The sequence below is a fragment of the Candidatus Colwellia aromaticivorans genome (genome assembly GCF_003333305.1).
GTDB classification, from domain to species: domain Bacteria; phylum Pseudomonadota; class Gammaproteobacteria; order Enterobacterales; family Alteromonadaceae; genus Colwellia; species Colwellia aromaticivorans.
Genome location: NZ_QOLD01000050.1, coordinates 1 through 54,311, shown reverse-complemented (window position 1 = coordinate 54,311; position 54,311 = coordinate 1). Strand labels below are relative to the sequence as shown.

The window sequence follows — 54,311 nt, the reverse complement described above, 5'->3', positions numbered from 1 at the left end:
TAGATCCATTTCAATTAAAGATTAAGATAGAAAGTAAGTTGAAAGCCATTTTTAAACTTGTTTCGGTTACACCTAATGTGAGATTACGAGTATGACTTTCGGTTACCTTTTCTTTTGAGTCAATGCGGGAAATAGTCTTGCTTTTATTAAGTCTTGAGCGCCAGGTTATTATATTTAATGCATGCAGCTCAGCCAATATACTCAGTTCAATTCTTTGGTAATTATTGACTAATAATGAAAAGCGACTAGATTAAAACCTAAGGTATGTAGTATTCAGTTTCTTTATTTCTATTATTAGTAACTTTGTGTGCAGCTATCTTTGTTAATATTTGTTGAATTAATTTGCTAGCTGTCTGAGATGTTCACGGCTAAATGGAGAATATTAAAATATGCAGAAAATCTTAGTCCCAATAAATTTTTCCAATGACAATGAGCAAATAATCCAAAAATCAATGCAAATGGCAAAGGCTTTTTCTAGTTCTATTTATCTTGTTCATGTAGAACAGCCCATTAAAGATAGTAGTGGTCGAGATAATGGCGATCCAATTGTTGAAATGAACAATCATTATCCCGATGAAACAGCAAAGTTGAATGCTCTTGCTCATAGGATTCGAGATGAAGACATAGAGACACATGCCATATTTATAGAAGGTGTTCCTAGCCTGTCAATACTCGATTTAGCACAAAAAATTAGTGCTGAATTAATTGTCATGGGGACTCATGGCCATGCAATGATTACTAGTTTATTACTGGGTGGTCTTAGCCAAGCTATTATCAAGGAATCAGAGTGCCCTGTTTTGTTGGTACCAATTTGAGTGAAAATTCAGAGTGTTCTATATGTATTGAATTCAATTCTTCGATGCAGGTATCGTCCACACCAATGGCTAGCAATTGCCAATATAACCAAATTTAAGTTAACGCTCCATATCAGGAGAAATATTTTATATTTTGCAATGCTGAAAAATATTACCAACAACAAAGCCAGTAAAATTAGGGATTACAACAGGTTATTTGTGAATAAAGTAAGGGTACATAAATTGGTAAAAAAATGAACTGCGCTAGCGCAGTTTAATCCTCTATTTATGGAGTCCAAATGAAACAGAAACTTGTGATAATAGGTAATGGCATGGCCGGAATGAAATCCGTGGAAGAGCTATTGTCCTCCAGCCCTGAAAAGTTTGACATCACTGTTTTTGGTGCTGAGCCCTACGGCAACTATAACCGCATTCTGTTATCTCCAGTACTCTGTGGCGAAAAATCTATCAAAGACATTATGATTAATGACCGTCAATGGTATGAAGACAACAACATAATTTTGCATGCTGGCCCTGACAAGGCGGTGATCAGCATAGACCGCATTCGTAAGGTTGTGGTAAGTAAAGATGGCACTCAGGCTCACTATGACAGATTATTAATTTCTACCGGTTCTAAGCCTTTTATTTTGCCCATTCCAGGCAATGATCTTCAGGGGGTGATTGCCTTTCGTGATGTTTACGATGTCAATACAATGCTCGACTACAGCAAACAAAAAACACATGCTGTGGTGTTAGGAGGAGGGTTACTCGGCCTAGAAGCGGCTAATGGGTTAGCAAAAAGAGGCATGCAAGTGACTGTTGTACACAGCAATGCAATCTTGTTAAACCGTCAGTTAGACAGTACCGCAGGATATTTGTTGCAGCAAGCATTAGAACGGCGTGGGGTAAGGTTCAAAATGCCAGCAAAAACCTTATCGTTAGTTGATGATGGCAAAGGGCATGTTAAAGCGGTGCTCTTTGCTGATGACAGTGAGTTGCCCTGTGATCTCTTTGTTATGGCTATTGGTATTAGACCCAATATTGCATTGGCACAAAGTGCAGGTATTCATTGCGAGAAGGGCATCGTTGTCAGTGATACCTTACAAACCTATGATCCAAGTATTTATGCCGTTGGTGAGTGTATTCAACATCGGGGCGATACCTTTGGCTTGGTCGCACCGTTGTTTGAACAAGCAAAAGTATGTGCTAACCACTTATGTGGTCATGGGGTTGCCCAATATAAAACCCTGCCCAGCGCGACCAAACTAAAAGTTACTGGTATTAATCTATTTTCGTTGGGTGAATTTAATGGTGACGAACACTGTGAAATTATTCTTTTTAGCGATCCCAGTGCTGGCGTATATAAAAAATTGGTGATCAAAAATAAACATATTATCGGCTTGGTACTTTTTGGTGACACTAAGGATGGCGCTTGGTATCAAAGTTTGCTCGAACAACGAACTAATATTGAAGACATGCGTGAATTACTCATTTTTGGGCAAGCTTATTTTCAACCAAACTTGGCAACAGAGGTTTAAGATGACAAATCATAAACAACAAAACCTGATTGCCACAACCGTAAAAACTACTTGCTCTTACTGTGGGGTAGGCTGCGGGATCGTCGCCGAGGTCAATCGTGATACCCGTGAAGTTATTGTGATTGGAGATGACGATCACCCAGCCAATTTTGGACGTTTATGCTCTAAGGGTTCTTCATTAGGGGAAACACTGGAACTGTCTAGCCGTTTATTAGAGCCTCAGGTGTATGGCAAGCAGGTAGGTTGGAGCACTGCGCTAGATATTGTGGCTAACAAATTTAATCAGATTATTGATCAATACGGCTCTGACGCCATCGCCTTTTATGGTTCGGGTCAGTTGTTAACTGAAGATTATTACGTTGCCAATAAACTGATGAAAGGGTTTATTGGCTCAGCCAATATCGATACCAACAGCCGCCTGTGTATGTCGTCTTCAGTGGCTGGTCATAAAAGGACTTTTGGCTCAGATACAGTGCCAGCCTGTTATGACGATTATGAACAGGCCGAGCTGATTATCTTAGTTGGCTCTAATACCGCTTGGTGTCACCCCGTTTCTTTTCAACGTATTAAGGCTGCTAAGGAAAGTAATCCGAAGCTAAAGGTAGTGGTTATTGACCCTAGAAAAACCCAGACCTGTGATATCGCAGACCTTCACATTCCGGTAAAAATTGGCACCGATGTCGTATTGTTTAATGGTTTATTAAGTTATTTGTATCAGGAATATGCCCTAGATCAGGAGTTTATTCAGCAGCATACTCAGGGCTTTGAAGAAACCATTATGGCCGCACAAAATGACGCTCTGAATGTTGCCACAGTAGCCCTGAAATGTCAGGTTGCCCCCCACATTCTTGAAACGTTTTATCGCTGGTATAAAGAAACAAAAAAAACCTTGAGTTTATATAGTCAAGGGGTGAATCAATCATCTTCGGGAACTGACAAAGTCAGTGCTATTTTACATTGTCATCTGGCCACAGGACGTATTGGTAAACCTGGTTGTGGCCCATTGTCTTTAACGGGTCAACCCAATGCCATGGGCGGTCGTGAAGTCGGAGGTTTGGCACACCAACTTGCAGCACATATGGATTTTAATCCTGAAGATATTGAGCGAGTTAAACGGTTTTGGCAGAGTGATAATATGGCCGATAAACCCGGTTTGACCGCCACTGAGCTTTTTGATGCCGTGGCTGATGGAAAAATTAAAGCTATCTGGATCATGGCCACCAACCCAGTAGTGAGTATGCCAAATGCCGACAAGATTAAGCAGGCGTTGAAAAAGTGTGAGTTTGTGGTGGTATCAGATTGTGTGGCTCATACTGATACCTTAGATCTGGCTGATATTAAATTACCAGCAGCACCCTGGAGTGAAAAAGACGGCACAGTAACCAACTCGGAACGCCGTATATCCCGTCAGCGAGCACTACTGCCGTTAGCTGGCGACGCGAAACCTGATTGGTGGATAATTACCCAGGTGGCAAAAAAAATGGGCTTTACTAAGGGATTTACATACCAGTCTAGTGTTGAAATATTTCGTGAACACGCTCGCTTGTCTGGTTTTGAGAATAACAAAAAGCAGCGATTACGTGACTTTGATATTTTTCAATTGGCTAATATCAGTGAAGATGATTACCACAATCTACAGCCAATCCAGTGGCCGATTACTGCCAAGAAACCAAAAGGTACGGCACGTCTTTTTGCTAAAGGGAAATTTTTCACCCCGACGAAAAAAGCCAACTTTACGCCAATAAAATTCAAACCGCCGGTAAACTTACCTAACGAGCAATGGCCATTGGTATTAAATACCGGCCGGTTACGAGACCAATGGCATACCATGACACGCACCGCTTTGGCGCCCCGTTTGAATCAACATAAACCTGAACCCTTTGTCGAAATCACCTCAGCAGATGCACTCGATTACGGTCTAATTCACGGGGAGTTGGCTCAAATCGCAAGTACTTGGGGAAAAATGCTGGTTCGGGTAGTTATCACCGAAACGATACCTCAAGGTGTTATTTTTGTACCTATGCATTGGACAGCGCAATTTAGTAGTCAAGGTCGTATGGGAGCGTTGGTAAATCCCGTCATAGATCCTATTTCGAAACAACCGGAGAGTAAACATACGCCGGTTAATATTAAAGCTTATGATGCACAGTGGCATGGTTTCATCATTTCTCGCCATCCGCTAGTATTTGATGGCATTGATTACACGGTATTGGTTAAAGGTAACGGTTATTTTCATTACGAAGTGGCTAGCAGTAAAAAGATCCGCAATTGGCAATATCATCTGGCCAACCAACTTTCCCCTTATACCGATAAACTCGATTGGCAGACCTATCAGGATGAGAGAAAATCACTTTTCCGTTCCGCTTGTTTTTCTGCTAAAGAACTACAAGCGGTATTGATCATCAGTCCTCATAGTCACTTACCAGAGAGAGGCTGGATCGGTTCATTGTTTGATCCATTACGCACTGGGTCATTAAAGGACGATGAGCGCATGGCCTTATTAACCGGCAAACCCCCGTTGGGTACACCGGATGTAGGTAAAATAATCTGTGCTTGTTTTAACGTCGGCGAAAAGATAATTTTATCGGCAATAAAAAATAGTAAATTAACTACGCCACAAGCGGTGGGAAAATGTTGCAAAGCCGGAACCAACTGTGGTTCCTGTGTGCCAGAAATTAAAGAGTTGATCAATAGTAGTATCACTGTTACTGGTAACTAAGCACTTATTCCAATTTATTCAGCGAAAATTGAAATTGCCATATGTGATCTAATAACATCATAACAAATGTAATAATTGAACGGTGGCATAAATTACATGGAAGAAGTTTAAGTGATGAAAAAGCCAGATAAAAAAACTAAATAATATAAGCAAAAACCTGAATAACCCCATAACTAGAAAATTTAAATATTAATCTGCCAAAAGGGCAGTCAACACATGCTTTACGCTATGCTTTTGCTAGTCATTTTATGATAAAGGGTGGTAATACTTTAGTTTTACAACAAATATTAGGTCATGCAGGTATTACCGAAATTATGTTATTAATATGGCTTTGTGTTTATAAAAAGAGGATGTTGAAATACCATTGCTCAATACAAAAGTCCTTAACCTTTAAGTCACTATTATTCTGAGCTTGACAGGTTACGACGCATACGTTCGTATGTGGGTCAGGAAAAGCGCGTTTGATGAAGGCTTGGATACAGTATTATTTAACATGGTGAAAAAGTGGCTAAAGGAAGATTGGCCATTTGATAACCCCGGTTTTCCCGGAAGGGAAATCGAGTGGGATCAATGGAACTCGCTGAAAAATCAATAGTGGTTCTAACATTCGCATTGAGTCAATCGGGGCAAGCCACGCTGACTCATGTGGATGTTAGCATGCCAAAGTGTATTTGCAGTTGGCTACCTAAAGTTGGGGTGCAAGGCGGTTATCGATACAAAATTCTAATCCGAAGAGCTTTTTGACGCTAATTACCTAATGTCGTGTTTGTGGCCAGCCTGTGGCTTAAGTTGTCATAACAATAATTTCGGTGTAAAAATAGGTAGTATGATTATCATTAATAATCGTTGCGGTTAGGCAACCTAAAGCACATCGCCGAATCTATAACTCAAGTGATGTAATCGTACATCCAACAAAGGAGATTACTATGCGTAAATTTTTAATAACGACAACGGCTATGTTTGTTATGCTTTTTAGTCCAATTCAGCTTTGTTCGGTTGCAGAGTAATCGCACTAGGTACAACCGACTTTAGCAATGTCGTTAAGGGGCAGTTAAGGTACGAATATGACAGTACAGATTTACAAGGTAGGAATAATAATTAGGCATAAAAATCACCACTTTTTTTGTATGTGACTATATAGAGTGAGTCGTTGATATGGCTCAATAAACAGTATTCTTACTATTTAATCAGATCCATTTTAAGTTACAGTATAAGTGATGGCAATGGACTAGTTAAAGCGTTAAAGCTAATGCCCTCTTTTAGCGGCTGTGTTGTAGTTGAGTGTTGGTGAAAATCATTTGGTTACGTGCAGAGCCTATTACTTGTGGCCTTTACAGTAAAAAATACTTTATGAATTAATGTCGCTGCTTAAATAAAAACCAAGTGCCAAAGTAATAAAAAAGGGGCAAATAGCCCCTTTAAAAATTTACTTTGTGTAGTTTGTTAATATTAGCTAAAAAGCGACATAACGTCATCAATAGCAAGTAAAGATTTTTCACCGGTAATACGGTTTTTAACTTCTACTTGTTGCGCATCTAAGTTTCGTTCGCCGATAATCAGTAATAAAGGTGTCCCCATTAATTCGTGATCAGCAAACATAACCCCAGGGCGCTCTTTTCTATCATCAAACAGAACTTCAATACCCACTTGGTTAAACTGTTCGTATAATGCTTCAGCTGTTTCTTTTACGCGTGCTGATTTTGCCATGTTCATTGGTACAATAGCCACTTGAAAAGGCGCAATGGCTTTTGGCCATTTAATACCATATTTGTCATGGTTTTGCTCAATGGCAGCAGCAACAATACGTGATACACCGATACCATAGCAACCCATGGTTAAGGTTTGATTTTTACCGCCTTCATTTAATACTGCGCAGCCCATAGCTTCGGCATATTTTGTGCCCAATTGAAAAATATGACCGACTTCAATGCCACGTTTAATAACAATATTTCCTTGTCCACAAGGACTAGGATCACCAGCAACGACATTACGAATATCGGCAACTTGATAAGTAGAACAATCTCTTTGCCAGTTAGTACCCGTTAAGTGCTGGTCATTTTCATTAGCGCCACAAACAAAGTCACTTAACTGTGCGGCACTGCGATCGACAATAATATCAATGCTTAAACCAACAGGACCAATTGAACCAGCATTACAGTGTACGACCGCTAATATTTGTTCTTCGCTCGCAAATGTTAGTGGTGAGGCAACTTGTGATAAATGTTCTACTTTGATCTCGTTAAGCTGATGATCACCACGAAGCACTAGTGCCACGATGGGTGTTTCACCTTGCTCATTTTCAATACCACAAACAAGTAAGGTTTTAACGGTGGTTTTAATATCAACAGCTAAAAAGTTCACCAGATCATCAATAGATTTAACATTTGGGGTGGCAACTTTTGTCAGTGTTTGAGTTGGCTCTGCGCGTTCGGTTTGTGGCGCTAACGCTTCAGCTTTCTCAACATTGGCAGCAAAGTCACTGGCATCACTAAAAGCGATGTCATCTTCACCTGAATCGGCAAGCACATGAAACTCATGGCTAGCATCACCGCCAATAGAGCCAGTGTCAGCTAGAACCGGACGATAATTTAAACCTAAGCGATCGAAAATACGACAATAAGCATCAAACATTTTTTGATAGGTTTTTTCTAAGCATTCTTGCTCTAAATGAAAAGAATACGCATCTTTCATTAAAAATTCTCGGCTACGCATAATACCAAAACGAGGACGAATTTCATCACGAAATTTATTTTGAATTTGAAATAATGATAAGGGTAATTGCTTGTAACTATTTAGCTCGTTTGCAACTAACTTGGTGATTACTTCTTCATGTGTTGGGCCTAAAACGAAAGGGCGCTTATGGCGATCATTTAAACGCAATAACTCTGGACCATAATCATTCCAACGGCCTGACTCTTCCCATAAATCGGCAGGTTGAACCATTGGCATTAATATTTCGTTAGCACCTGCACGTTGCATTTCTTCACGAACAATGTTTTCTACTTTTTTCAACACACGTAAACCAGTGGGTAGCCAGGTATATAAACCTGAAGCGAGGTTACGTACAAGGCCTGCGCGTAGCATTAACTGATGGCTAATAACTTCGGCACTAGCAGGAGTTTCTTTTAAGGTAGATAGTAAATATTGACTGGTACGCATCACTAAAATTTCCGTAAAATACATGTAAGCGAGATTAGCTCGGATTTAACATGAAGACAAATAAAATTGTCGCTATTCTATCAGGGAGATTCGAGATGAAAAAGTAATAAATGATAAATTTTAACTCTTGTTATTTTCTACACAAAAACCACTATAAATAACGCAAGAATAAAACTGTCTGTAAAGGCTTTAATAGTAGCAGTAGCAAGGGATATACTTACATAATCAACGTTATCGTAACCTTATATAGTAAATTGACAAATATAATGATGAAAGAAAGAAGGAAATCTTCTTATTAAAGGCTATACCACTGAAGCTATGGAATTATAACCACCTTTATCTTGAAAATTTATTCTCATTGAATTTTCTACTCTTCATTAATCTAAATGGTATTATTAACAAGTGTTTTTTAACTATTATCGAGGAATAGATGAGTATTAATGTAATTAGAGCTGATTATAATAATGAGCAACATGGCAAAGATTTAATTATGTTATTAAATGCTTATGCACTTGATGAAATGGGTGGCTCTGAAGCGTTAAGTAGTCATGTACAAGAAAACCTTGTATCAACCATGAGCAAACGCAGTGATGTATTTACTGTACTTTGTTATGTCGATGAAAAGCCTGCGGGTATTATTAATTGCATAGAGGATTTTTCTACCTTTAGTTGTAAACCATTAATAAATATACATGACTGTGGCGTGTTGGCTAAATATAGGGGGCTTGGCCTGAGTTTAAAACTGTTTGGTGAAGTGGAAAAAATAGCAATAGAAAGAGGCTGTTGTAAATTAACCTTAGAAGTTTTACAAGGTAATAAGCTTGCTCAAAATGCTTATAAAAAACTAGGTTTTTCTGGCTATGAGCTAGATCCTAAATTGGGGCATGCACTTTTTTGGGAAAAGAAATTAAAATAGCCGGAATCAGGGGGTATAACGCCCTAAAATGAGATTGGTTTTCTTTTACTTTTTTTAGCAGCATGTTCATCTTTGGATATTGCTGCTGATTTTTTTTCAGACTTAGCAATTTTTTTCTGCTTATCAACAAAACTAGCAGTACTTCTAGTTTGAGTCGTTTGTTCTATTTTTTCTTCACTTAACTCATCTTCTAAATTTTCATTCACAATGATCTGTAACATTTCACCATTAAATTCAACGATATCATTATGATAAACTTTTTTCCGTTTTTGATACTCGACTTCACCGTTAAGTAAAACATACCCTTCACTAATAACCACTTTAGCTTCACCGCCGCCGGCGACTAAGTTAGCAATTTTTAATAATTTACATAGTTCTATAGGTTGTTGATCTAATTCTATTTCTAAATAACTTTCCGACATTATATTATTAAATTCACTTGAAAAATATTCAACGTCATTTTATCAGTAATTGGTCTATTAAAAAATAAAAAACTAAAAATAGCTTGCTCTAGTGGTACGACCAGTGTTTTAATCAGAGCTAATATCTTTAGCTGAATGGGTATATAACTGCAGCTATTTAAATCATCCAGTGGTAGGAGCAAAACATGCTTAGTTACAAGGCACCGATAACAGACATCAAATTTTTAATTGAAGATGTTTTTGATTATTATGATCACTATCAAAAATACCCAGAATTTGAAGACGCAACACCTGATTTGGTTGATACTATTTTTCAAGAGTGTGCTAAATTTTGTGAAAATGAATTACTTCCTTTATACCAAAGTGGTGATAAGGAAGGCTGCAAATGGGATAAAGGTGTTGTAACTACACCTAAAGGGTTTAAAGCTGCGTATGATCAATATGTAGCGGGTGGATGGCAAAGTTTATCTCATCCTATAGAACATGGTGGACAAGGTTTACCACCTTCGTTAGGTATGGTTAAGTCTGAAATGATGGGAACAGCAAATTGGTCATGGTCAATGTACCCTGGATTAAGCCATGGTGCTATGAATACAGTACAAACTCATGGAAGTAATGAGCAAAAAGATTTATACCTAACACGGCTAACCGAGGGGAGTTGGACAGGCACTATGTGTTTAACTGAACCTCAATGTGGTACTGATTTAGGCCAAGTAAAAACCAAAGCAGAGCCAAATGGCGATGGTACCTATAATATTACGGGGACTAAAATTTTTATCTCCGCTGGCGAGCATGACTTAACAGAGAATATTATTCATATAGTGCTCGCTAGGCTCCCTGATGCGCCAGCAGGCACTCGTGGTATTTCTTTATTTATTGTGCCTAAAATAAAAACAGATGCCCAAGGAAGTTTAGGAGAGGGTAACCATGTTACTTGTGGCTCCATTGAAGACAAAATGGGTATTAAGGCTTCTTCTACTGCGGTATTAAATTTTGATAATGCAGTTGGAGAATTAATAGGCCCTGAAAATAAAGGCTTAGAATGTATGTTCACCTTTATGAATACTGCTCGTGTAGGTACCGCTTTACAAGGAATATGCAGTGCAGAATTGGCTTATCAAAATTCATTGATTTATGCTAAAGAGCGACTATCGATGCGCGCGCTTACAGGGAAAAAATTCCCTGAGCAAGTGGCTGATCCTATCATCGTTCATCCTGATGTACGTAAAATGTTAATGACACAAAAAGCTATTTCTGAGGGCGGCCGTGCCATGATTTATTATACGGCTAAAATTGTTGATGATATTGAGATGGCGAAAACTGATGCCGATAGAAAGGTCGCTGATGACAAGCTAGGTTTTATTACGCCTATCTTAAAAGCCTTCTTAACTGAGCTTGGCTGTGAAAGTGCTAATCAGGGTTTACAAATATTTGGTGGCCATGGTTATATCAAAGAGTGGGGAATGGAGCAAATTGTTCGTGATGTGCGTATTGCTACGCTTTATGAAGGAACGACGGGTATTCAAGCATTAGATCTACTGGGTCGTAAAATTTTATTGTCACGCGGTAAATCATTAAAAGCGTTTACTAAAGAAGTCTTAGTTTTTTGTAAAGATAAAAGTATGATTTCGAGTAATGCGCATAAGCGTCAAATGAATAAATTTATTTGGCCGTTAAGTAAATCAGTCGCTAACTGGCAACAATATTCTTTACGCTTGGCATTAAAAGCGAAAAAAGATAGAGATATTGTTGGCTCTGCTTCTGTTGATTATTTGATGTATTCTGGTTATATAGTGATGGGCTATTTTTGGGCACAAATGGCGCAGACGGCTTATGAAAAATTAGCCACGGATGTAGAAAATCGTGATTTTTATCGAGCAAAAATTAAAACGGCAGAGTTTTACTTTGAACGGATGTTACCAAGAACTAAATCATTAGCTAAAACCATGATGGCAGATCCAAAAACCTTGATGCAACTTGATCAAGAATTATTATCATTTTTATAATGTTATACCAATCTCACTAACTATGTGATCATTTCTACTGGTTAAAACAGCCAACTACTTCGTTATTTATTTTAAACAAAAGTTCACAAGGTAAAACTTGTGCACTTTTTCGAGGATTATATTTTTAGAATTTTGTTAAGTTATACCAATCAGATTAATTAATGGTTCAAATTTTAATGAGGGTAAATTTTCAAGAACAAGACGCTTGATTGACCAATAGCTGGCTATTGGGATTGAAAGCAACGATGTTATTGGATATTTAGACCATTTAAAAAGATCACTTAGTTAGTCTGATTGGTATTAGATACCTTCAAGTAAACTTTTGAACTTTTTCTGTAGATAATTAGTATCATTTTTATTACTGATAAGTTCATTACTATCAAAATCATCAACCGAAATAATGGCTTTTCTGCCTTCTTCTGTCTTAATTAATAATGTGGCTTCAGTTGCTGAAATGGCATTTATGCCTAAACCCAATTTGGCTACTTTATCTAGATGATAAAAAGGTAATTTTTTATCTAATGCAATACATACTTTAGCGAAAATAGGCTCACAGGCAATAATATTTTCTAACGTTTGCTCCAATAGTCCAAAAACATTGTTGCCATCACGCGTTAAATATTGATCTTTACCAAGTCGTGTTCTTACGTCACTAGGCGTTTGTAACAACGTAGCGATTTGATGATCTAAGTTATCACTGGGTTTAGTTAACCAAGTACCTAGGGGAAAGATAATCAGCCGTAAACTGCGAGCAAGCCATTTATTGGGGAAATTATTCAATAGTGCATCAATCGCTTGTTGAATAGTAAATAATGAATCTTCAACAGCCCACTGTAATAGGGGTAAATCGTCTTGTTTCCTACCTTCATCATTAAACCGCTTTAAGCAAGCACTTGCTAGATATAAGTGGCTTAATACATCACCGAGACGTGCTGAAATTCGTTCTTTTCTTTTTAAATCGGCGCCTAATGCTAACATCGCAATATCACTGAGCATGGCTAAATTAGCACTAAAGCGTGTTAACAATTGATAATAATGTTTAGTTTCATCATTAAAAGGGCTGGATATAAAACGTGATCCAGTAAGTGAACAAGATAAACTGCGACTAATATTACTGAGACTAAAACCAATATGGCCAAATAATGCATGGTCAAAATCACTTAATGCTTGTTCTTCATCATTATTGCTTGCTGCTTGTATTTCTGCCAGTACATAAGGATGGCAGCGTATAGCGCCTTGACCATAAATAATTAAACTGCGCGTTAGTATATTCGCACCTTCCACAGTAATAGCGATAGGGGCGCCTTGATAACCTCGGGCAAGGTAATTACTCGGCCCCATGCAAATACCTTTGCCACCATGAATGTCCATGGCATCAATCATTGAGGAGCGCATTTTTTCTGTTAGATGATATTTAGCAATAGCTGATATTACCGATGGTTTTTCACCAAGATCAATTGCCCCTGTAGACATTATTGTTACTGCATCCATTAAATAAGCATTACCGCCAATTCTAGCTAAAGCTTCTTCAATACCTTCCATTTTACCTATTGGTAATTTAAATTGTTGACGTATACGGCTATAGGCACCGGTAGCTAATGCTACAGTTTTAACACCGCCAGCACTGTTTGAAGGTAATGTAATAGCACGACCAACGGATAAACATTCTACTAGCATGCGCCAACCTTGCCCGGCCATATCACTACCACCAATAATATAATCAAGGGGTACAAAAACATCTTTACCTTGTGTGGGGCCATTTTGAAAAGGGATATTTAATGGGAAGTGTCGTCTACCTATAGTGATCCCTTCCATATTGGTTGGAATAAGCGCGCAGGTTATGCCTAAATCTTTTTTATCACCAAGTAAACCATCAGGGTCTTCTAATTTAAACGCTAAACCTAACACGGTGGCGATAGGAGCAAGCGTAATATAACGTTTATCCCAAGTAAGTTTCATCCCCAATATCTCTTTACCTTCAAATTTTTGTCGGCAAATAATGCCGGTATCAGGAATTGCACTTGCATCGGATCCGGCCTCCGGACTGGTTAGGGCAAAACAAGGAATTTCCTGTCCTTTAGCAAGACGAGGCAAATAATAATCTTGCTGCGCTTTGGTGCCGTATTCTTGCAATAATTCCCCAGGACCTAATGAGTTTGGTACACCAACGGTGCTCGCTAATACGGAACTTACGCCGGTCAGTTTTTGTAATACTCTGGATTGGGCAAAAGCTGAAAACTCTAATCCGCCGTATTTCTTTTTGATAATCATGGCAAAAAATTGATTATCTTTTAGAAATTGCCAAACCTCGGGCGAAAGATCGGCAATTTCGTGCGTAGTATGCCAATCGTTTACCATGGCGCAAACTTGCTCAACTGGTCCGTCTAAGAAGGCTTTCTCTTGTGCACTAAGGCGAGGTTGAGGGTAGTTATGTAATTTTGTCCAGTCTGGATTACCGCGAAATAGCTCTGCATCAAACCAAGTAGTTCCTGCATCAATAGCTTGTTGTTCTGTTTCTGACATTGGTGGCATTATTTTTTTAAATAGGTTTAACAAGGGCATACTGATAAATTGCAGGCGAATAATGTCTATATTCAGTGGGAGGGCAATGACAGCAAATAGTAACCAAGAAACGAAACCGATAGTATTAAAGAAGGTACCAATAGCTAATAGCGTCATGCATGCAAAGGTAAAGGTTGACAGCGATGCTCTCACATAGCTCATAAACCAAGTTAATGAAAATGCTGCGATGAGCCATAGAGTAATATCCACAAAGTATCCCTTTTACCAACGAATTATACCAACTGGAGTAATAAATTAACTAATTCATTATTTCATTTGACATAGCGTTATAAAATTAAAAACTAGTTGAATTTAAACACTGTTTTAACTGTATAATCTAGTTATAGATGAAATGAATAAGATAGCCAAGCATAAGTTAGGACTATTTTATTATAATTTTTGGTTTTCTTTAGGTTTAGTTTAAGCTTTTATTTAGGGTTTAGTTATGTGTGAGCTTTTAGCGATGTCAGCTAATGTACCAACAGACATTTGTTTTAGTTTTAGTGGTTTAATGCAGCGAGGGGGAAATACAGGCCCTCATAAAGATGGTTGGGGTGTTACTTTTTACGAAGGCAAGGGATGTCGAAGTTTTAAAGATCCCAAGCCAAGTGCTCATTCACCTATTGCTGAGTTAGTTACAAAGTATCCAATGAAAAGTGAAGCGGTAGTTTGTCATATTCGCCAAGCCAATTCAGGGGGCGTTTGTTTAGAAAATACTCACCCTTTTATTCGACAAATGTGGGGAAAAAATTGGACTTATGCTCATAATGGACAATTAAAAGAATTTAGCGAAAAATTACCTATTAAATTACATTTACCGATAGGAACTACAGATAGCGAACATGCTTTTTGTTGGATTTTAGATCAGCTACATTATAAGTTCGGCGCACAGCAACCACAGGCTGAAGTTCTTTTTAAATTTATTGCTACACTGACATGGAAAATTGATGAGCTTGGCGTAGCAAATTTTATTATCACGGATGGTGAGTATTTATTTGCTTATTGCTCAAATAATTTACACTGGCTCACTAGACGTGCTCCTTTTGGTAAAGCCAGTTTGATTGATGCTGAAGTGGCAGTAGACTTTCATAAAGAAACAACAGATAAAGATATAGTGACCGTTATTGCCACTAAACCATTAACAGATGATGAAACATGGCACAAAATGGGTGCCGGTCATTGGCATTTGTTTTGTTTAGGGGAGTCAATTTCTTGCGGTGTAGAAAGTTAATTTAGTGATAACAAGATCATAAAACTTTTATTATCTTGTTTTGAAAAGTAGCTTTAAAAATTTATTTGTTATTTTTTAACTATTTTTCCTTCGATTTCTAGGCTTGAAAGTTGTGCTTCAAATTGTTCAGCTCCAGCCTTTGTTTGATAAAGTTTCACTAATAAATAATCAAGTTCAGGGGCAAACCAGGCAAAAGTAATTCGATCTTTTTCTTTTACCTCTCGTTTTAAGCGAATTGTTTTAATTAAACCATATGGTAGAATTAATTCCTCTTCACCATCATATTGATAAATATAATCTTTAATTGAACCTGAAGTGTTAATTACGGGGTAGATATAACGCGTTTGTTGGGCATTGATTATTAGATTTAAGCGATGCTGTAAGTGGTAACTAAGTTTGTCTTGTAGATTATTAGAGAAATCAACTTGATGCTCTCTTTTTCGTTCAATATCTTTTGCTTTTCCTTTTGCTGCATCATAACGCCACTCATAGCGTTTATCGCTGCCAGTGCCTTCTCTCGTATAAATATAATGTTGTGGTGATACTTTGTTATTATCTATGGTAAGTATTGATGTTTCACTGCGAGTTTGAGAAAAAATCAGCCATTCAATATGCGTTTTATAATGGTAATTGACACTGCCATTTGCTTGGTAACTTAATTCTCTCGTGGCACTGCCAATAGGATCTGATTTATGTAATACGGTATATTTTGCAGAAAATTCAGGTAATACTTGTTGGTTTTCAATTTGTTTATCGGTAGCAGCGAGACTTGAAAAGCAAGTGAGTGATAAAATCGTAAGTAACAAAGATAAGGGAAATTTCATTAGCACAAATAATCCAGTATAAAGGCAAGGAATTAACTTACCTTTATACTAACAGTTTATTCGTCGTTCGCATAACCACAAGTAGGTAATGTACAACCGTCCAAAATGGCGTGTTCATTTTGACTCTCTACTGACATACTAAGGCGTTTTTCACATAACCATTTTACCACTAAAGGATAAATTCTGTGTTCCTGTTCATGTACACGTGCAGCTAAATCATCGCTAGCATCACCTTCAAATACAGGAACTTTTGCTTGTAAAATTACTGGACCACCATCAAGTTCCTCAGTAACAAAATGTACACTTACACCATGCTCTGTATCGCCAGCATCAATAGCACGTTGATGTGTATTAAGGCCTTGATATTTGGGTAGTAATGAGGGATGAATATTGAGTAACTTACCCTGATAATACTGTACAAAAGCAGGTGACAGTATACGCATAAATCCTGCTAGAACGATAACATCGGGGAAAAACTGGTCAACTTTAGTGATTAATGCTTGATCATAACTTTCACGACTATCAAAGTCTTTATGAGATAAAGCAACGGTGGCAATATTGGCATTTTCAGCACGTGTTAAACCATAAGCATCACTTATATTCGATACAACGCCAACAACAGAGCCTGGGTAATCAGCTACTTCACTGGCATCAATAATCGCTTGTAAATTAGTGCCACTGCCTGATATTAATACAACTATTCGGCTAGACATGTATTTTCCTTTCTCTATATATTCTCTATATAAATAAAAGGAGCTAATGATAGCTCCTTTACTTGTATTTTAATTTACAGTAATGAACTTATGAAAAAACGACTTGCTCTTCACCATCAGCTTTATCATTGATTGCGCCAATGTGCCAAGCGTTCTCACCATGAGCGGTAAGTATTTCAATACTTTGTTCTACTTTATCTGCTGGTACTACGATAACCATGCCGACACCGCAGTTAAAGGTACGATACATTTCATGCTCAGTAATATTACCGTTGTCTTTTAACCAATTAAAGATTACCGGCCATTGCCAGCTATCACCATTGATCACAGCTTGTGCTGTTTCGGGTAAAACGCGTGGGATATTTTCCCAAAAGCCACCACCAGTGATATGAGATAACGCATGAACGTCAATATCTTTCAGTAACGCTAATACGGATTTAACGTAAATTTTAGTGGGTTCAAGTAAATGTTCGCTGATAGCTTTCCCATCAAGTTGCTCATTGGTATCAGTGTTGTTAACTTCTAATACTTTACGAATTAATGAAAAACCATTTGAATGAGGCCCTGAGGCACCAAGTGCAATTAATTGATCACCCGCAGCGACTTTAGTTCCATCAATTACACGTGATTTTTCGGCCACACCAACACAAAATCCTGCGATATCATAATCGCCTTTATGGTACATGCCAGGCATTTCTGCTGTTTCGCCACCAACAAGTGCACAACCGGCTTGAATACAACCTTCAGCAATACCTTCAACAACTGATGAAGCAACAGCCACATCAAGTTTTGCTGTCGCATAGTAATCTAAAAAGAATAATGGCTCAGCACCTTGCACGATAAGGTCGTTAACGCACATAGCAACTAAGTCGATACCGACTGTGTCATGTTTGGCTAAATCGATGGCTAAGCGTAATTTGGTTCCCACGCCGTCAGTACCTGCAACTAAAACTGGCTCTTTATAGCCTGTAGGTATTTGACAAACACTACCAAAACCACCTAAACCGCCCATAACTTCAGGACGAGTTGTGCGCTTTACTGCACCTTTAATGTTTTCAACAAGGGCATTACCAGCATCAATATCAACACCAGCATCTTTATAGCTTAAAGACTGTTTTTGTTCGCTCACGGGAAACCTCAAAAAATTACCGATAGAATAATACCTAAGCAAGCCTAGATTAATAAGCTCAGTTAGATTTAAAAGATGCGTATTCTACCAGTGCCTGAGCACATACTCAAAATCTTTATATCAAATAGATAAAATTTTTTATTTGGCGGTATAAAATGGTGTGATTGTGGTAACATCATCGATAAATTTTTACATTAATAATTCACTATGTTTAAAATATTAATTCTTTTACTTCTTGTTATTACAAGTCTTTTACCTTTTACAGCCATAGAAGCGGTAGAGGTTAAGGACTTGTACCAAGCCAGTGTTACCATAAATTCTCGAAATAACACTGACAGAGCCATCGCTTTAAAAGAAGCACTAGCGGCAGTAATGGTAAAAGTAGGCGGCAACAAAAGTGTATTAGATAACAAAATCATCAAAAAAGCGTTGATTGATTATCAACGTTATTTAAACCAATATCGCTATCAGTTTGATACTATCCACACAATAAAACCGATAGTAGATAATCAAACACAAACCAAACAATTATTCTTATTAGCTAGCTTTAATGAAGATAAAATAAATCAATTATTCCAGCAAGCTAACCTTGCATTATGGGGAAGTTTACGGCCCCAAGTTTTACTGTGGTTAGTTGATGAAGATGGCTTGGTTCGCACTATCATGTCTAATTCTACAGATTCTAGCCTACCTTTTATGGTTAATAACTTCTCTGCTCAACGAGGTCTACCTATTATGATGCCGTTGATGGATTTAACGGATGCTAGTCAAATAACGCTAAGTGATATTTGGGGGCGTTTTGAACAACCGGTTAGAAAAGCTTCTAGTAGGTATCTTGCTGAAGCTATCGTGGTCATGAGGATATCAAACTCAAGCTTACTGGCTGTTGAACCGGAAACCAACAATGATGCTAGCTCGAGTAATTGCGGGTTATTATGTACTCAAACATCATTGAAAGAACAAGGCTATACACTGGATTGGAGTTTGTTAGGATGGGGCCTAAAAGGTGATCAGAAAAGGTTTAGTCAACAATACAAAGGTAGTGAACGACAAAAGTTATTACAACAAGGCTTAGCTGATATAACTGAATTGATTTACCAATATTATGCTTTATCAACAACGAGTAACAATAATTTTATGATTGAAGTAGCTAATATAGACTCGTTAGCTACTTATGTTGATGTCTTTGACTTTTTAACTAATTTGTCTGCAGTTAAGTCAGTTACTTTACTGAGAGCAGAAGGTGCTTCAAGACGTTTTAATTTACAACTTTTAGGTTCTTCAGAAGCGTTAGTTGCGTCATTAAAACTGAATAAACAGCTTAAACAGTTTATAGATCCACTGGCTAGAATTAACACGACTACACTGAATAATGAAGCAGACGAAATAGCCGTACCCATTTTTTATTGGGGCAATTGATGAAAAACACCTCACAATTAACATTGTCGGTTCAATTACCCGATGATGAAACCTTTAGCAGTTATTTGAGTGAATCTAATCATTTGGTAGTGAGTCAATTAACACTATTTATTGAGCAAAGCCAAGTGCCTAAACCCAATCAACCAAATAGTTTTTATTTATTTGGTTTAACGGGGGTAGGAAAATCTCATCTATTGCATGCATGTAGTGCTTATGCTGCGAAATTAAATAAAACCTCAGTTTGTTTATCTTGTGCTGAATTACTTTTACTCTCAGTGGAAGTCTTAGATGGATTAGAACAAATTGATGTCATTTGTTTAGATGATATCCAACTTATTTCCGGCAACAAAGTTTGGCAACAAGCTATTTTTGATTTGTACAACCGAGTAATAGAACACAATAATTGTCTATTAATTAGCGGCGATCAAAGTGCCACCCAGTTAGGGCTTAGTTTACCTGATTTAGTTTCTCGTTTAAGTTGGGGATTAACAGAGCAGGTTAAACCGCTTGATGATGATGAAAAAGTTACTGCACTACAATATCGTGCTTCTAAGCGTGGTTTAACTTTGAGTAGAGAAGCAGCCAGCTTTTTACTTAATCGTTTATCGCGTGAAATGGGAAATTTGATTGCCTCGCTTGATATACTTGATAAAGCATCAATAAGAGAGCAACGTAAAATAACCATTCCTTTTATTAAAGATGTTTTAAATTTATCCTCATGATACTTCAAGATGCGCGTTTCAGGACGATTGAGCGATTGATGATCAAGTCGCTTGTTTTTATTAAGGGTTGTTCCCTTAAAAAAAGGAGCAACGATGAGCGTGATTTGCTCATACGTCCCCATAGGGCTGGTTTAGAAACGCTTTATGCTACGTTATTGATTTCGACAATGGCGCTACATGGATGTAGCTTATTAGAGAATGCAGGAGCATATTCTCCTGAACAACCATTCTCTTCAATCAAAGCCTTGCCTAAAGGCGTTTCTAAATCCAGCTGAATCCGGCATATTGAAGTAACATGGGTATAACTTAACCCTTTATAGTGAGTGCATAATGAACACAGTAATTGTTGATAAAAAGTTGGTTATACCATCGAAAGTCATTTGTATTGGGCGTAATTATGTTGATCATATTACTGAGTTAGGTAATGAAGTTCCTGATGAAATGGTGGTGTTTTTAAAGCCTAACTCAGCTATTTCAACACAGTTACAGTCTTTTCACCAAGAAGTGTTACATTATGAAGCTGAGTTATGCTTTCTATATCAGCAAGGTAAATTTAGTGCTGTTGCGGTAGGGTTAGATTTAACAAAGCGCACGCTACAAGCAAAATTGAAAACAAAAGGCTTACCATGGGAACGTGCTAAGGCTTTTAATGGCGCGGCTGTTTTTAGCGATTTTGTTCTTATAGATGAAGTAGATAATAGTCTGAGTTTAACCTTAGCAATCGATGGCAATATCATTCAAGCCGGTGGTGTTAAATTAATGATGGTTAAACCGGCAGAAATTTTAACTCAGCTACAAGATTTTATTGATCTTGAAGATGGAGATATTGTTATGACCGGCACACCTAAAGGGGTGGGGCAGATAGTGAGTGGAAGTCAATTTATTGGTAAAGTCATTTGCCAAGGTAGAACACTCGTTTCTGCTACTTGGTTAGCGAATTAACTGTCACTTAAGCATCAATTAATGACTTGAGTGACGGCTTCTTCTTTTGGCTTACTTGGATCAAAGCGTCTTATTTGTACTATCATGCCAATATAAGGGTGGTCAAAATAATGTATTTCGCCAGTGATTGCCCGTTTGTTTTGACTAAAATTAATAAGTTTTACCCTGGTTTTGTTAGTCGTATTACTAGTGCTTTTATCTAGGGATTGATCGAGAATATTAAAATCCGCAGTGATATAAAGATAGTGATCCAAGTGTACTTTAAATACGCCATCTAAAAACCAAGGCTGTAGCGGCTCTACTGGAGGCTTACTTATGGTAAAAGGCTTGTTTTCGTCAATATTAGATTCATTTATTGCAATTAATTCTTCAAATTCTTGTCGTTCAAGATCGCCAATTAAATTATTGATATTGACACTATCTATGGTTTCTAACTCATTAAATACCTGCATTAATTGTTGTTGCTTAATTTCAGCATAATTATTCTTATTTTGCTCTATTTGAGCCGTTGAACCATCAATTTCTTGTTGCTCTACATTACCTGACTGTTGGAAAGCTAATTGTTGTAAAATTAATTGCTCTGCCTGTTTAGCTGCATCAAGCGCGGACTGATGTTCGTTCGATGCTTGCTGATATTGGTAGTCAAGGTGCTTTCCCGCAAACAATTTAATAGGTATGGCTTTATCTCGGGTAACACCTATTTGTCGCCAGCCTAAGTGCAATAAGGGCTTAAACTCTTTGCTCCACTGTAAGCGTTGTTTTATGTCTGCTAATAATAATGATTCATTAGCGATCAGGTAAGGGTTATCACTAATATGTACACCTGAAGCATTAAGTTGAACTGGCAGAGTTTCGATGTCGAAAGCATTTAACTGAAAGTTAGCAAGTTGCTCATCAGTAAATAGGTTTTCAATATCTTTTCGGCTAATAACACAGATATTTTGAGTTGAAAACAGCGGGCTCGCCAGTTCTTTTTGTAGATTAAAGGCAAGCTCTCTGTGTTGAGCTATTGTTAATGAGTCATCATTATTTTCGAGGATACTTTCAGGTGTTTTTTGTGCATCGTTTTTAATAATAACAGTTTCAAGTTCAGCATCGTTTGCAGTTATATCTGTTTTTTGAGCACCTTGTTGGTCAACCGCTTTATTTTCAGTTGTGAACTCAGACATTTTGAAACTATCTATATGCTCAATTGCTTTGATAGCATCGGGAAAAGGTGTTTTAATTCTCGGTAGTGAGTCAATAAAGGTATGCTGTACTTCATTCTCATCACATCGGGGAGTAAATTGCTTTATGCGAGTTAAATTTGGTTGTAAGTACGGTGTCAATAAGTCAAAATATTTTTTGTATTGAGGTAAATTTGTTGAACTAACACGGTCAGGGAATTGTTCTTTTAATACTTTCTTATCACTTATCTGCTTAAATAAAATAACTTCTACTTCAAACCAGCGTTCAGGCGCTTCAGTTTGAGTTGCTAATACACTGCTGCTGACACTCGCACAGAGCAGTGATATATAAAGTGATGAGAAAAACCTGACTCTAAGTTTCATTAACTATCCATTCGTTAGGGTTGATAAAAATTCTTGTACTTCCTGCTTTAATTCTTCGCTACTGATGTTCTGCGCAGCTGAGTTTGCCATAGTTGCGTATTCTAATGCTTTACTGCTTTCTTCAAACTCTTGCTGTCTTTGAGCCATCGCTAAATAAACAGAAGCAATGAAAGTTTCAAGTTTTAACTTTTCAGCAACACTTAAGGCTATTTGATAAATGTCCATTGCTTGATCGCCATCGTCAGTAAAGTCAGCGAGCGCTTCCCATTGTAATGGATGATCTTTTGGAGAGTTTTGATTGTTCGCACACAGTTTTTGTAATTCGCCACAGGCACTGTTTCTCGCATCGTTGTCATCTTTTTCTGATGCATTAGCAATGTTTTGACAAATGTTGAGAATCTCATTGTATAAAGGAGCTTTCATTTTGTTTCCAAATTAAATAAAGGTCAATAGAGTCTTTTGACTTTTCATGCTGAAAAATAATCAGCAAAGTTCAATACGCCCTAATATTAATGTAAATTATTGTGTCATTGTATCGCATAATATTGCAAGTGCGTGATATATTAGGTGCTTAATTTTTTAGTTAGCTAAACTTCAAACAACCCCCCATAGGTCTCTCTTATGCTATGTGTCATTTATAAAAGTGCTAAAAAAGCGCAAACGTACCTTTTTGTTAAAACCCGTGATGATTTCTCTTCGGTACCGGAAGAGTTAATGACAATGTTTGGCACGCCAATTTTAGTTACATTAACGAATCTGGCGACCAAAACAAAACTTGCCTTTGCTGATTTAGAAAAAGTGAAGACGAACTTAAATGAGCAAGGATACTATTTGCAATTACCACCTCCGCCAGAAAATTTATTAAAGCAACATAAAATCCAAATGGACAACGAAACTCAAGGAGAGTAGTTTTATGCTAAAAGTACACACGCTTTTATTTGCCTTACTTGCATTAAATGTTTCATTCATTTTCACAAGTACACTACAAGCTAAAGAACTGACAAAAATTGGTTTTGAGCAATATGTTGTTGAGTTAAAAGCTGAGGCATTAACAAAGGGGTTTACACAAAGCCTAATTGATACCAGTTTTGCAAAGGTTAAATTTCATAAGCGGGCGGTATCCGCAGATCGAAAACAACCAGAAAAAGTTGAAACCTTAGATACGTATTTACCTAAACGTGTCCCCAACTGGAAAGTAAAAAAAGCCCGTACGTTATATAAGCGGCATCAAGAAATATTGACTGAAATAGGCAATGAATACGGCGTGCAACCACGTTTTATTGTGGCCTTATGGGGACTAGAAACCAATTTTGGTAAATTCACCGGGGGTTATAATGTTGTTTCGGCTTTATCTACTTTGGCGTATGAAGGGCGTCGAGAAGTTTTTTTTAAAAAGCAATTATGGGCCGCATTAACCATATTGAAGCAAGGGCATATTGATAGTGTTGATATGAAAGGTTCGTGGGCTGGCGCTATGGGACAAAACCAGTTTATGCCAACGTCATTTTTAGCTTATGCGGTTGATGGTGATGGAGATGGGAAAAAAGATATCTGGCATAACCAAGTAGATATTTTTGCTTCAATGGCAAATTATTTAAAACAAGAAGGGTGGAATGATGAATTAACGTGGGGACGTCAGGTTAAGTTACCACTAAATTTTGACATAACCTTAGCTATCCCCAAAAATACCGGCAGCCGTAAAAATTGGTTAAAAGCGTGGAGTAACACTGAAAAAACACTAGCTCAGTGGCAGGCGCTTGGTATTCGTCGTACCGATGGCACTAATTTACCTAATGTTGATATTAAAGCGGCGTTGGTTTTTCCTGATGATGAGAGTGGCCGAGCTTATTTAGCCTATGATAATTACAAAAGTCTTATGCATTGGAATTTATCTTATTATTTTGTTAGCTCAGTTGGTCACTTATCTGATCGCATTAAATTTCCTCCTATTCGCTAATTGATAAATTTGAAGAGAAGCTTGAAAAAAACATGAACAAAAACGATACACACATTGTGCCTTTTTGGCAAAGTAAAACGCTAGCTGAAATGTCTCGAAATGAGTGGGAATCATTATGTGATGGTTGTGCTAAATGCTGTTTAAATAAATTTATTGATGACGAAGATACTGATGAACAAACAGAATTACAGCCAACAAATCATCTTAAAGCAGGTGAGCAAGTGCATTATTCAAGTATTGCTTGTTATCTGCTGAATGAAAAAACATGTCAATGTAGCCAATATGACAAACGAACTACGTTAGTGCCCGATTGTGTTAGATTGACGCAAGACAACTTAGCGGACGTTTTTTTTATGCCGCCAAGTTGTACTTATCGACGATTGCAAGAAGGTCGAGGTATGCCATCTTGGCACCCGTTACTGCATAAAGGGAAGAAGTCAGCTATGCATAAAGCTGGCATGTCAATACGTGGGAAAATAGTTAAAGATGATGATGTTGCACTGGAAGACTTTGAAGATTATATCGTTTCTTGGCCTTTAAACGACATCGATTAACGTTCACTCAATACTAAATTATTTATTAACTTCGAAATTATTTATGAATCCCCAACAACAAAGTCTGCTGTATTTACATAGCGCTGTTTTACTTTTTGGTGGCACTGCGCTTTTTTCAAAGCTCATTGGTTTACCGGCACTTGATATTACTGTTTACCGTACCGCAGTTGCTGCAATTGTTTTATTTATTTTACTAACATTGCAAAAACAAAAGGTAACGCTGGCTAGCGCTAAAGACTATGGAATTGCTTTACTACTTGGCATAGTAGTGGGAATTCATTGGGTTACTTATTTTGCGAGCATGCAAATGGCGGGTGTCACTATTGGCATTATTGCTTTTTTTACTTACCCCGTTATTACTGTCTTTTTAGAGCCGCTGTTAGCCCGTTTTATTAGTAAGAATAAAAAAAGCAGTAAACCAAAACTAAAAGACATCTTTATTGCCCTTGTTGTAATGTTTGGGATTTTCCTATTAATACCGGAAATTAGTTTAGGTAATCAAGTTACTTTAGGTATTGCTACGGGGATTTTTTCCGCATTTTTTTTCGCATTAAGAAATATCCTTCATAAAAACTATTTTAGTCACTATTCTGGGCCACATACTATGTTGTACCAAACTTTAGTGGCTTGTTTGATGTTATGTTTATTTGTGGAAGTTCCACCAATGGATGTTACTGATAATGACTGGCTACTTATTTTATTGGTAGGTGTGGTTTTTACTGCAATGCCGCACGCCTTATTTGCATCATCTTTACGTCATTTGTCGGCAACAACTGCGGGGCTTATTTCTTGTTTGCAACCTTTATACGGTAGCGTGTTGGCATTTCTGTTATTAAGTGAACGGGTGAACATGTGGACAATTATTGGCGGGCTTTTAGTGATCAGTGCAGCACTATTTGAAACGTGGTCAGTTAGTCGAGGGCGATAATTTGTTCATATAAAGCACAACTTATTTTATATTTTAAGTAACTGTTTAAATAGAATCTAAAGAAAGGGTACTTAGTATGTAAAGTAGGCCTAGTACTTAGTATGTAAAGGAAGGTCCTTTAGTATGTAAAGTAAGGTTATTTCTATATTTATATTTAAAATTAACGCTATAAGTGGTAAAACATTAGATAGTCTGGTTAATTTATTTTATTTCTCAACTGTTTAAATCAAAGGTGTTTTATGAACATTGGAATTCCCAAAGAGTCATTAGGCGGTGAAAATCGTGTCTCCGGCTCACCAAGCTCTGTTAGTGCACTAATTAAGCTAGGTTTTACGGTACAAGTGCAAAAAGGTGCGGGTGCTAAAGCAAGCTTTACTGACGACGAATATAGTGCCAGTGATGCTGAAATTGTTACCAAAAATATCTGTTGGCAAAGTGACATTATTTTAAAAGTAAATCCGCCAACATTAGAAGAAGTAGCTTCTATGAAAGATGGAGCAACACTTGTTAGCTTTATCGCACCAGCACAAAGTCCTGAATTACTTGAAGCGCTTAAAGATAAGTCAATCACGACGTTAGCCATGGAAATGGTTCCACGTATGACTCGTTCTCAATCAATGGATGCGTTGAGCTCAATGGCTAACATTGCAGGTTATCGTGCGGTTATTGAAGCTTCTAACCTGTTTGGTCGTTTTTTTACCGGACAAATAACAGCTGCGGGTAAAATGCCACCAGCTAAAGTGATGGTAATTGGTGCTGGGGTTGCAGGCTTAGCCGCAATTGGTACCGCTGGCAGTTTAGGTGCAATTGTAAGAGCATTTGATACGCGCCCTGAAGTAAAAGAGCAAATCGAAAGTATGGGCGCTGAATTTCTTGAGCTTGACTACGAAGAGCCTGAAGATACAGGCTCTGGCGATGGTTACGCGAAAGAAATGAGTAAAGCGTTTATTGATGCTGAAATGGCGCTGTTTTTAGAGCAAGCCAAAGACGTCGATATTATTATTACTACCGCCATGATCCCAGGTAAACCAGCACCTAAGTTGATTACTGAAGAAATGGTTGAAGCAATGAAACCAGGTAGCGTTATTGTGGATTTAGCTGCAGCTGGTGGTGGTAACTGTGATTGTACAGTCCCAGGAAAAGTTGTTAGTGCGCATGATGTTAAAGTGATTGGTTACACTGATTTGGTATCTCGTTTGCCTAATCAATCTTCACAACTTTATTCAAATAACCTAGTAAATTTAGCTAAGTTACTATGTAAAAATAAAGATGGAACCCTTGATATAGATTTTGAAGATGTCGTCATTCGTAATATGACAGTGGTTAAAGAGGGTGAAATTACTTTCCCACCACCGCCTATTCAAGTCAGTGCAGCGCCTGCTCAAAAAGCAGCTGAACCAGTAGAAGTTGTTGAAGAAGAGCCTGCTTCGCCAGTTAAAAAATACGCCTTTATGGCGGTAGGAATTGCATTATTTGGCTGGGTGGCCAGTGTTGCTCCTGCAGATTTCCTTACTCACTTTACTGTCTTTGTACTTGCTTGTGTTATTGGCTATTACGTGGTTTGGAACGTCAGTCACTCTTTGCATACACCTTTAATGAGTGTAACCAATGCTATTTCTGGCATTATTATTGTTGGTGCTTTATTGCAAATAGGCTCAGATAATATGCTCGTACAGATACTCGCCGCCTTTGCGACATTAGTGGCCACTATCAACATTGTCGGTGGCTTCAGAGTCACTAGTCGTATGTTAAAAATGTTTAGTAAGTAGGGGGTAGCATGGAATCTACACAAATAGCGTCTAACGGTTTTATAAGTGCAGCATATATAGTTTCTGCCTTACTTTTTGTTTTTAGTTTGGCTGGTTTAAGCAAGCAAGAAACAGCTCAGCGTGGTAATTTATTCGGTATGGTAGGTATGGCTATCGCTTTACTTGCTACGATTATTGATCCGCGTGTTTCTAATGTTGTTGTTATTATCATTGCCATGGTTGTCGGTTCAGGTATCGGGCTTAGATTAGCTGATAAAGTAGAAATGACACAAATGCCTGAGCTTGTAGCAATATTGCATAGTTTTGTTGGTCTAGCTGCAGTTTTAGTTGGTTTTAATAGTTATTTCGATGCAGGGCATAGTGTTGTGGTGACGGCCGCTGAGCATACTGCAATGAACATTCACTTAAGTGAAATTTTCATCGGAGTATTTATTGGTGCAGTGACGTTTACCGGCTCTATTGTCGCTTTTGCGAAACTACGTGGCACGATAAGCTCTAGTGCGTTGATGTTACCTCATCGTCATAAAATGAATTTAGCCGCAGGTGTTATCAGTTTTCTATTGCTACTGGCTTTTGTGAATAATGATGGTTTAAGTACACCATTGTTCTTAATGACCATTATTGCGCTTGTCTTTGGTTGGCATTTGGTTGCTTCAATTGGCGGTGCTGATATGCCGGTTGTTGTTTCTATGTTGAACTCGTATTCAGGTTGGGCTGCTGCTGCGGCTGGTTTTATGTTAAGTAATGATTTACTTATTATTACGGGTGCTTTAGTAGGCTCATCAGGTGCTATTTTATCTTACATCATGTGTAAGGCGATGAATCGCTCTTTCATTAGTGTTATTGCTGGTGGCTTTGGCACAGATGTAGTGATTGATAATGATAAAGACTACGGCGAGCACACTGAAATAAATGCTGAAGCGGTTGCTGACACATTACGTGGCGCAAAATCTGTGGTTATCGCCCCAGGTTACGGCATGGCTGTTGCACAAGCGCAATACCCTGTTTATGAACTGACTCAACAGCTAATGAATAAAGGTATCAAAGTTCGTTTTGCTATCCATCCGGTGGCGGGTCGTTTACCTGGACATATGAACGTGTTATTGGCTGAAGCAAAAGTACCATACGATATTGTTTTAGGTATGGATGAGATTAATGACGACTTCCCAGAGACTGATGTAGTTTTGGTTATTGGTGCTAACGATACAGTTAATCCAGCAGCAAATGATGATCCTAATAGCCCAATTGCAGGTATGCCTGTATTGGAAGTTTGGAATGCCAAAGAAGTTATCGTTTTTAAACGCTCAATGAGCACTGGTTATGCTGGTGTACAAAATCCATTGTTCTTTAAAGATAATACTCAAATGTTGTTTGGTGATGCGAAAGAGACAACAGAGCAAATATTTAGGGCTTTATAACAAACGCCATAGATGATTTGTGAAAAATAAAAGCCTCAACAATCAATAATTGTTGAGGCTTTTTTGTTAATAGTTTAACTTATACCAATTACATTAATTAACTTCCCAAATTAAGCCAATCTCTAAAGCATATATTTTTCACACGATTTATATCACTTCTGAAGCTATTCAATGCATCACTACAAGACTCAACAATATCGTCATAATCCTTAAAACATTTATTCGCTAATTCATTTTGTCGTAACCATTGCCATACTTGCTCAATTGGATTTAACTCTGGCGAATAAGCCGGCAATTTGATAATGCTAACATTATCAAATTCATCAACAATATTCTCTGTATGCCAACCCGCTCCATCCATTATGACAACACTGTGCCTTCCTGTTTGAAGTGGTCAAGTAATATTGGCCACGCGTTTGCTACTCAATTAGAACTCGTTCATAAGTTCGCATTTAATTCTTTAAAAGTGATTTTCATTGTTGACAAGGGGGAGTCCACATAAGCTACATCCATGTAGCGCCATTGTAGCAATCAATAACGCAGTATAAACGTTTCGAAACTAGCCTTTTAGGGACGAATGAGTAAAACATGTTCGTCGTTGCATCTATTTTTAAGGGCGCTACATGGATGTAGCTTATTAGAGAATGCAGGAGCATATTCTCCTGAACAACCATTAATAAAAAGATACGCCTTGATCATGATTTTCTCAGGCATCCTGAAACTCGCATCTTGAGGTAGTTTGGGTATAGGTATATAATCCGCCTCTTTATTTTTATTTGTTCTTTTAGGTGACGTATGAGTGTTGATGCAATTGGTTTATCGGCTGATTTATTAAAAGCGGTTAAAGCGTGTGGTTACAAAAATTTAACGCCAATTCAGCAGCAAGCTATTCCGATGATCCGGTCAGGCGCTGACTTATTAGCAAGTGCTCAAACGGGTACAGGGAAAACGGCGGCTTTTAGTTTGCCTATTCTAGATGCCTTAGCAAAGAATACTGCTCAAGGACAAACCATTAAAGCACTTGTACTTACACCTACACGTGAGTTAGCGGCACAAGTAGCTGATAATATGACAGCATATAGTCAGTTTTTACCACTGAAAATAGGTGTGGTTTATGGTGGCGGTAAAATGTCATCTCAAACTAACTTATTAAAACAAGGTCTTGATGTATTAGTTGCAACACCAGGACGACTAATTGAGCACTTAGCTTTACGTAATGTCGATTTATCACAAGTAAAGCATCTCGTATTAGATGAAGCTGATCGTATGCTTGATATGGGCTTTTTAACTGACATTGAAAAATTGATGGAAGCAATGAAGCATAAACACCAAACCCTGATGTTTTCAGCAACGTATTCTAATAAAGTAAAGTCTTTAGCTAATCAACTATTAACTACACCAAAAGTTGTAGGCGTGGCAAAACAAAACTCCACTTCTGGTAAGGTGAAACAGTCAGTTTACTGGGTTAGTGAAGCAAGAAAGCGAGAATTATTATCTGAATTAATTGGTGTTAATAATTGGCAGCAGGTGCTTGTTTTTGCGGGTACAAAAGAAAGTGCCAATATTCTTGCTAAAGAATTGAAGCTTGATGGCATAAAAGCGGCACTTTGTCATGGCGATAAAACGCAAGGCGCTCGTAATAAAGCACTAACGGACTTTAGAGAAGGCAATGTTCGTGTGTTAGTTGCAACAGATGTTGCAGCGCGTGGATTAGATATTGATAACTTACCTTTTGTTGTTAATTTTCATTTACCATTTTTAGCTGAAGATTATATTCATCGTGTTGGCCGTACAGGTCGAGCAGGAAAGTCAGGTACTGCTATCTCTTTAGTTAGTCCAAAAGACGAAAAGTTTTTAGAAAACATCGAAGCGCTTATTGAAAGAAAATTTGAACGTATTATTGTGCCAGGTTATGAATTAAAGCGGGATGAAGCTCTAGAGTATCAACAAGTTACAGAAAAGCGTGCCAGTAAAAACCGCTATCGTGCTAGCCAAGAAAAAAACCAAAATATAGCGAAAAAAAACGCTAAGAAAGCTGTGTCTTCACGGGCTTCAGGTAATAAGTACAATTCAAAAATCAAGAAAAAGCGTTAGTGAAGAAAAAGTTAACGACCCAACAAGCAGCATCAAATGCTGCTTTGTTAGCTATAACGTCTGAAACGCCCTTTGATAAAAGGCACGATTGTTGGTTTTGCGGTGAGCCTAACCAATATGTATTTAATTACAGCAATACTATCGAATATAAAGTTTCAGAAAGTAGAACTATTCCAAAGTTATCGCTACCAAGTTGTAAAGAGTGTTATCAAGTCGCTAAAAGCTCTTTAACAAAAGCTAAATATGAAGGTCATTATTATTCTATTTGGACTATAAAAGCACAGGTTAAACAGTATTTAATACACCATCACCGCAAAGATCTAGCTATTGGCATTAATTGGACTAAAGCAGAGCTAGAAGAAAGTGGTTTTGAAGAGGGAAATTTTGCAGGCTTCCAACGAAGTGCTTGGTTTATGTTTGAACTAGCGAGAGCTAGGGTCAATTATGTTAGTTGGCCGCTTATTGTTGATGGAATTACGGTACTTGATGAGTATCAGGAGCAGAGTTTTAATTTTGACGATGTTGTTTATCCAAATATTGAACAAGCAATGCAGCATTACGCAGATACCTTGTCGTTAAGTCTTGATTATTTTCGCTCAGTTTTAGAATTATTAGGCGATAATAATTTTGCTAAAGCAGTTAGATTTTGCCGATTATTAGTTGCGGCTAATGCTTTTGAACGACAACAGGCACTACGTCAGTTACGTTTAGATGTAACACAACTTAACGTTAGCAAATCAAACCACACTTAAGCGCTTTGATACATTCATTTTCTGACGATATAAAGCCTGATCTGGCCGTTCAATTAAACTATGCTCATTATCAGCCCTATTCATGAAAGTAGTGCCTAAACTGCAACTTACTTGGTATTTGGCTAATAACACATTAGTTTTTAAAGCGTTATGAATTCTACTTTGGATAATACCTAACGCATCTTCACTTGCATGTTCTACTATAATAGCAAACTCATCGCCGCCAAAACGAAAAGTGCTATCGGAATCACGAATACAAGAGCGAAGTATATTAGCAAATTGTTTTAATACTTGATCGCCAGTGCTATGGCCATAAGTATCATTGATGGCTTTAAACTTATTTAAATCACCTAACACCAAACCTACTTGGGCATGATTACGGTTAGCATTATGCATAGCGCGTTTTAATTGTTCATCAAAATAACGACGATTTCCTAATCCAGTAAGCCCATCGTGCATTGCAAGCTGTAGAGCTTGGTGATATTGCAAAGCATTCTTTAATGGGTATAGGATTATTTGATGAATGCGTTGTAAGTCTTTATCATGATTCATACTTATAGGGCTATTAATACCGTAGCTTAATGTACCAATAAATTCATTATTGAGTTTTAATTCAAATTGACGTTCATGCTTGGCTTTACTGCTTCCTCGTAAGGTTTTACTCACTGTTTGGCTTTTAAAATACAAACCACAAAAATTGACATAGCGCGCCGCTTCCATAGCAATAATATCAAGTAACTTGTCTAAATCTAGAGTCGTTTGCATTTGTTCTAGTAAACTAGAGTGATTTTTACCATATGCGTTGGAACTGTTTTTTAATGCGTTAAACGCATTAAATGCATTGAACGATGATGCTGGATTATCAAGTATATTCAATGTTTGCATACTTGCGCTTCTCTATATAGTAGCCTTGTCAATGTGATAGAAAACTATTTATTGACGGTCATATTAGTTTATTACTTTATGCCTATATCTAAGCAAAAACTGTTCCAAATTGTAAACAGCATTAATATATAACGGTTACTATTTGATTCTTAGCTTCTTTATTGCAAGAATTACAGTACAGTTTTTTGTAAACTCTGTTAACAGCTTTATTGACAGTAACTTGACGGCAAAAACTTGCCATGTGGCAATGATGCCTATTACTTTTAAGGAATCTATGTGAACGGTCATCTTGAAGTTTTAGCTATTTTGTCTAGTGCGGTATTTATTGTCTGGCTATTTCGTCGATTAAAATTGCCTGCTATTTTAGCGTATCTCGTTGCGGGTATGTTAGTGGGTGAACATGGTTTAAATATAGCTCAAGACCAAGTTGATTATTATCACTTTGCTGAATTGGGTATTGTTTTTTTATTGTTTACTTTGGGATTAGAGTTCTCTTTACCCCGCTTGATGGCAATGCGGCATTTAGTGCTAGCGGTGGGAAGCTTACAAGTTGGCATATCCTTATTAATTTTTACGATTGCCAGTATGTTCTTTGGTCTTAGCTTTGAATCAGCTTTTGTAGTTGGTGGTATTTTAGCATTATCCTCTACGGCTATTGTTATCAGGCAACTGAGTGAAACAGGCGCAATGAAGCGTAAATCAGGTCAGTTATCCGTCGCTATATTATTATTTCAAGATGTCGCTGTAGTGCCATTACTTATTATCATTCCCATGTTAGCACTAGACAGTGACACTTCTATGATTTGGGCTTTGGGCATTGCCATTTTTAAAGGCGTGGTGGTTGTTACTTTATTATTATTTATTGGCAAATGGCTTTTACCTAAAGTATTTAATATTATTGCGCAAGTAAGAACGGATGAACTTTTTGTTTTAACAACACTATTAGTTACCTTATTAGCCTCAGCACTGACGCAATGGTTTGGTTTATCTATGGCATTGGGCGCTTTTTTAGCGGGTATGATGTTAAGTGAAAGTGAATATAAACATCAACTAGAGGCTGACATCAGACCTTATCGTGATATTTTATTAGGTTTGTTTTTTATTACTGTTGGTATGAAGCTTGATGTTGATTTATTAATATCATCACCTTTTAGTTTACTCGCTATTATGCTTAGTTTTATGTTAGTTAAAGTTGTGGTGATTAAGGTCTTAGCGACGCGGGCAGGGGAGTCTTCAAAAGACGCTTGGGCATCAGGGTTAATGTTGGCTCAAATGGGCGAATTCGGTTTTGTACTTATTGCACTTGCTAATCAAGTGCAATTATTACCAAGTGATGTGTCATCTATGTTACTTGGTGCTGGTGTTATCAGTATGGCAATCACTCCGTATATGATTGATCATGCTCGTTCATGGGCTCTCTTTTTAACTCAGGAGAAATCTACTGAAAATAATGATTTAGAACAATTACCAGAAAATGAAAACTTGAAAGATCATGTTATTATTTGCGGATTTGGCCGAGTAGGGCAAACGGTTAGTCGCTTTTTAAAACAAGAAACCATTGATTTTGTCGCCATTGATATTGATCCCCTACGCACCCGAACAGCTCGAGAGGCTGGAGAAAATGTGTTGTTTGGCTCATCAAGACAAACAGAGCTACTCAATGCTGCACATTTATCGCAAGCTAAATTGGTAGTGATCGCCTTTGGTGAAGATAAACAATCATTGGAGGTTGTTCAAAAAGTACGTTCTTTATCACCTGATGTACCTATTCTGGTACGTACACGTAATGATGACAATTTAGATATGTTACATGATGCGGGTGCAAATGAAGTGGTTCCAGAAAGCTTAGAAGGCAGCTTAATGTTAGTCTCGCAAGTGCTATCACTTACAGGTGTGCCGTTTTCTCGCATTATGCGCCGTGTACAAAAAGAGCGTAAAAATCACTATAATCATTTACATGGTTTCTTTCAGGGAGAGCATACTGATATGAGCCCTGACGCTATTGATAGAATTGAATTTGCTCATGCTATTTTAATTAATGATGATTCTTTTGGTTGTGGTCGCAGTATTGAATCACTCACTCTTGGAGATAGAAAAGTAAAAATTATTGCTCTACGCCGTGGTGATATTGAATGCGAATCACCAGAGGAAAATACTATTTTACAAGATCAAGATACACTGATTCTTCGTGGAAAGCCTAGAGGCGTAGAAAGAGCAGAGCGTTATATACAAGAGGGCATTTAATCTTTTTAATTGTTTGTGTATTTTGGTGGTGGCTTATAAATGCAAAAAATGTTTTATTTGACTCTCTTGTTCCAAAGCATCTTCAAACCCTAATTTGATTAATTCAGCACAAAAGTTTTTTTCAAATAACAGATAACTAATAATACTTGATTCAGAATCGTCGCTAATACCTGCACTACGTAACAATAGCCGAACAGGTAAAGGTAAATCATAATAGTATTTGTGTGCTATGGCATTAAAATCATGACTAGGATTAATAATAAAACTGTCGATATTTTTTAAGCCTTCCATATTGTCTTTTTTTCTTTTTGGAATTAATTTTAGCGTTTCATTAATGCGCGTCATTCGCTCTAAATCACTATTCATCGTATCTGCAAATATGGAGTCTAATAGATGACCGGCAATTGTTGCAGCTGTTGGTGGGTGTGAGTTATTTTCACTGGCATGTAAGGGCTCTTTAGGTTGGTCTACGCCGATAACAAAGATACGTTCAGCACCCAAATGAATAGCAGGGCTAAGTGGTGATAATTGATGTACTGAGCCATCACCAAAATGTTCGCTTTTTATTTTTATTGATGGAAAAACTAATGGTATGGCCGATGATGCCATTAAATGTTCGCTATTGAGTTGCGTTGGTTGACCACATCGTTTTGCTCTTTCCCATGGCAGAGTGCTATCTTCTGCTTGATAAAAGCTGATAGAATTCCCTGTGTTATAACTTGATGCAGTTACTGAAACGGCTGACAAATAACCACGTAAAATATTGTTGTCAATGCGTTTAAAATTCATAACTGAATTGAGTAAATGTCTTAATGGATCATTATTCAATAAACTTCGAGGTAATTTATTAGCATAGTCCGCTTGAAAACTCGCTAACATACCTTTTCCAATATGACCAAAAACACCTTTGGCATCATTATGATAAATCTTTGCCGTGTCTAAATGTTTCCATATCCATTCTAGTTTTTTTACACCTAAATTAAAACATGAGGCGTAGCAACCTAACGCAGTGGTATTGATAGCACCTGCTGAGGTACCACATAGAATAGGAAAGGGAGTACCATGGTTTCTCGGAATGAACTTAGCAATTGCTGATAACACACCTACTTGGTATGCAGCACGTGCGCCACCCCCAGTGAGTACTAAAGCATTTTTACTTGCAACATAGTTACGTTTCTTAGTCATGATTTATTGTTATACCAACACTATTACTTTCAGCTCCACTTAATTGTAAGTGTATGATGTTTTATGATTTTTCGCTAGTTTGATTTGTAGATTTTAGATAATGATTAGGCAACAAGATGATTCTTGATTTTAGAGTTATGGTGGTAGCTACTTAAAAGGGAGAAATAACGTTAAGTGGAGTTTGTGCTTGAATCGATGATACAACAGATGTTAATGATAAAAATATCGACCGCAAGCGATCGATATTTTATTTTGTGCAAATTTAATAGATAGAAAGAAAAACAGAAGAAATGATTCTTCTGTTTTATTCCGTTCTTATCTTTTTTAATCCTCCGTGAAGAAATAGCTATTCTTCGGAAACTTTTTCCTGTGCTAAATAAGCATTAGATACTTTAGAGATAGGTGCCTTACCTAACTTATTACTAATAAACCAACCTGCTTTTAGTAATTTATTAAAGTCGATCCCTGTTGTAATACCCAAACCATTAAGCATGTAAACAACATCTTCAGTGGCTACATTGCCTGAAGCACCTTTAGCATAAGGACAGCCGCCTAAACCCGCAACAGCGCTGTCAACAACACTAACGCCTAGTTGTAATGCCGCGTAGATATTTGTTAACGCTTGCCCATAGGTATCATGAAAATGCACGGCTAGCTTTTCTACCGGTACACGAGCGCTAACGGCTTGTATCATTTTTGTTACGCTAGCTGGGTTGCCAACACCTACGGTGTCACCTAAGGATATTTCATAACAGCCCATGGCAAGTAGTTTTTCAGCAACTAATGCGACTTGCTCTGGCTCTATATCACCTTCATAAGGGCAACCTAATACACAAGAAACATAACCACGTACTTTGATATTAGCTTTTTTAGCGGCTTCCATAATAGGAGCGAAGCGCGCAAGGCTTTCTTCAATAGAGCAATTTATGTTTTTTTGGCTAAAGCTTTCAGATGCTGCGCCGAAAATAGCGACCTCATCAGCATTTACTGCCAATGCGGCCTCAAAACCACGCATATTAGGTGTTAATGCAGCATAGGTTACATCTTTATTTCTATTGAGCTTTTCAAATACTTCAGTAGAGGTGCCCATTTGTGGCACCCATTTAGGTGAAACAAAGCTGCCACTTTCAATATAACTAACGCCAGCATCGCTAAGTTTTTCTATCAGATTAATTTTATCATTGGCACTAACGGGGATCGCTTCATTTTGCAGACCGTCTCTAGGACCTACTTCAACAACTTTTACTTGTTGTGGTAATTTGCTTGATAACATAATTACTCCGATTCTTCGCTAGTATTTTCTTGTGCAGTAAAAGCTAATAACTCAGCACCGCCATCAACCATGTCACCTTCATGGAAAAATATCTCATCAATAGTGCCGTCACTTGGCGCTTTGATAGTATGTTCCATTTTCATCGCTTCCATGATCACTAGAGCTTGACCTTTACTAACTTGTTCGCCAGCTTTAACTAACACGCTGACCATGGTGCCATTCATTGGCGCCGCTAAACCACCATGATTGTCATCATCATCATTCTGACCACAGTCAGGTAATAGTTGGGTAAAATTTAATACGCCATTAGTTCTGTATAGGCTAATGGTATTTTCAAAATGATTAAAGGTAGTTTGGCTACGATGTCCGTTAATAGTCGCTACTATTGTGTCATCATTATGTGGTGTCGTTAATATCTCGCCTTGGCAGTCAAATTTTTCACCATTTACATCAATTGAATAATAGGCATCATTACCTTTGCGCTTTTGTTCAACCGTTACCGAGTACTCAGTATCATTGTGCGCTAGGACTAGGGTATGTAAATTAGCTTCATTTAGACGCCATGCATTAGCATTATACCAAGGTGAATGAGGGTCATTACTTTGTTGCGCTTGTTGTTTTGCTTTGTTTTCTTTAGATAGAATAAGAAATAAAGCTGCTATAGGTAACTCATTAACTAAAGGTTTTTCATTATTATGGAAAATCAGGTCATGATTTTTTTCAATAAAACCAGTATCAATATCAGCCGCTTTAAAAGGTGCTGATGTTGCTAAGTTATAAAGAAAGTCAATATTAGTGACGACACCATTAATACGATACTCACTCAATGCTTTTGCTAAGCGCTGCAGTGCTTTTTCACGATTTTCATCCCAGACAATTAATTTAGCAATCATAGGATCGTAATACACACTAACGTCATCGCCTTGGCGAACACCGGTATCTATACGAACATGCTCGCTCTCAATTGGGGTTTTTAATAGACTCAACTTTCCTGTTGCAGGTAAGAAGTCGTTATTAGGATCTTCTGCATAAATACGTGCTTCAAAAGCATGACCATTAAGAACGAGTTGATCTTGTGTTTTTGGAAGAAATTCACCAGCGGCTACGCGTAATTGCCATTCTACTAAATCTTGCCCACTGATCATTTCAGTAACAGGGTGCTCAACTTGTAAGCGAGTGTTCATTTCCATGAAATAGAAAGAGCCGTCAAAATCAAGTAAAAATTCAACGGTACCAGCACCTTGATAACCTATAGCTTGGGCAGATTGAATTGCCGATTCGCCCATTTTAGCGCGTAATTCTTCACTCATACTGAAAGCAGGAGCTTCTTCAATTACTTTTTGATGCCGACGCTGGACTGAGCAATCACGTTCAAATAAATAAACAGCATTGTCATGATTATCACAAAATACTTGTATCTCAACATGACGAGGTTGCGTTAAATACTTTTCAACTAACATGGTGTCATCACCAAATGATGACATTGATTCACGTTTTGCTGCTTCTAAACCTTCATCGAATTCTGCTTCGCTCCAAACTTGGCGCATTCCTTTACCACCGCCACCTGCTGTGGCTTTTAATAGTACAGGATAGCCCATGTCGTCAGCGGCTTTTTTAATTATATCGCGAGACTGATTATCACCATGGTAACCAGGCACTAAAGGCACATTGGCTTTTTCCATAATGTTTTTAGCGGCAGATTTTGAACCCATCGCTTCAATGGCACCGACAGGAGGGCCTATAAATACAATATTTTCAGTGGCACAGTTACGACAAAAATCAGCATTTTCAGATAAGAAACCATAACCAGGATGAATCGCTTGAGCCCCTGTTTGTTTGGCAGCAGCGATGACTTTATCACCGAGTAAATAGCTTTCGCGTGATGGCGATGGCCCAATGTAAACGGCTTCATCCGCCATATGAACATGCAATGAATCTTTGTCGGCATCTGAATAAACGGCAACGGTTAATACACCCATCTGTTTGGCTGTTTTAATAATACGGCAGGCAATTTCACCACGGTTGGCAATTAAAATTTTACTGAACATTTATATATCCTTTTATTCTTTTAGTATCACTTAGTATCACTGAGTAAGGGGGTAATTGGACGCTTATTTGGTTTACCAGTTAGGCGTTCTTTTTTCAAAAAAAGCGGTTAAGCCTTCCTGTCCTTCAGTTGATACGCGAATAGCTGCTATGCGCTCACTAGTGTCTCTGAGTAAGTTTTCATTAATTGTTTGAAAGGCGACATCTTGGCTAAGTTTTTTTGCCTGTCGTCTAGCTTGGCTACCATTAGCTAATAACTTGGCTACCATGTTGTTAACTTCATCAGTCAACTCCTCAGGCGCGACCATTTCATCCACTAAGCCAAGCTGATGTGCTTTGTCAGCAAAGAAACGTTCGGCAGTTTGAAAGTAACGGCGGCTGGCTTTTAAACCGATAGCATCAACGACATAAGGGCTGATAGTTGCGGGTATTAAGCCCAACTTGACTTCGCTTAAACAAAAGCTTGCTTTAGTGCTAGCGATAACAATATCGCAACAGCTAGCTAGCCCAACAGCACCACCAAAAGCGGCCCCTTGAATCTTGGCGATAGTCGTTTGTGGCAGAAAGTTTAATGCTTTCAACATTTGCGCTAACGCGTTGGCATCTTTCAAGTTATCTTCATATGAGTAACCTGCCATACGCTTCATCCAACCTAAGTCAGCACCTGCACTAAAACTTTTGCCGTTTGAGGCTAAAATCATAATGCTAATGTCATCGCGCTTACTGATGTCATTGAAAATATCAGTTAACTGTTTAATGATGGCATCATCAAAAGCATTGTGTTTTTCAGGATTGTTCAAAGTAACGGTGGCAATACCTTGCTCATCAACTTCTAATAAAACCGTGTCGTTATTGGTATTCATAATCAGTACGCTCTACCTTTGTTCTGTACGGGTAAATAACGGTTATACCATTTACATTAATTAAGGTTACAGAATTCAATGAGAATAAATTTTCAAGAACAAGGCGCTTAATTGACTAATAGCTGGCTATTAGGATTGAAAGCAACGATGTTATTGGATATTTAAGCCATTTGAAAATGATCACTTAGTTAGTGTAATTGGTATTACATACGGAAGATGCCAAACTTAGTATCTTCAATTGTTTTGTTTAATGAGGCTGAAATAGCTAAACCTAACACTTGTCTAGTATCAGCAGGGTCGATAACACCATCATCCCATAATCGCGCTGAGGCGTAATAAGGGTGACCTTGGTGTTCATAGTTATCGATGATAGGTTGTTTAAAGCTTTGCTCGTCGGCTTCGCTCCAAGTTTCACCTAATTTTTCTTTTTTATCACGTGTTACTTGTGCCAAAACGCCAGCAGCTTGCTCGCCACCCATTACTGAAATACGAGAGTTTGGCCACATAAATAAGAAGCGAGGATCATACGCTCGTCCACACATGCCATAGTTGCCTGCACCAAAGCTACCACCAATTAAGATAGTAAATTTCGGTACTTGTGCTGTTGCAACAGCAGTTACCATTTTTGCACCATGCTTAGCGATACCACCTGACTCGTACTGTTTACCAACCATAAAGCCGGTAATGTTTTGTAAAAATACCAGTGGGATTTTACGTTGTGCACATAGTTGAATAAAATGAGCACCTTTTTCGGCAGACTCACCAAATAAAACACCATTATTGGCAACAATACCAACGGGGTAGCCGTAAATATTGGCATAACCACAAACTAAGGTGCTGCCATAAAGGGCTTTAAACTCGTGAAAGTCACTGCCATCAACAATACGAGCAATAATTTCACGTACATCAAAAGGCTGGCGGGTATCTTTAGGAATAATTCCGTAAACATCTTCAGTTGGATATGCTGGTTCAATAACTTCCTGGAAATCTATAGTTACTGGTTTGACTCTATTTAAGTTATCAACGGCAGATCGAGCTATTTCAAGTGCATGATGATCGTTTTGTGCGTAATGATCGGTAACACCTGAAGTACGACAATGTACATCTGCACCACCAAGATCTTCAGCGCTGACTACTTCACCCGTAGCTGCTTTTACGAGTGGAGGACCAGCTAGAAATATAGTCCCTTGTTCTTTAACAATAATAGATTCATCGGCCATTGCAGGAACATAAGCACCGCCTGCTGTACAAGAACCCATAACAACGGCAACTTGAGGAATGTTATTGGCAGACATATTGGCTTGGTTAAAGAAAATACGACCAAAATGTTCTTTGTCAGGAAATACGTCATCTTGATTTGGTAGGTTTGCACCACCAGAGTCTACTAAATAAATACAAGGTAAGTTGTTCTCTTGAGCAATAGCTTGTGCTCTAAGATGTTTTTTTACTGTAAGCGGGTAATAAGTACCGCCTTTAACCGTGGCATCATTGGCAACAATAACACACTCTTGCCCTGCAACTCGGCCTATACCAGTGATAATCCCGGCACTAGGCACGTTTTCATCGTAAACTTTATAGGCCGCAAGTTGTGAAAACTCTAAAAATGCTGAGCCATCGTCAAGTAAAGCATTTACTCTGTCTCTTGGTAATAACTTACCACGTCCAATGTGTCGCTCACGAGATTTTTCGCCACCGCCAAGTTTGATTTCACTTAGCTTTTCTCGTAAATCATCAACTTGGGTTTGCATATGTGCAGCATTGTCTAAGAAATCTTGGCTGCGAGTGTTTATCTTACTTATTATTTTTGCCACGGGAGAAAGCCTTTTAATTAGTTAGTAATAGCTTGTTTTTTTGCTATTGAGCTCTAATACTGCGTTGAAAAATGCTCATTGACTAACGTCAACTCCGCTTTTTTGCCTTGTATTAGAACTAACTTGCTGCAAAACAAGCTATCACTGGTTAACTCATTATTTGTTTAATCACTACTACTTAAGTTACTTAAGTAGTAGTGATTCAGCGGTTAGCTGTACGGTTTTATTAAAAGGAAAAAGCACGGAGTTGATAATTATCAATGAGTACTTTTGACGAATTAATTAGGCTGTACAGCAACCAGATGAATTACTACATAGATTCGTTGAATAACTCACGACCTATCAGCATACGACGTATCTCTGAAGTACCAGCACCAATTTCGTATAATTTAGCGTCACGTAATAAACGACCCGCTGGAAATTCATTGATATAGCCATTACCACCAAGTAGCTGAATGGCATCTAATGCCATCTTTGTTGCTAATTCGGCAGAATATAAAATAACAGCAGCGGAATCTTTTCGCGTTGATTCACCACGATCGGCTGCTAATGCACACATGTAAGCATATGATTTAGCGGCATTCATTTGAGTATACATATCAGCAATCTTACCCTGAATAAGTTGAAATTCACCGATAGCTTGACCAAATTGTTGTCTGTCATGAATATAAGGAACAACGAGATCCATACAAGCATCCATGATACCTAAAGGACCACCAGAAAGTACTAAGCGCTCATAATCTAGGCCTGACATCAATACACGTACACCTTTACCTTCTTGACCTAAAATGTTTTCCGCAGGCACTTCACAGTCTTGAAATACTAATTCACAAGTATTTGAGCCACGCATACCTAATTTATCTAATTTTTGATGACGAGAAAATCCAGGGTAATCACGTTCAACAATAAAGGCAGTAATACCTTTTGAGCCCGCACTGGTATCTGTTTTAGCATAAATCACATAAACATTAGCGTCGGGTCCATTGGTGATCCACATTTTGTTACCATTAAGTATGTATTTATCACCCTCTTTTTTGGCAGAGAGTTTCATACTGACCACATCACTACCGGCATTAGGTTCACTCATTGCTAATGCACCAATATGTTCACCAGAACAAAGTTTAGGTAAATACTTCATTTTTTGTTCATGAGAACCATTTTTACTTAATTGGTTTAAGCATAAGTTAGACATAGCACCATAACTTAAGCCAACAGAAGCAGATGCGCGACTTATCTCTTGCATTGCTACCATATGCTCTAAATAGCCTAAATCAGAACCACCATATTGTTCTTCAACGGTCATTCCTAATAGACCTAAATCACCAAATTTACGCCATAAATCATTTGGAAATTCATTATCAATATCAATCTGTGCAGCACGTGGTGCTATTTCATCACGAGAAAAAGCATTGACGGTATCGCGTATCATGTCGACAGTTTCACCTAAATTAAAGTTAAGTGAGCTAAATTGAGAAATCATGTTTTATTCCTATATAGTGTTTTATGTTGTTAATGTCGTTAGTATTTTTTGGCAGTTATTTTCTATGTCATCCAATTCGATTAAAATGGCATTGATATCATCAAGCTTTTGTTTTAAAACGTTTTTCTTTTCAGATATTAATTCCATCATAATAGCTAATTGTTTAGCGCTGGATTTATCTGCATCATAAAGCTCAAACAAACGGCCTGTTTCACCGAGCGAGAAACCTAAGCGTTTACCACGTAAAATAAGCTTTAACCGAACCTTATCACGCTGACTGTAAATGCGTGTTTGTCCTTTACGTGTAGGGGCTAATAGCCCTTCATCTTCATAAAATCGAATACTACGAGTAGTAATATCAAACTCTTTTGATAATTCACTAATCGAATAATTTACTTGGCTTGTTTTGTTTATCAGGGTCATTATTTTCTTTAACTTGTTTCGTCTTAATTTTGTGATTGAAACAACTCTACAGGAAGTTTACGTAAACGTAAAGTTAGTGATGTGACATTATTTAAAAAAGTTTAGCTGATATTTCATTTAAAGGAGCACATTGTTGAATTATTTATACAAACCCCAATTCTGTTTACGAAAACGAAAACGAAAACGAAAACGAAAACGAAAACGAAAACGAAAACATAAACATAAAATAAATAAAATAAAGTGAAGAGTATATTAGGCGAAATAACTAGTACTAAAGTACGTTGGCGTGAAGGTTAAATTGAGTTAGGGTATATACCCGCTCCACTTGAAGATGCTTATTTCAGGAAGTCTGAGCGATTCATAATCAAGGCGCATTTTTTTATTTAGGGTTACTCCCTGAAAAAGAAATGTAACGCAGAGTATGATTTGCTCAGCCTTCCCCAAAGGGCTGTTTTAGAAACGCTTTATGCTGCGTTATTGATTTTGAGAAGGGAACAACCATTCTCTTCAATCAATACCTTGCCTAAAGACGTTTCTAATTCCAGCTGAATCATGCATCTTCAAGTGGAGCGGGTATTTATTGCGTTATAAATTTATTATCTTTTTCCCTTATTTGGAGAGTGTCGTGTCTATTTCTGATCCCGTTGTTATTGTTTCCGCATTAAGAACCCCTATGGGTGGCTTTAGTGGCTGTCTAGCTAATACCAGTGCCACAGAGCTTGGTGCAACAGCAATAAAAGCAGCTGTACTTCAAGCAAATTTGACCAGTGATCAAGTTGATGAAGTTATTATGGGTTGTGTATTACCGGCCGGTTTGAAGCAAGCACCAGCCAGGCAAGCTGCTATTGCTGCAGATTTAGCTTTATCAACGGTTTGCACCACTATTAATAAAGTGTGTGGCTCTGGTATGAAAGCCGCAATGCAAGCGCATGATGCTTTACTTGCAGGCTCAATTGAAGTTGCTGTGGCTGGTGGTATGGAAAGCATGAGTAATGCACCATACCTATTACCTAAAGCAAGAGCTGGGATGCGCATGGGTCATGGTCAAGTACTTGATCACATGATGCTTGATGGTTTAGAAAATGCTTATGATGGTATATCTATGGGCTGTTTCGCACAAGAAACTGCAGATGAAAGCAATTTTACTCGTGAGCAAATGGATGAGTTTGCTATTAGATCATTAACACGAGCAAATGCTGCGATTGATTCTGGCGCTTTTAAAAATGAAATTGCCCCTGTTACAGTAAAAAGTAGACGTAAAGAAATTATTATTGATACAGATGAACAGCCGGGTAATGCCCGTCCAGATAAAATCCCTTCTTTGCGAGCTGCATTTAAAAAAGATGGCACAATAACAGCTGCTAACTCTAGTTCTATTTCAGATGGCGCGGCAGCATTAGTTATGATGAAACTATCAACAGCAAAAGCGCGTGGTTTGACGCCTCTTTGTAAAGTTGTTGCTCATGCAACTCATGCACAAAAGCCAGAAGAATTTACCATAGCACCTGTTGGAGCAATGAATAAGTTATTAGAAAAAGCGGGTTGGACGGCAGGCGATGTTGATTTATTTGAAATTAATGAAGCGTTTGCCATGGTCACTATGCTTGCTGTTAAAGAGATGGATTTAGATATTAATAAAGTCAATGTTCATGGTGGCGCTTGTGCTTTAGGGCATCCATTAGGCGCAAGTGGTGCGCGTATTTTGGTAACGCTTATTCATGCATTAAAGAACAAAGGTTTATCAAAAGGCGTTGCTTCTCTTTGTATTGGTGGCGGCGAAGCAACATCAATTGCTGTAGAGTTACTGTAACAAAATATAATTTAAGGGATTTTGTTCTGTATTATTGATCAAATTTTCCTTTAATGTCCATATTGGGATTGTCTATATTGAGTAGGCGATAATCCCATTATTTTTTTGAAAAGGCGTGAAAAATAGTAAGGATCGTCGTAGCCAATCTTTAAAGCAACGTTTTTAACTGAAATGTTCGATTCATCAAGTAATTTACACGCATGTTTTATTTTTAGTTCTAAAAAATAGCGTATAGGGCTAACGCCAGTATGTTGTAAAAACTTTTTTGCAAAATAAAACTTTGACAACTTTAGAGAGTCAGCTATTTGTTGTAAGTTTATTTTTTGACTAATATTTTCTTCCATAAAGCCTGTCACTTTTGACAAATTGAAGTCTTGCTTTAACTGTTCTAGTTTCACAGGGCTATTCACAGTGAATAGAGCAAACATTTTTTTTATTATATTTGAAGCAAGGATAAAGGAGCTTAATTGATAGCTTTTGTTTCTTGTTGCAAGTAATTGTTCGAACTCATTAATGAATGCTGTTTGGTTGGAGATATTTAAAATTAGATTAGCACTATTTACACCAATAAAATCCATGAATTGTTCAAATAAGTGCCCCTCAATGTGAACCCAATATATTGACCAAGGTTCTTTGTTGCTCGACTTGTATTGGTGTTCTATCCCTTTAGGTAAAAAAAGCACATCACCTTTATTTATCATACCTTGGCATGTAGATGTACTAAATTGCCCAACACCATCAAAGCAAAAAATAACTAAATTATCAGTATGGTTGTGCCTTTTAGTATAATGATTACTTGCAGATACATACTTTCCAAACGATGATGGATAAAGGCCTCGACTTAATATATTTAATGCTAATTGATTTATCAACGGTTTGGGAATTAGGTATCTAATACTATTGTTTGGTAACGGCCAATTGGATGCTGTACTCATTTTAAAATCTCTTGGTGATATAGCAATATAATCCATTAAAGTAGCAAGTTAATCAATGTATTTCTAACGATTTATTTGTTTTAATCAGTACATGTATTATTAATTTGCTTGAGTAAATTACAAAGATACCCAAGCCAGTTCAAAATGCGAGTTTCAGGATGCCTGAGCGAATCATGATCAAGGTGCATCTTTTTATTAATGGTTGTTCCATTAAAAACAGATGTAACGATGAGCATGTTTTTCTCAGTCATCCCCGCAGGGCTGGTTTAGAAACGTATTATGCTACGTTATTGATTTTGATAAGGGAGTAACCATTATCTTCAATAAATGCCTTGCCTAAAGACGTTTCTAATTCCAGCTGAATTCTGCATTTTGAAGTAGCTTGGCTATCTATATTCAATGCATTGTTTTTTATCAGTGATAGTGATAGATATTCCTCTATTAACTAACGCTTCTTAGTTAACTTAGATATTTAGGGATTTAATGTGAATTTTGATTTAACCGAAGATCAGCAAATGTTTGCTGATCTTGCTAAGCAATTTAGCGATAGTGAGTTTTTACCTAATGCCGCAAAGTGGGATCAAGAACATATTTTCCCTAAAGATGTTATTGCCCAAGCGGGAGAACTCGGGTTTTGTGGTTTATATTCACCTGAAGATGCAGGTGGCTTAGGCCTAAGTCGTCTAGATTCATCTATTATCTTTGAACAATTAGCAATGGGTTGTACTGCAACTACTGCGATGATGACTATTCATAACATGGCTACTTGGATGGTTGCCACTTGGGGAACTAGCAGTGTGAAAGATGCTTGGTGTCCGTCACTGGTTTCAGGTGAAAAACTTGCTTCATATTGTTTAACTGAACCAGGCTCAGGCTCTGATGCTGCCTCTTTAAGCACCTCGGCAAAAAAAGACGGTGATCATTACGTTGTTAATGGTTCAAAAGTGTTTATTTCAGGTGCAGGCGATACTGATATATTAGTTGTGATGGTTCGTACAGGTGAAGCTGGTCCTAAAGGTATTTCAGCACTTGCCATACCGGCTGATTTAGACGGTATTATATACGGAAAAGCTGAAGAGAAACTGGGCTGGAATGCACAACCTACACGCCAAATAACCTTCGATAACGTAAAAGTTCCGGTTGAACATCTACTGGGTAATGAAGGCGAAGGATTTTCAATAGCAATGAAGGGACTTGATGGTGGTCGAATCAATATCGCGACTTGTTCTATCGGTACTGCACAACAAGCATTAAATTCAGCAATGGGATATATGCAAGAGCGGGAACAATTTGGCAAACCAATCGCTGCTTTTCAAGGTTTACAGTTTAAGCTTGCTGATATGGCCACAGAATTAGTTGCTGCACGTCAGATGGTACGTTTAGCGGCTTATAAATTGGATAAAAATGATCCAGAAAAAACGGCTTATTGTGCCATGGCAAAACGTTTTGCAACCGATGTTGGTTTTCAAGTATGTGATGCAGCATTACAAATTCACGGCGGTTATGGCTATATAAAAGAGTATCCATTAGAACGTCACTTTAGAGATGTACGTGTTCATCAAATACTTGAAGGCACAAATGAAATTATGCGCGTTATTATCGCTCGTCGCTTGTTAACTGAAGGCGCAGGGCAACTTTTATAAGACGGTAATATACCAACTTAATAAACATCCATATATAAATATAAATAAAAAGAGAATAAGAATTATGTCTGACTATTCATCACAGTGCCTAACGGTAGAAGTAATACAACATACCGCGGTAGTGACTTTTAATAATCCACCTGCCCACACCTGGACACAGCAAAGTTTAACTGATTTACGTGATTTGGTTTTAACGCTAAACGAAGATAAAAATATCTATGCATTAGTACTCACAGGCTCTGGAGATAAATTTTTCTCAGCGGGTGCTGATTTAAATGTTTTTGCAGAGGGTTCTAAAAAAGTAGCTAAAGATATGAGTGATATTTTTGGTCAATCTTTTGAAACATTATCTAATTTCCGCGGTGTTTCTATCTCAGCCATTAATGGCTATGCCATGGGCGGTGGTTTAGAAGTGGCGCTAGCATGTGATATTCGTTTAGTTGAAGATCATGCTGTTATGGCATTGCCTGAAGCGAGTGTTGGTTTGCTACCTTGTGCTGGCGGTACGCAAAATTTAGCGATACTTGTGGGTGAAGGTTGGACTAAGCGAATGATTTTATGTGGTGAGCGTGTTGATGCAACAACTGCTTTACGTATTGGCTTAGCTGAAGAAGTTGTTGCTAAAGGTGAAAGTAAATCAGCAGCAATAGCATTAGCAGCGAGAGTTGCAAAGCAAAGTCCTGTTGCTGTTTCAGCGTGTAAAACACTTATTCAAAAAAATAGAGAAATGCCAATAGCGCTAGCGTTACCGCAAGAGCGCCAAGCGTTCATTGATTTATTTGATTCAGAAGATCAAAAAGAGGGTGTACAAGCCTTCTTAGAAAAACGTAAACCCGTTTGGAAGAATAAATAGTAGTTGAATAAATAACTGAAAATAATAAAAGTTAGATAGGAATCTTATATGACTCAAGTAGTGACTTTTCAAGAGATAGATAGTGCGAATGGTAAAAAAATTGCTGTTATAACATTAAACTCTCCAAAATCATTAAACGCCCTCGGCATGGATATGATTGCTTTAATCTATCCGAAATTGAAACAATGGCAAACCCAAGATGATATCGCTGCTGTATTTCTTCAAGGGGAAGGCGATAAAGCTTTTTGTGCTGGTGGCGACATTGTCTATATGTACAATGACATCATAGCGGATAAAGGCAATTTCTCCCCTGGTGTTGAAAAGTATTTCACCACAGAGTATGAACTTGATTACTTTATCCATACCTTCAATAAACCTTTTATTGTTTGGGGTAATGGTATTGTAATGGGCGGTGGGCTTGGCCTGATGGTGGGTGGTAGTCATCGTATTGTTACTGAAAATTCACGTATAGCAATGCCTGAAATTAGCATTGGTCTTTATCCTGATGTGGGTGGAAGTTACTTTTTAAACCGTATGCCTAATAATTGCGGCATGTTTTTAGGTTTGACGGGGGCGTCTATCAACGCTGCCGATGCTAAATATAGTCATCTTGCTGATTATTTTGTTGCTAGTGATAATAAAGACTCATTAATGGAGCAGTTAACTCAAGTAGATTGGCAAGATTCGATTACGCTTAATCATGAAAAACTTTCAAGCTTATTAACCGATTTTGAGAACGATTCAATTAGTTTACTTCCTGAATCAAAACTTACAGAACATGAAACCTTAATAAATCAAGTCACCAGTTTTAATAACTTAGCATCAATTGTAGAAGGAATCTTAGCGGTTGAAGTTGATGATAAATGGTTTGTTCGCGCACAGAAATCTCTTAAGAGTGGTAGCCCATTGAGCGCTTCTTTAACCTTCCAACAAATACAAAGTGGTGCATCACTCTCATTGGCTGATTGCTTTCGAATGGAATTAAATTTATCTGTTAAAGCAGGTAAGTTTGGAGAGTTTACTGAAGGCGTTAGAGCGCTATTAATTGATAAAGATAACTCCCCTAAATGGCATTTTTCTTCTGTAGAAACGGTAGATAATAAAGTCATTGATTGGTTTTTTGAATCAAAATGGACACCAGAACAACACCCGTTAGCTAATTTAGGCAACTAAACAGGCAACTAATCGATTTTTATTAAATTTTTACTAAAAATCATTTTTAAAAATTATAAGGAAAGAACAATGGCGAATATAGCATTTATTGGTTTAGGAAATATGGGTGGCCCAATGGCCATTAATCTTGTTAAAGCAGGGCACAACGTATGTGTTTTTGATTTGTCAGAATCTGCTGTTGCACAAGTGGTAGCAGAAGGTGCTAGCACTAAAGTAAGCGCAATTGAGTGTGTTAAAGATGCTCAGTTTATTATTTCCATGCTACCTGCAGGAAAACATGTTGATAGTGTTTACTTATCAGCTGAAACAGGTTTGATTAACTATATTAGTAAAGGCAGTGTTGTAATTGACTCTTCAACTATCGACGCAGCAACATCACGTAAAGTTGCTGCTGCATTAGCACAGCAAGGTATTGGCTTTGTTGATGCACCTGTCTCTGGCGGTGTTGGTGGTGCTATCGGCGGAACATTAAGCTTTATGGTTGGTGGTAGCAATGAAGAATTTACTAAAGTAGAGCCTATTTTAAATGCGATGGGGAAAAATATTTTCCATGCGGGTGATCATGGCGCCGGTCAAATTGCTAAAGTTTGTAATAACATGTTGTTATCAGTATTGATGGTTGGTACGAGTGAAGCACTACAATTAGGTCTTGCAAATGGCTTGGATGCGAAAGTACTATCGAACATAATGAGTAAAAGCTCAGGTAGCAACTGGACACTTGATGTATATAATCCTTGTCCTGATGTTATGGAAAACGTGCCATCATCTAATGATTATCAAGGTGGCTTTATGGTAGATCTTATGGCTAAAGACTTAGGCTTAGCCATGGATACTGCAGTACAAAGCCAATCATCAACCCCTATGGGCGCATTAGCGCGTAATTTATTTGCTATGCATGCGGCGTCAGGAAATGGCAACAAAGATTTTTCAAGTATATTCAACTTGTTTAATAAATAATGATTTAGTACATTAGGTGGGAAATATTATAGATAGAGAATATTATGAATTTAGAAAATAAAACGATTGTCATCACTGGCGGTGGTCAAGGCCTTGGCCGTGCAATGGCGATTGACTTTGCTAAAAGTGGTGCGAATATAGCTTTAATAGATTTGAATGAAGATCTATTACTTGAAACTGTCGCATTAGTTGAGCAAAGTGGTACTGCCAATACAAGTGCTAAATATTATCTTGCAAATGTTAGTAATGAAGCAGAAGTTGAAAGTACCTTTAAGCAAATCAATGATGATTTTAATGGCATTGATGGTTTAATCAATAATGCTGGTATATTACGTGACGGCATGTTTGTTAAAGCCAAAGATGGTGTAGTAAGTGATAAAATGTCAGTAGCGGATTTCCAGTCCGTTATTGATGTAAATTTAAGCGGCGTGTTTCTTTGTGGTCGTGAGGCTGCAGTTCATATGATTGAATCAGGTAATAAAGGTGTCATTATTAATATGTCCTCTATTTCACGAGGCGGTAATATAGGACAAACCAATTACGCTGCAGCCAAGGCGGGTGTTGTTGCGATGACAATTACTTGGGCAAGGGAATTAGGACGACACGGTATAAGAGTTGGCGCAATAGCTCCAGGTGTTATTCGTACGACGATGACAGATTCAATGAAGCCAGAAATGCGTGATCGATTAGAAAAAATGAAGCCAGTTGGCCGTTTGGGCGACGCAGTTGAAATCGCACATACTGCAAAATTTATTTTTGAAAATGAATTTTTTACTGGCAGAGTTGTGGAAACAGATGGCGGTCTTTCAATGTAATTGTAAATACAGCACCTTATTTGACTATTCTTTATTAAAGTTGTACAAGTTTTGAACGATTAAACTGAAATGCTAAATAAAATGATAAAAGGTGCTTTTTATACTTGACCTAAACTATAAACTCTATACAATCCGCTCCAGTTCCAAGGGGTTCAGCCAAAAAGCTTAACCAAGAGGGTGTTTTGATAAGTTAACTCCTTACTATTGAAGTAAATTAGCTAACTTAACGTTTACTTTTAAAATGAAAAATAACCTTTTTCAAAATAAATAAAAATAAACGTTGACATCAAAACTTGGAGGCGTACAATGCGCATCCTGCTTCGGGCAAACGGCAACGTTAACCAAGAGGCGCAAAGCGAGTAACGAATGCGATTACTGCTATCTCTTCGGAGAGTTCTTTAACAATTAGTTATCATGCAATTTGTGTGAATACTCACATTAACTTGTTTTTACATAGTTCTTCACTTTTCGAAGTGAGAACAAAATAAAACGCTTAATGAATGATGTTCATGCAAATAAATACAGTTACTTATCTTTAGTTAGGTAGGTAACGACTATGTAATGCGCTATTTACTTTCGGGTAGATAGCACGACAGAATTCATTGAGCAGTAACACATCATTTATGGTGAGGTTACACAAACGATTTTTAATTGAAGAGTTTGATCATGGCTCAGATTGAACGCTGGCGGCAGGCTTAACACATGCAAGTCGAGCGGTAACATTTCAAAGCTTGCTTTGAAGATGACGAGCGGCGGACGGGTGAGTAATGCTTGGGAATATGCCTTATGGTGGGGGACAACAGTTGGAAACGACTGCTAATACCGCATAACGTCTACGGACCAAAGGAGGGGATCTTCGGACCTTTCGCCATTTGATTAGCCCAAGTGAGATTAGCTAGTAGGTGAGGTAAAGGCTCACCTAGGCGACGATCTCTAGCTGGTTTGAGAGGATGATCAGCCACACTGGGACTGAGACACGGCCCAGACTCCTACGGGAGGCAGCAGTGGGGAATATTGCACAATGGGGGAAACCCTGATGCAGCCATGCCGCGTGTGTGAAGAAGGCCTTCGGGTTGTAAAGCACTTTCAGTTGTGAGGAAAGGGATGTAGTTAATAACTGCATTCTGTGACGTTAACAACAGAAGAAGCACCGGCTAACTTCGTGCCAGCAGCCGCGGTAATACGAGGGGTGCAAGCGTTAATCGGAATTACTGGGCGTAAAGCGTTCGTAGGCGGTTATTTAAGCAAGATGTGAAAGCCCAGGGCTCAACCTTGGAACTGCATTTTGAACTGGGTAACTAGAGTACTGTAGAGGGTGGTGGAATTTCCAGTGTAGCGGTGAAATGCGTAGAGATTGGAAGGAACATCAGTGGCGAAGGCGGCCACCTGGACAGATACTGACGCTGAGGAACGAAAGCGTGGGGAGCGAACAGGATTAGATACCCTGGTAGTCCACGCCGTAAACGATGTCAACTAGCCGTTCGTGGACTTGATCCGTGAGTGGCGCAGCTAACGCACTAAGTTGACCGCCTGGGGAGTACGGCCGCAAGGTTAAAACTCAAATGAATTGACGGGGGCCCGCACAAGCGGTGGAGCATGTGGTTTAATTCGATGCAACGCGAAGAACCTTACCATCCCTTGACATCCAGAGAAGCGACTAGAGATAGACGTGTGCCTTCGGGAACTCTGTGACAGGTGCTGCATGGCTGTCGTCAGCTCGTGTTGTGAAATGTTGGGTTAAGTCCCGCAACGAGCGCAACCCCTATCCTTATTTGCCAGCGCGTTATGGCGGGAACT

At 38.0% G+C, this 54,311-nt stretch carries 42 protein-coding genes, 1 rRNA gene and 1 pseudogene; 26 read left to right on the top strand and 18 right to left on the bottom strand.

Translation table 11 applies throughout. The annotated features are described in order from the left end of the window. Positions 1-389 precede the first annotated feature (389 nt). The 3 genes from DWA31_RS07415 (at position 390) to DWA31_RS07405 (ending at position 5,051) form a co-directional block, all read left to right on the top strand. Complete coding sequence (locus DWA31_RS07415; protein WP_245942536.1) at positions 390-815, top strand: universal stress protein; 426 nt, start codon at positions 390-392, stop codon at positions 813-815. Between the two features lie 278 nt (positions 816-1,093). Continuing rightward, the gene (locus tag DWA31_RS07410; protein WP_114325966.1) at positions 1,094-2,332 is read left to right on the top strand and encodes an NAD(P)/FAD-dependent oxidoreductase; all 1,239 of its coding nucleotides are present in this window, start codon (positions 1,094-1,096) and stop codon (positions 2,330-2,332) included. Position 2,333: 1 nt separating this feature from the next. After that, positions 2,334-5,051 (top strand): nitrate reductase, encoded by a 2,718-nt coding sequence (locus tag DWA31_RS07405; RefSeq protein WP_114325965.1) that lies wholly within the window; start codon positions 2,334-2,336, stop codon positions 5,049-5,051. A gap of 1,449 nt (positions 5,052-6,500) precedes the next feature. Here the strand turns inward: DWA31_RS07405 and DWA31_RS07395 are convergent. Continuing rightward, positions 6,501-8,210 (bottom strand): proline--tRNA ligase, encoded by a 1,710-nt coding sequence (locus DWA31_RS07395; RefSeq protein WP_114325964.1) that lies wholly within the window; start codon positions 8,208-8,210, stop codon positions 6,501-6,503. Positions 8,211-8,640: 430 nt separating this feature from the next. Between DWA31_RS07395 and DWA31_RS07390 the strand changes: the two genes are divergently transcribed. Beyond that, positions 8,641-9,126 carry a GNAT family N-acetyltransferase gene (locus DWA31_RS07390; protein ID WP_114325963.1) on the top strand — a complete coding sequence of 162 codons (486 nt, stop codon included), beginning with the start codon at positions 8,641-8,643 and terminating at the stop codon, positions 9,124-9,126. Between the two features lie 23 nt (positions 9,127-9,149). Here DWA31_RS07390 and DWA31_RS07385 read toward each other — a convergent pair whose 3' ends face one another. Further along, positions 9,150-9,548 carry an RNA-binding S4 domain-containing protein gene (locus tag DWA31_RS07385; protein ID WP_114325962.1) on the bottom strand — a complete coding sequence of 133 codons (399 nt, stop codon included), beginning with the start codon at positions 9,546-9,548 and terminating at the stop codon, positions 9,150-9,152. Between the two features lie 185 nt (positions 9,549-9,733). On the opposite strand from DWA31_RS07385, the gene DWA31_RS07380 reads away from it, so the two are divergent. Beyond that, positions 9,734-11,554: an acyl-CoA dehydrogenase C-terminal domain-containing protein gene (locus DWA31_RS07380; protein WP_114325961.1), complete on the top strand. Its 1,821-nt coding sequence runs from the start codon at positions 9,734-9,736 to the stop codon at positions 11,552-11,554. Positions 11,555-11,854: 300 nt separating this feature from the next. On the opposite strand, the gene fadE is transcribed toward DWA31_RS07380, so the two are convergent. Beyond that, entirely contained in the window at positions 11,855-14,326 is a 2,472-nt protein-coding gene (gene fadE / locus DWA31_RS07375; RefSeq protein ID WP_114325960.1) for an acyl-CoA dehydrogenase FadE, read from the bottom strand. Between the two features lie 235 nt (positions 14,327-14,561). Here fadE and DWA31_RS07370 point away from each other — a divergent pair, with 235 nt between their 5' ends. Beyond that, positions 14,562-15,347: a class II glutamine amidotransferase gene (locus DWA31_RS07370; RefSeq protein WP_114325959.1), complete on the top strand. Its 786-nt coding sequence runs from the start codon at positions 14,562-14,564 to the stop codon at positions 15,345-15,347. A 68-nt stretch (positions 15,348-15,415) separates the two neighbouring features. On the opposite strand, the gene DWA31_RS07365 is transcribed toward DWA31_RS07370, so the two are convergent. From DWA31_RS07365 to purM, 3 genes are all read right to left on the bottom strand, one after another. Beyond that, positions 15,416-16,171 (bottom strand): DUF3108 domain-containing protein, encoded by a 756-nt coding sequence (locus DWA31_RS07365; RefSeq protein WP_114325958.1) that lies wholly within the window; start codon positions 16,169-16,171, stop codon positions 15,416-15,418. A 56-nt stretch (positions 16,172-16,227) separates the two neighbouring features. Beyond that, positions 16,228-16,884, bottom strand: a complete 657-nt coding sequence (purN, locus tag DWA31_RS07360) for a phosphoribosylglycinamide formyltransferase (protein ID WP_114325957.1) — start codon at positions 16,882-16,884, stop codon at positions 16,228-16,230. An 88-nt stretch (positions 16,885-16,972) separates the two neighbouring features. After that, the gene (gene purM / locus DWA31_RS07355) at positions 16,973-18,013 is read right to left on the bottom strand and encodes a phosphoribosylformylglycinamidine cyclo-ligase (protein WP_114325956.1); all 1,041 of its coding nucleotides are present in this window, start codon (positions 18,011-18,013) and stop codon (positions 16,973-16,975) included. Positions 18,014-18,220: 207 nt separating this feature from the next. Between purM and DWA31_RS07350 the strand changes: the two genes are divergently transcribed. From DWA31_RS07350 to DWA31_RS07335, 4 genes are all read left to right on the top strand, one after another. Next, positions 18,221-19,432, top strand: coding sequence for a DUF2066 domain-containing protein (locus tag DWA31_RS07350; protein WP_114325955.1), 1,212 nt, complete (start codon positions 18,221-18,223; stop codon positions 19,430-19,432). Next, positions 19,432-20,154: a DnaA regulatory inactivator Hda gene (hda, locus tag DWA31_RS07345; RefSeq protein WP_114325954.1), complete on the top strand. Its 723-nt coding sequence runs from the start codon at positions 19,432-19,434 to the stop codon at positions 20,152-20,154. Before DWA31_RS07350 ends, hda begins: the two co-directional genes overlap by 1 nt. A gap of 104 nt (positions 20,155-20,258) precedes the next feature. Continuing rightward, the gene (locus tag DWA31_RS07340) at positions 20,259-20,429 is read left to right on the top strand and encodes a hypothetical protein (RefSeq protein WP_168427306.1); all 171 of its coding nucleotides are present in this window, start codon (positions 20,259-20,261) and stop codon (positions 20,427-20,429) included. Between the two features lie 55 nt (positions 20,430-20,484). Continuing rightward, positions 20,485-21,096, top strand: coding sequence for a fumarylacetoacetate hydrolase family protein (locus DWA31_RS07335; protein WP_114325953.1), 612 nt, complete (start codon positions 20,485-20,487; stop codon positions 21,094-21,096). Between the two features lie 14 nt (positions 21,097-21,110). Here the strand turns inward: DWA31_RS07335 and DWA31_RS07330 are convergent, their stop codons facing one another. Together DWA31_RS07330 and DWA31_RS07325 are read right to left on the bottom strand one after the other, a co-directional pair. Continuing rightward, positions 21,111-22,646 carry a CsiV family protein gene (locus tag DWA31_RS07330; protein ID WP_114325952.1) on the bottom strand — a complete coding sequence of 512 codons (1,536 nt, stop codon included), beginning with the start codon at positions 22,644-22,646 and terminating at the stop codon, positions 21,111-21,113. Between the two features lie 3 nt (positions 22,647-22,649). Next, complete coding sequence (locus tag DWA31_RS07325) at positions 22,650-23,069, bottom strand: hypothetical protein (protein WP_114325951.1); 420 nt, start codon at positions 23,067-23,069, stop codon at positions 22,650-22,652. Between the two features lie 198 nt (positions 23,070-23,267). Between DWA31_RS07325 and DWA31_RS07320 the strand changes: the two genes are divergently transcribed. From DWA31_RS07320 to pntB, 6 genes are all read left to right on the top strand, one after another. Further along, a complete protein-coding gene (locus DWA31_RS07320) occupies positions 23,268-23,555 on the top strand; it encodes a YcgL domain-containing protein (RefSeq protein WP_114325950.1) in 288 nt (95 codons plus the stop codon). 4 nt (positions 23,556-23,559) lie between these two features. Next, the gene (locus DWA31_RS07315) at positions 23,560-24,603 is read left to right on the top strand and encodes a lytic murein transglycosylase (RefSeq protein WP_114325949.1); all 1,044 of its coding nucleotides are present in this window, start codon (positions 23,560-23,562) and stop codon (positions 24,601-24,603) included. A 32-nt stretch (positions 24,604-24,635) separates the two neighbouring features. Then, positions 24,636-25,157: a YcgN family cysteine cluster protein gene (locus DWA31_RS07310; protein WP_114325948.1), complete on the top strand. Its 522-nt coding sequence runs from the start codon at positions 24,636-24,638 to the stop codon at positions 25,155-25,157. Positions 25,158-25,200: 43 nt separating this feature from the next. Next, positions 25,201-26,085 carry a DMT family transporter gene (locus DWA31_RS07305; protein ID WP_114325947.1) on the top strand — a complete coding sequence of 295 codons (885 nt, stop codon included), beginning with the start codon at positions 25,201-25,203 and terminating at the stop codon, positions 26,083-26,085. Positions 26,086-26,324: 239 nt separating this feature from the next. Next, positions 26,325-27,854, top strand: a complete 1,530-nt coding sequence (locus DWA31_RS07300) for a Re/Si-specific NAD(P)(+) transhydrogenase subunit alpha (protein WP_114325946.1) — start codon at positions 26,325-26,327, stop codon at positions 27,852-27,854. A gap of 8 nt (positions 27,855-27,862) precedes the next feature. Further along, complete coding sequence (pntB, locus tag DWA31_RS07295) at positions 27,863-29,272, top strand: Re/Si-specific NAD(P)(+) transhydrogenase subunit beta (protein WP_114325945.1); 1,410 nt, start codon at positions 27,863-27,865, stop codon at positions 29,270-29,272. A 97-nt stretch (positions 29,273-29,369) separates the two neighbouring features. On the opposite strand, the pseudogene DWA31_RS07290 reads toward pntB, so the two are convergent. Continuing rightward, positions 29,370-29,654 (bottom strand): annotated as a pseudogene (locus DWA31_RS07290) (transposase); the annotation flags it as partial. Positions 29,655-30,067: 413 nt separating this feature from the next. Here DWA31_RS07290 and DWA31_RS07285 point away from each other — a divergent pair. Together DWA31_RS07285 and DWA31_RS07280 are read left to right on the top strand one after the other, a co-directional pair. After that, positions 30,068-31,366: a DEAD/DEAH box helicase gene (locus tag DWA31_RS07285; RefSeq protein WP_114325944.1), complete on the top strand. Its 1,299-nt coding sequence runs from the start codon at positions 30,068-30,070 to the stop codon at positions 31,364-31,366. Next, on the top strand, positions 31,366-32,118 hold the full coding sequence (locus DWA31_RS07280; protein WP_245942535.1) for a hypothetical protein: 753 nt from the start codon (positions 31,366-31,368) through the stop codon (positions 32,116-32,118). Before DWA31_RS07285 ends, DWA31_RS07280 begins: the two co-directional genes overlap by 1 nt. Here the strand turns inward: DWA31_RS07280 and DWA31_RS07275 are convergent. Then, positions 32,104-33,003, bottom strand: a complete 900-nt coding sequence (locus tag DWA31_RS07275; protein ID WP_114325943.1) for a GGDEF domain-containing protein — start codon at positions 33,001-33,003, stop codon at positions 32,104-32,106. The genes DWA31_RS07280 and DWA31_RS07275 overlap by 15 nt on opposite strands. Before the next feature lie 276 nt (positions 33,004-33,279). Between DWA31_RS07275 and DWA31_RS07270 the strand changes: the two genes are divergently transcribed. Continuing rightward, complete coding sequence (locus DWA31_RS07270; protein ID WP_114325942.1) at positions 33,280-35,247, top strand: monovalent cation:proton antiporter family protein; 1,968 nt, start codon at positions 33,280-33,282, stop codon at positions 35,245-35,247. A 33-nt stretch (positions 35,248-35,280) separates the two neighbouring features. Here DWA31_RS07270 and DWA31_RS07265 read toward each other — a convergent pair whose 3' ends face one another. The 7 genes from DWA31_RS07265 to DWA31_RS07235 all read right to left on the bottom strand — a co-directional run bounded on the left by DWA31_RS07265 (position 35,281) and on the right by DWA31_RS07235 (position 44,328). Then, positions 35,281-36,432, bottom strand: a complete 1,152-nt coding sequence (locus DWA31_RS07265; RefSeq protein WP_114325941.1) for a patatin-like phospholipase family protein — start codon at positions 36,430-36,432, stop codon at positions 35,281-35,283. 346 nt (positions 36,433-36,778) lie between these two features. After that, positions 36,779-37,705, bottom strand: coding sequence for a hydroxymethylglutaryl-CoA lyase (locus DWA31_RS07260; protein WP_114325940.1), 927 nt, complete (start codon positions 37,703-37,705; stop codon positions 36,779-36,781). Between the two features lie 2 nt (positions 37,706-37,707). Continuing rightward, on the bottom strand, positions 37,708-39,753 hold the full coding sequence (locus tag DWA31_RS07255; protein WP_114325939.1) for an acetyl/propionyl/methylcrotonyl-CoA carboxylase subunit alpha: 2,046 nt from the start codon (positions 39,751-39,753) through the stop codon (positions 37,708-37,710). Positions 39,754-39,825: 72 nt separating this feature from the next. Continuing rightward, on the bottom strand, positions 39,826-40,614 hold the full coding sequence (locus DWA31_RS07250) for an enoyl-CoA hydratase/isomerase family protein (protein ID WP_114325938.1): 789 nt from the start codon (positions 40,612-40,614) through the stop codon (positions 39,826-39,828). Positions 40,615-40,817: 203 nt separating this feature from the next. Next, positions 40,818-42,425 carry a carboxyl transferase domain-containing protein gene (locus DWA31_RS07245; RefSeq protein WP_114325937.1) on the bottom strand — a complete coding sequence of 536 codons (1,608 nt, stop codon included), beginning with the start codon at positions 42,423-42,425 and terminating at the stop codon, positions 40,818-40,820. A gap of 310 nt (positions 42,426-42,735) precedes the next feature. Next, positions 42,736-43,905, bottom strand: a complete 1,170-nt coding sequence (locus DWA31_RS07240) for an isovaleryl-CoA dehydrogenase (RefSeq protein WP_114325936.1) — start codon at positions 43,903-43,905, stop codon at positions 42,736-42,738. A gap of 21 nt (positions 43,906-43,926) precedes the next feature. After that, positions 43,927-44,328 (bottom strand): MerR family transcriptional regulator, encoded by a 402-nt coding sequence (locus tag DWA31_RS07235; protein ID WP_114325935.1) that lies wholly within the window; start codon positions 44,326-44,328, stop codon positions 43,927-43,929. A gap of 625 nt (positions 44,329-44,953) precedes the next feature. Here DWA31_RS07235 and DWA31_RS07225 point away from each other — a divergent pair. Then, positions 44,954-46,138: an acetyl-CoA C-acyltransferase gene (locus DWA31_RS07225; protein WP_114325934.1), complete on the top strand. Its 1,185-nt coding sequence runs from the start codon at positions 44,954-44,956 to the stop codon at positions 46,136-46,138. 50 nt (positions 46,139-46,188) lie between these two features. Here the strand turns inward: DWA31_RS07225 and DWA31_RS07220 are convergent, their stop codons facing one another. Further along, positions 46,189-47,109 carry an AraC family transcriptional regulator gene (locus tag DWA31_RS07220; protein WP_114325933.1) on the bottom strand — a complete coding sequence of 307 codons (921 nt, stop codon included), beginning with the start codon at positions 47,107-47,109 and terminating at the stop codon, positions 46,189-46,191. Positions 47,110-47,558: 449 nt separating this feature from the next. On the opposite strand from DWA31_RS07220, the gene DWA31_RS07215 reads away from it, so the two are divergent. The 6 genes from DWA31_RS07215 to DWA31_RS07190 form a co-directional block, all read left to right on the top strand. After that, entirely contained in the window at positions 47,559-48,716 is a 1,158-nt protein-coding gene (locus DWA31_RS07215; protein WP_114325932.1) for an acyl-CoA dehydrogenase family protein, read from the top strand. A gap of 64 nt (positions 48,717-48,780) precedes the next feature. Beyond that, positions 48,781-49,569, top strand: a complete 789-nt coding sequence (locus DWA31_RS07210; RefSeq protein ID WP_114325931.1) for an enoyl-CoA hydratase — start codon at positions 48,781-48,783, stop codon at positions 49,567-49,569. A gap of 48 nt (positions 49,570-49,617) precedes the next feature. After that, on the top strand, positions 49,618-50,742 hold the full coding sequence (locus tag DWA31_RS07205; protein ID WP_114325930.1) for an enoyl-CoA hydratase/isomerase family protein: 1,125 nt from the start codon (positions 49,618-49,620) through the stop codon (positions 50,740-50,742). A 69-nt stretch (positions 50,743-50,811) separates the two neighbouring features. Further along, positions 50,812-51,699, top strand: a complete 888-nt coding sequence (mmsB, locus tag DWA31_RS07200) for a 3-hydroxyisobutyrate dehydrogenase (protein ID WP_114325929.1) — start codon at positions 50,812-50,814, stop codon at positions 51,697-51,699. Positions 51,700-51,743: 44 nt separating this feature from the next. Further along, positions 51,744-52,514: an SDR family oxidoreductase gene (locus DWA31_RS07195; RefSeq protein ID WP_114325928.1), complete on the top strand. Its 771-nt coding sequence runs from the start codon at positions 51,744-51,746 to the stop codon at positions 52,512-52,514. A gap of 648 nt (positions 52,515-53,162) precedes the next feature. Continuing rightward, positions 53,163-54,311 (top strand): 16S ribosomal RNA (locus DWA31_RS07190); the annotation flags it as partial.

Bases quoted from the DNA above. Each gene is read 5' to 3' on its own strand.
- DWA31_RS07415 (WP_245942536.1), top strand. From the start codon at position 390: ATGCAGAAAATCTTAGTCCCAATAAATTTTTCCAATGACAATGAGCAA.
- DWA31_RS07410 (WP_114325966.1), top strand. From the start codon at position 1,094: ATGAAACAGAAACTTGTGATAATAGGTAATGGCATGGCCGGAATGAAA.
- DWA31_RS07405 (WP_114325965.1), top strand. From the start codon at position 2,334: ATGACAAATCATAAACAACAAAACCTGATTGCCACAACCGTAAAAACT.
- DWA31_RS07395 (WP_114325964.1), bottom strand. From the start codon at position 8,210: ATGCGTACCAGTCAATATTTACTATCTACCTTAAAAGAAACTCCTGCT.
- DWA31_RS07390 (WP_114325963.1), top strand. From the start codon at position 8,641: ATGAGTATTAATGTAATTAGAGCTGATTATAATAATGAGCAACATGGC.
- DWA31_RS07385 (WP_114325962.1), bottom strand. From the start codon at position 9,548: ATGTCGGAAAGTTATTTAGAAATAGAATTAGATCAACAACCTATAGAA.
- DWA31_RS07380 (WP_114325961.1), top strand. From the start codon at position 9,734: ATGCTTAGTTACAAGGCACCGATAACAGACATCAAATTTTTAATTGAA.
- DWA31_RS07370 (WP_114325959.1), top strand. From the start codon at position 14,562: ATGTGTGAGCTTTTAGCGATGTCAGCTAATGTACCAACAGACATTTGT.
- DWA31_RS07365 (WP_114325958.1), bottom strand. From the start codon at position 16,171: ATGAAATTTCCCTTATCTTTGTTACTTACGATTTTATCACTCACTTGC.
- purN (WP_114325957.1), bottom strand. From the start codon at position 16,884: ATGTCTAGCCGAATAGTTGTATTAATATCAGGCAGTGGCACTAATTTA.
- DWA31_RS07350 (WP_114325955.1), top strand. From the start codon at position 18,221: ATGTTTAAAATATTAATTCTTTTACTTCTTGTTATTACAAGTCTTTTA.
- hda (WP_114325954.1), top strand. From the start codon at position 19,432: ATGAAAAACACCTCACAATTAACATTGTCGGTTCAATTACCCGATGAT.
- DWA31_RS07335 (WP_114325953.1), top strand. From the start codon at position 20,485: ATGAACACAGTAATTGTTGATAAAAAGTTGGTTATACCATCGAAAGTC.
- DWA31_RS07330 (WP_114325952.1), bottom strand. From the start codon at position 22,646: ATGAAACTTAGAGTCAGGTTTTTCTCATCACTTTATATATCACTGCTC.
- DWA31_RS07325 (WP_114325951.1), bottom strand. From the start codon at position 23,069: ATGAAAGCTCCTTTATACAATGAGATTCTCAACATTTGTCAAAACATT.
- DWA31_RS07320 (WP_114325950.1), top strand. From the start codon at position 23,268: ATGCTATGTGTCATTTATAAAAGTGCTAAAAAAGCGCAAACGTACCTT.
- DWA31_RS07315 (WP_114325949.1), top strand. From the start codon at position 23,560: ATGCTAAAAGTACACACGCTTTTATTTGCCTTACTTGCATTAAATGTT.
- DWA31_RS07310 (WP_114325948.1), top strand. From the start codon at position 24,636: ATGAACAAAAACGATACACACATTGTGCCTTTTTGGCAAAGTAAAACG.
- DWA31_RS07305 (WP_114325947.1), top strand. From the start codon at position 25,201: ATGAATCCCCAACAACAAAGTCTGCTGTATTTACATAGCGCTGTTTTA.
- DWA31_RS07300 (WP_114325946.1), top strand. From the start codon at position 26,325: ATGAACATTGGAATTCCCAAAGAGTCATTAGGCGGTGAAAATCGTGTC.
- pntB (WP_114325945.1), top strand. From the start codon at position 27,863: ATGGAATCTACACAAATAGCGTCTAACGGTTTTATAAGTGCAGCATAT.
- DWA31_RS07285 (WP_114325944.1), top strand. From the start codon at position 30,068: ATGAGTGTTGATGCAATTGGTTTATCGGCTGATTTATTAAAAGCGGTT.
- DWA31_RS07275 (WP_114325943.1), bottom strand. From the start codon at position 33,003: ATGCAAACATTGAATATACTTGATAATCCAGCATCATCGTTCAATGCA.
- DWA31_RS07265 (WP_114325941.1), bottom strand. From the start codon at position 36,432: ATGACTAAGAAACGTAACTATGTTGCAAGTAAAAATGCTTTAGTACTC.
- DWA31_RS07260 (WP_114325940.1), bottom strand. From the start codon at position 37,705: ATGTTATCAAGCAAATTACCACAACAAGTAAAAGTTGTTGAAGTAGGT.
- DWA31_RS07255 (WP_114325939.1), bottom strand. From the start codon at position 39,753: ATGTTCAGTAAAATTTTAATTGCCAACCGTGGTGAAATTGCCTGCCGT.
- DWA31_RS07250 (WP_114325938.1), bottom strand. From the start codon at position 40,614: ATGAATACCAATAACGACACGGTTTTATTAGAAGTTGATGAGCAAGGT.
- DWA31_RS07240 (WP_114325936.1), bottom strand. From the start codon at position 43,905: ATGATTTCTCAATTTAGCTCACTTAACTTTAATTTAGGTGAAACTGTC.
- DWA31_RS07235 (WP_114325935.1), bottom strand. From the start codon at position 44,328: ATGACCCTGATAAACAAAACAAGCCAAGTAAATTATTCGATTAGTGAA.
- DWA31_RS07220 (WP_114325933.1), bottom strand. From the start codon at position 47,109: ATGGATTATATTGCTATATCACCAAGAGATTTTAAAATGAGTACAGCA.
- DWA31_RS07210 (WP_114325931.1), top strand. From the start codon at position 48,781: ATGTCTGACTATTCATCACAGTGCCTAACGGTAGAAGTAATACAACAT.
- DWA31_RS07205 (WP_114325930.1), top strand. From the start codon at position 49,618: ATGACTCAAGTAGTGACTTTTCAAGAGATAGATAGTGCGAATGGTAAA.
- mmsB (WP_114325929.1), top strand. From the start codon at position 50,812: ATGGCGAATATAGCATTTATTGGTTTAGGAAATATGGGTGGCCCAATG.
- DWA31_RS07195 (WP_114325928.1), top strand. From the start codon at position 51,744: ATGAATTTAGAAAATAAAACGATTGTCATCACTGGCGGTGGTCAAGGC.